General features: G+C 57.4%; 58 protein-coding genes and 2 pseudogenes. 50 read left to right on the forward strand and 10 right to left on the reverse strand.

Annotation, left to right across the window (positions count from 1 at the left end; all coding sequences use genetic code 11):
• Positions 1-498 (reverse strand): OprD family outer membrane porin (locus DBR00_RS21170; RefSeq protein WP_256583054.1); only part of this gene is annotated, 498 nt, incomplete at its 3' end.
• Between the two features lie 206 nt (positions 499-704).
• Here DBR00_RS21170 and DBR00_RS16425 point away from each other — a divergent pair.
• Positions 705-1376: a response regulator gene (locus DBR00_RS16425; protein ID WP_108489244.1), complete on the forward strand. Its 672-nt coding sequence runs from the start codon at positions 705-707 to the stop codon at positions 1374-1376.
• Positions 1369-2784, forward strand: a complete 1416-nt coding sequence (locus tag DBR00_RS16430; RefSeq protein WP_108489243.1) for a sensor histidine kinase — start codon at positions 1369-1371, stop codon at positions 2782-2784. Before DBR00_RS16425 ends, DBR00_RS16430 begins: the two co-directional genes overlap by 8 nt.
• 1 nt (position 2785) lies before the next feature.
• On the opposite strand, the gene DBR00_RS16435 is transcribed toward DBR00_RS16430, so the two are convergent.
• From DBR00_RS16435 to DBR00_RS16445, 3 genes are all read right to left on the reverse strand, one after another.
• Positions 2786-3547 carry an ABC transporter substrate-binding protein gene (locus DBR00_RS16435; protein WP_108489242.1) on the reverse strand — a complete coding sequence of 254 codons (762 nt, stop codon included), beginning with the start codon at positions 3545-3547 and terminating at the stop codon, positions 2786-2788.
• A gap of 68 nt (positions 3548-3615) precedes the next feature.
• Positions 3616-4452 (reverse strand): HDOD domain-containing protein, encoded by an 837-nt coding sequence (locus DBR00_RS16440; protein WP_108489241.1) that lies wholly within the window; start codon positions 4450-4452, stop codon positions 3616-3618.
• Positions 4453-4507: 55 nt separating this feature from the next.
• Positions 4508-5449, reverse strand: a complete 942-nt coding sequence (locus DBR00_RS16445) for a folate-binding protein YgfZ (RefSeq protein WP_108489240.1) — start codon at positions 5447-5449, stop codon at positions 4508-4510.
• A 249-nt stretch (positions 5450-5698) separates the two neighbouring features.
• On the opposite strand from DBR00_RS16445, the gene DBR00_RS16450 reads away from it, so the two are divergent.
• Positions 5699-5953, forward strand: a complete 255-nt coding sequence (locus DBR00_RS16450) for a succinate dehydrogenase assembly factor 2 (RefSeq protein ID WP_108489239.1) — start codon at positions 5699-5701, stop codon at positions 5951-5953.
• Entirely contained in the window at positions 5937-6389 is a 453-nt protein-coding gene (locus DBR00_RS16455) for a protein YgfX (protein WP_108489238.1), read from the forward strand. The genes DBR00_RS16450 and DBR00_RS16455 overlap by 17 nt, the downstream gene beginning before the upstream one ends.
• On the opposite strand, the gene nadB is transcribed toward DBR00_RS16455, so the two are convergent.
• Positions 6358-7974: an L-aspartate oxidase gene (gene nadB / locus DBR00_RS16460; protein ID WP_108489237.1), complete on the reverse strand. Its 1617-nt coding sequence runs from the start codon at positions 7972-7974 to the stop codon at positions 6358-6360. The genes DBR00_RS16455 and nadB overlap by 32 nt on opposite strands.
• 366 nt (positions 7975-8340) lie before the next feature.
• Here nadB and rpoE point away from each other — a divergent pair, with 366 nt between their 5' ends.
• The 12 genes from rpoE (at position 8341) to pdxJ (ending at position 18789) form a co-directional block, all read left to right on the forward strand.
• Positions 8341-8916: an RNA polymerase sigma factor RpoE gene (gene rpoE / locus DBR00_RS16465; protein WP_108489236.1), complete on the forward strand. Its 576-nt coding sequence runs from the start codon at positions 8341-8343 to the stop codon at positions 8914-8916.
• A 37-nt stretch (positions 8917-8953) separates the two neighbouring features.
• A complete protein-coding gene (locus DBR00_RS16470; RefSeq protein ID WP_108489235.1) occupies positions 8954-9547 on the forward strand; it encodes a sigma-E factor negative regulatory protein in 594 nt (197 codons plus the stop codon).
• Positions 9548-9570: 23 nt separating this feature from the next.
• On the forward strand, positions 9571-10518 hold the full coding sequence (locus DBR00_RS16475; protein WP_108489234.1) for a MucB/RseB C-terminal domain-containing protein: 948 nt from the start codon (positions 9571-9573) through the stop codon (positions 10516-10518).
• A complete protein-coding gene (locus tag DBR00_RS16480) occupies positions 10515-10970 on the forward strand; it encodes a SoxR reducing system RseC family protein (protein ID WP_108489233.1) in 456 nt (151 codons plus the stop codon). The genes DBR00_RS16475 and DBR00_RS16480 overlap by 4 nt, the downstream gene beginning before the upstream one ends.
• Before the next feature lie 82 nt (positions 10971-11052).
• Positions 11053-12435, forward strand: coding sequence for a DegQ family serine endoprotease (locus DBR00_RS16485; protein WP_371920677.1), 1383 nt, complete (start codon positions 11053-11055; stop codon positions 12433-12435).
• A 147-nt stretch (positions 12436-12582) separates the two neighbouring features.
• Positions 12583-14382 (forward strand): translation elongation factor 4, encoded by a 1800-nt coding sequence (gene lepA / locus DBR00_RS16490; RefSeq protein ID WP_108489231.1) that lies wholly within the window; start codon positions 12583-12585, stop codon positions 14380-14382.
• Positions 14383-14387: 5 nt separating this feature from the next.
• Positions 14388-15242, forward strand: coding sequence for a signal peptidase I (lepB, locus tag DBR00_RS16495; protein WP_108489230.1), 855 nt, complete (start codon positions 14388-14390; stop codon positions 15240-15242).
• A gap of 104 nt (positions 15243-15346) precedes the next feature.
• The gene (locus tag DBR00_RS16500) at positions 15347-15724 is read left to right on the forward strand and encodes a DUF4845 domain-containing protein (RefSeq protein WP_108489229.1); all 378 of its coding nucleotides are present in this window, start codon (positions 15347-15349) and stop codon (positions 15722-15724) included.
• Complete coding sequence (rnc, locus tag DBR00_RS16505; RefSeq protein WP_108489228.1) at positions 15721-16410, forward strand: ribonuclease III; 690 nt, start codon at positions 15721-15723, stop codon at positions 16408-16410. Before DBR00_RS16500 ends, rnc begins: the two co-directional genes overlap by 4 nt.
• Entirely contained in the window at positions 16403-17305 is a 903-nt protein-coding gene (era, locus tag DBR00_RS16510; RefSeq protein WP_108489227.1) for a GTPase Era, read from the forward strand. The genes rnc and era overlap by 8 nt, the downstream gene beginning before the upstream one ends.
• A 46-nt stretch (positions 17306-17351) precedes the next feature.
• Positions 17352-18050, forward strand: a complete 699-nt coding sequence (gene recO, locus DBR00_RS16515) for a DNA repair protein RecO (RefSeq protein WP_108489226.1) — start codon at positions 17352-17354, stop codon at positions 18048-18050.
• Entirely contained in the window at positions 18043-18789 is a 747-nt protein-coding gene (gene pdxJ, locus DBR00_RS16520; protein WP_108489225.1) for a pyridoxine 5'-phosphate synthase, read from the forward strand. The genes recO and pdxJ overlap by 8 nt, the downstream gene beginning before the upstream one ends.
• A 90-nt stretch (positions 18790-18879) precedes the next feature.
• Here pdxJ and cmoB read toward each other — a convergent pair whose 3' ends face one another.
• From cmoB to DBR00_RS16540, 4 genes and pseudogenes are all read right to left on the reverse strand, one after another.
• Complete coding sequence (cmoB, locus tag DBR00_RS16525; protein ID WP_108489224.1) at positions 18880-19848, reverse strand: tRNA 5-methoxyuridine(34)/uridine 5-oxyacetic acid(34) synthase CmoB; 969 nt, start codon at positions 19846-19848, stop codon at positions 18880-18882.
• Complete coding sequence (gene cmoA / locus DBR00_RS16530) at positions 19845-20621, reverse strand: carboxy-S-adenosyl-L-methionine synthase CmoA (RefSeq protein WP_108489223.1); 777 nt, start codon at positions 20619-20621, stop codon at positions 19845-19847. Before cmoA ends, cmoB begins: the two co-directional genes overlap by 4 nt.
• Before the next feature lie 69 nt (positions 20622-20690).
• Positions 20691-21328, reverse strand: a pseudogene (locus tag DBR00_RS16535) (lysoplasmalogenase).
• 267 nt (positions 21329-21595) lie between these two features.
• Positions 21596-21991 carry a protease inhibitor I42 family protein gene (locus tag DBR00_RS16540; RefSeq protein WP_108489222.1) on the reverse strand — a complete coding sequence of 132 codons (396 nt, stop codon included), beginning with the start codon at positions 21989-21991 and terminating at the stop codon, positions 21596-21598.
• 173 nt (positions 21992-22164) lie between these two features.
• On the opposite strand from DBR00_RS16540, the gene DBR00_RS16545 reads away from it, so the two are divergent.
• From DBR00_RS16545 to DBR00_RS16555, 3 genes and pseudogenes are all read left to right on the forward strand, one after another.
• Positions 22165-22917, forward strand: coding sequence for an AraC family transcriptional regulator (locus DBR00_RS16545; protein WP_108489221.1), 753 nt, complete (start codon positions 22165-22167; stop codon positions 22915-22917).
• A gap of 137 nt (positions 22918-23054) precedes the next feature.
• A pseudogene (locus DBR00_RS16550) lies at positions 23055-23579 on the forward strand (DUF3034 family protein); the annotation flags it as partial.
• 2 nt (positions 23580-23581) lie between these two features.
• Positions 23582-24001, forward strand: a complete 420-nt coding sequence (locus DBR00_RS16555) for a group 1 truncated hemoglobin (RefSeq protein ID WP_108489220.1) — start codon at positions 23582-23584, stop codon at positions 23999-24001.
• Between the two features lie 4 nt (positions 24002-24005).
• Here DBR00_RS16555 and DBR00_RS16560 read toward each other — a convergent pair whose 3' ends face one another.
• Complete coding sequence (locus DBR00_RS16560; protein WP_108538085.1) at positions 24006-24863, reverse strand: HDOD domain-containing protein; 858 nt, start codon at positions 24861-24863, stop codon at positions 24006-24008.
• Between the two features lie 605 nt (positions 24864-25468).
• Between DBR00_RS16560 and putP the strand changes: the two genes are divergently transcribed.
• The 31 genes from putP (at position 25469) to DBR00_RS16715 (ending at position 55401) form a co-directional block, all read left to right on the forward strand.
• A complete protein-coding gene (putP, locus tag DBR00_RS16565) occupies positions 25469-26956 on the forward strand; it encodes a sodium/proline symporter PutP (protein WP_108490471.1) in 1488 nt (495 codons plus the stop codon).
• 292 nt (positions 26957-27248) lie between these two features.
• Positions 27249-27470 carry a VF530 family DNA-binding protein gene (locus tag DBR00_RS16570; RefSeq protein ID WP_108490472.1) on the forward strand — a complete coding sequence of 74 codons (222 nt, stop codon included), beginning with the start codon at positions 27249-27251 and terminating at the stop codon, positions 27468-27470.
• Positions 27471-27563: 93 nt separating this feature from the next.
• Positions 27564-27893: a flagellar hook-basal body complex protein FliE gene (fliE, locus tag DBR00_RS16575; RefSeq protein WP_108490473.1), complete on the forward strand. Its 330-nt coding sequence runs from the start codon at positions 27564-27566 to the stop codon at positions 27891-27893.
• A 15-nt stretch (positions 27894-27908) separates the two neighbouring features.
• Positions 27909-29696: a flagellar basal-body MS-ring/collar protein FliF gene (gene fliF / locus DBR00_RS16580; RefSeq protein ID WP_108490474.1), complete on the forward strand. Its 1788-nt coding sequence runs from the start codon at positions 27909-27911 to the stop codon at positions 29694-29696.
• The gene (fliG, locus tag DBR00_RS16585; protein WP_108490475.1) at positions 29689-30705 is read left to right on the forward strand and encodes a flagellar motor switch protein FliG; all 1017 of its coding nucleotides are present in this window, start codon (positions 29689-29691) and stop codon (positions 30703-30705) included. Before fliF ends, fliG begins: the two co-directional genes overlap by 8 nt.
• 3 nt (positions 30706-30708) lie before the next feature.
• A complete protein-coding gene (gene fliH, locus DBR00_RS16590; protein ID WP_108490476.1) occupies positions 30709-31527 on the forward strand; it encodes a flagellar assembly protein FliH in 819 nt (272 codons plus the stop codon).
• Positions 31517-32878, forward strand: coding sequence for a flagellar protein export ATPase FliI (fliI, locus tag DBR00_RS16595; RefSeq protein ID WP_108490477.1), 1362 nt, complete (start codon positions 31517-31519; stop codon positions 32876-32878). The genes fliH and fliI overlap by 11 nt, the downstream gene beginning before the upstream one ends.
• 3 nt (positions 32879-32881) lie before the next feature.
• Positions 32882-33334: a flagellar export protein FliJ gene (gene fliJ / locus DBR00_RS16600; RefSeq protein ID WP_108490478.1), complete on the forward strand. Its 453-nt coding sequence runs from the start codon at positions 32882-32884 to the stop codon at positions 33332-33334.
• A 155-nt stretch (positions 33335-33489) separates the two neighbouring features.
• On the forward strand, positions 33490-33795 hold the full coding sequence (locus DBR00_RS16605; protein WP_108490479.1) for an STAS domain-containing protein: 306 nt from the start codon (positions 33490-33492) through the stop codon (positions 33793-33795).
• Between the two features lie 15 nt (positions 33796-33810).
• Positions 33811-35505 (forward strand): fused response regulator/phosphatase, encoded by a 1695-nt coding sequence (locus tag DBR00_RS16610; protein ID WP_108490480.1) that lies wholly within the window; start codon positions 33811-33813, stop codon positions 35503-35505.
• Positions 35506-35535: 30 nt separating this feature from the next.
• On the forward strand, positions 35536-35889 hold the full coding sequence (locus DBR00_RS16615; RefSeq protein ID WP_108490481.1) for an Hpt domain-containing protein: 354 nt from the start codon (positions 35536-35538) through the stop codon (positions 35887-35889).
• A gap of 113 nt (positions 35890-36002) precedes the next feature.
• Positions 36003-37265, forward strand: a complete 1263-nt coding sequence (locus tag DBR00_RS16620; protein WP_108490482.1) for a flagellar hook-length control protein FliK — start codon at positions 36003-36005, stop codon at positions 37263-37265.
• Between the two features lie 309 nt (positions 37266-37574).
• The gene (gene fliL / locus DBR00_RS16625; protein WP_108490483.1) at positions 37575-38105 is read left to right on the forward strand and encodes a flagellar basal body-associated protein FliL; all 531 of its coding nucleotides are present in this window, start codon (positions 37575-37577) and stop codon (positions 38103-38105) included.
• Positions 38106-38118: 13 nt separating this feature from the next.
• Positions 38119-39090 carry a flagellar motor switch protein FliM gene (gene fliM, locus DBR00_RS16630; RefSeq protein ID WP_108490484.1) on the forward strand — a complete coding sequence of 324 codons (972 nt, stop codon included), beginning with the start codon at positions 38119-38121 and terminating at the stop codon, positions 39088-39090.
• A gap of 37 nt (positions 39091-39127) precedes the next feature.
• On the forward strand, positions 39128-39604 hold the full coding sequence (fliN, locus tag DBR00_RS16635; protein WP_108490485.1) for a flagellar motor switch protein FliN: 477 nt from the start codon (positions 39128-39130) through the stop codon (positions 39602-39604).
• Positions 39605-39606: 2 nt separating this feature from the next.
• Entirely contained in the window at positions 39607-40038 is a 432-nt protein-coding gene (fliO, locus tag DBR00_RS16640; protein WP_108490486.1) for a flagellar biosynthetic protein FliO, read from the forward strand.
• Entirely contained in the window at positions 40038-40823 is a 786-nt protein-coding gene (gene fliP, locus DBR00_RS16645; RefSeq protein WP_108490487.1) for a flagellar type III secretion system pore protein FliP, read from the forward strand. The genes fliO and fliP overlap by 1 nt, the downstream gene beginning before the upstream one ends.
• 2 nt (positions 40824-40825) lie before the next feature.
• Complete coding sequence (gene fliQ, locus DBR00_RS16650) at positions 40826-41095, forward strand: flagellar biosynthesis protein FliQ (RefSeq protein ID WP_090252096.1); 270 nt, start codon at positions 40826-40828, stop codon at positions 41093-41095.
• 1 nt (position 41096) lies between these two features.
• Entirely contained in the window at positions 41097-41873 is a 777-nt protein-coding gene (gene fliR / locus DBR00_RS16655) for a flagellar biosynthetic protein FliR (protein ID WP_108490488.1), read from the forward strand.
• The gene (flhB, locus tag DBR00_RS16660) at positions 41874-43010 is read left to right on the forward strand and encodes a flagellar biosynthesis protein FlhB (RefSeq protein WP_108490489.1); all 1137 of its coding nucleotides are present in this window, start codon (positions 41874-41876) and stop codon (positions 43008-43010) included.
• 134 nt (positions 43011-43144) lie between these two features.
• The gene (gene flhA, locus DBR00_RS16665) at positions 43145-45268 is read left to right on the forward strand and encodes a flagellar biosynthesis protein FlhA (RefSeq protein WP_108490515.1); all 2124 of its coding nucleotides are present in this window, start codon (positions 43145-43147) and stop codon (positions 45266-45268) included.
• Positions 45269-45283: 15 nt separating this feature from the next.
• On the forward strand, positions 45284-46591 hold the full coding sequence (gene flhF, locus DBR00_RS16670) for a flagellar biosynthesis protein FlhF (protein ID WP_108490490.1): 1308 nt from the start codon (positions 45284-45286) through the stop codon (positions 46589-46591).
• Positions 46592-46668: 77 nt separating this feature from the next.
• On the forward strand, positions 46669-47499 hold the full coding sequence (gene fleN / locus DBR00_RS16675; protein WP_177480010.1) for a flagellar synthesis regulator FleN: 831 nt from the start codon (positions 46669-46671) through the stop codon (positions 47497-47499).
• On the forward strand, positions 47496-48242 hold the full coding sequence (gene fliA / locus DBR00_RS16680) for an RNA polymerase sigma factor FliA (RefSeq protein WP_108490492.1): 747 nt from the start codon (positions 47496-47498) through the stop codon (positions 48240-48242). The genes fleN and fliA overlap by 4 nt, the downstream gene beginning before the upstream one ends.
• A 97-nt stretch (positions 48243-48339) precedes the next feature.
• Positions 48340-48714 (forward strand): chemotaxis response regulator CheY, encoded by a 375-nt coding sequence (locus DBR00_RS16685; protein ID WP_177480012.1) that lies wholly within the window; start codon positions 48340-48342, stop codon positions 48712-48714.
• 19 nt (positions 48715-48733) lie between these two features.
• Complete coding sequence (locus tag DBR00_RS16690; protein WP_108490494.1) at positions 48734-49522, forward strand: protein phosphatase CheZ; 789 nt, start codon at positions 48734-48736, stop codon at positions 49520-49522.
• Between the two features lie 12 nt (positions 49523-49534).
• On the forward strand, positions 49535-51781 hold the full coding sequence (locus DBR00_RS16695; protein WP_108490495.1) for a chemotaxis protein CheA: 2247 nt from the start codon (positions 49535-49537) through the stop codon (positions 51779-51781).
• A 43-nt stretch (positions 51782-51824) separates the two neighbouring features.
• Positions 51825-52940 (forward strand): chemotaxis response regulator protein-glutamate methylesterase, encoded by a 1116-nt coding sequence (locus DBR00_RS16700; RefSeq protein ID WP_108490496.1) that lies wholly within the window; start codon positions 51825-51827, stop codon positions 52938-52940.
• Entirely contained in the window at positions 52940-53680 is a 741-nt protein-coding gene (locus DBR00_RS16705) for a flagellar motor protein (RefSeq protein WP_108490497.1), read from the forward strand. The genes DBR00_RS16700 and DBR00_RS16705 overlap by 1 nt, the downstream gene beginning before the upstream one ends.
• 12 nt (positions 53681-53692) lie before the next feature.
• The gene (motD, locus tag DBR00_RS16710; protein WP_108490498.1) at positions 53693-54562 is read left to right on the forward strand and encodes a flagellar motor protein MotD; all 870 of its coding nucleotides are present in this window, start codon (positions 53693-53695) and stop codon (positions 54560-54562) included.
• 50 nt (positions 54563-54612) lie between these two features.
• Positions 54613-55401 (forward strand): ParA family protein, encoded by a 789-nt coding sequence (locus DBR00_RS16715; RefSeq protein WP_108490499.1) that lies wholly within the window; start codon positions 54613-54615, stop codon positions 55399-55401.
• Positions 55402-55484: the final 83 nt, after the last annotated feature.

The raw sequence follows: 55484 nt of genomic DNA on the forward strand, positions 1-55484 counted from the left end.
AGTCAGCAGGCCGCCTTCGAACACCTGCGGCAGCAGGCGGCTGTCGCTGGCCTTGACCACGGGCAGCTCTGGCACGTGCGAGCCATAGCGCAGTTCGGTATTAGAAATCTTGGTTTTGGCCGTCAGCCCGATACGACCGAACTGGTCCGGAGTGCCGCCATCGTCTTGTACCGGGAGCAGGTCAGTGCCGGTGCGGCCGCCGCCGGAATCCAGTTTGACCCCAACCAGACCCAGGGCATCAAGGCCAAAGCCCACCGTGCCTTCGGTGTAGCCGGACTGGACGTCGAGCCAGAAACCTTGGCCCCACTCTTCACGCGTGTTCTGCTGGCTGCTGGTGCCTTCGCGGAAATCACGGTTGAGGTAGATATTGGTGGCGGTCAGGCTGGCTTTGCTGTCTGCCACAAACTCGGCGTGGGCAGCGGGAGCAAACAGCGCGGCGGCGATGGCCAGGCTAAGCAGGTGAGCAGGCGCGAGCACCCGATGAGATGCAGTCGGCATCTTGTGGTCTCCATTGTTATTTTTGTTACGGCTGGGCACCACTGCGTCAGTCGTTTTGGTCGGTGGATCGAGCCACCTTCGCCCGATGCTAGGGCGGCAAGCTTTCACCAGGCTTTCAACTTGAAAGAAAGTCGCCGGGACGTTCGTTGCGGCCTTGGCCCCGTTACACTGGGCACATAACAACAAGTTCGTGGAGTGCCATTACCGTGCGAGTCCTACTGGTCGAGGACCATCTGCCCCTGGCTGAAAGCGTGGCCCAAGCCCTGCGTGGCATCGGGCTTAATGTGGACATGCTGCATGACGGCGTGGCGGCCGATCTGGCCCTTGGTAGCGAGGATTACGCCCTGGCGATTCTCGATATCGGCCTGCCGCGCCTGGACGGGTTTCAAGTGCTGGCGCGTTTGCGCGAGCGCGGCAATACCCTGCCGGTACTGATGCTCACTGCCCGTGGTGAGGTGAAGGATCGCGTGCATGGTCTCAACCTCGGTGCCGATGATTACCTGGCCAAACCCTTTGAAGTGAGTGAGCTGGAAGCACGGGTCAAGGCGCTGCTACGCCGCACCGTGCTCGGTGGTGAACGTCAGCAGCGCTGTGGCAATCTGCTGTATGACCTGGATACCCGGCGCTTCACCCTCGCTGATAGCCTGCTGACTTTGACCTCCCGCGAACAGGCCGTGCTGGAAGCGATGATCGCCCGGCCCGGGCGGGTAATGAGCAAGGAACAGTTGGCTGCCCTGGTGTTTGGTCTGGATGAGGAAGCCAGCAGCGACGCCATCGAAATCTATGTGCATCGCCTGCGCAAGAAGCTTGAAGGCGGTGGGGTGCGCATCGTCACCTTCCGTGGCCTGGGCTATTTGTTGGAGGCAGTAGGTGACTGAGCGCAGCAAGCTTGCGCAGGTCGATCCAGGCAGCTTGCGCGGTCGGCTGATCCGCCGCTTGGCGCTGCTGTTGACGCTGATTCTGTTGGTCAGCGGCTTGAGTGCTTATTGGAGCGCGCGCCACGCCGCTGATACTGCCTATGACCGAACCTTGCTGGCCTCGGCGCGGGCAATTGCCGACGGTCTGTACACCAGCGCCGAGCGTCTGAATGCCAACGTGCCGTATGTAGCGCTGGATACCTTTGCCTATGACAGTGCCGGGCGCATCTACTACCAGGTGCTGGATGTGCAGGGCACTCTGGTGTCGGGCTATGAAGACTTGCCTGCGCCGCCGGCCCATATCAAGCGCACTGAGGATTATCCGGCGTTGGCGCGTTTCTACGATGCCGAGTTTCGTGAGCAGGGCGTGCGGGTGGTCAGCCTGCTGCAACCGGTCAGTGAGCCGGGCCTTAACGGTGTGGCGGAAATCCGCGTGGCGGAAACCCAGGGCGCGCGTGAGCGCATGGCTCGCGAGCTGTTGCTCGGCACCTTGCTGCGCATGGGCGTGTTGTCGCTGAGTGCATTGCTGTTGGTGTGGCTGGCGGTGAGCGCTGCGCTGCGTCCACTGGAGGCCTTGCGCCGCAGCGTGGCGGCACGTACCAGTGAGGACTTGCAGCCGCTGTCGGATCTTGGCATGCCACGCGAACTGCGCCCACTGATTGATGCGCTGAATCAGTTCAATGACCGGCTGCGCAGCCTGTTCGAGCGCCAGTCGCAATTTATCGCCGATGCCTCCCACGAACTGCGCACGCCCTTGGCAGCGCTCAAGGCGCGGGTCGAGTTGGGTTTGCGTGTGCAGGAGCCGTCGATCTGGCGCAGCACGCTGGAAGAGGCCGCGCTGAACACTGACAAACTGACCCATCTGGCCAACCAGCTGCTTTCGCTGGCGCGTATCGAAAGTGGTGCTCGGGCGATTGCCGAAGGCGGCGCGCAGCGTCTGGATCTCAGCCAGCTGGCGCGTGAACTGGGCATGGCGCTGGCGCCATTGGCCCATGCGCGGGGTATTGCGCTGGCGTTGGAGGCTGAGCAGGCGGTGTGGGTCAGTGGTGAACCGATGCTGCTCAACGAGCTGCTATGCAACCTGCTGGATAACGCCTTGGCGCACACCGCTGCCGGCGGCAATGTGATCCTGCGGGTATTGCCGGCTGGGGTGCTGGAGGTTGAAGACGACGGCCCGGGGATTCCGCCAGAAGAGCATGAACGGGTGTTTGCGCGTTTCTATCGGCGCAACAACAAGGGCTCTGGGGCGGGCTTGGGTTTGGCGATTGTCGGTGAGATCTGCCGGGCGCATCAGGCCGAGATCAGCCTGCATCAGGCCCAGCCGCACGGCTTGTTGGTTCGCGTTGAGTTTGCCAGTGCAGAAGTCTGAGTCAGGGGGCTAGGCTCAGTGGCTGCTGGATCTCCATAAGGTACTGGGTGATCTTGCCGCTTTCGCGCAGTTGCGCCAGGCCCTTGTTGAAGCGGGTGATTAGCTCAGCATTGCCGGGCACTTGCCGTGAGAGCAGCAGGTGCAGGCTGTCGCTGCGCAATGGCTTGGGGTGAAAACTCAGTTGCGCGCGCTCGGCGGCGCTGAAGTGCTGATGCAGCATATCGAAGCCGACCACCTTGTCCATCGGGAATAGGTCGACACGTCCGGCGATCAACTGGCGAAACGCGGTTTCATCACTGGTGACCCGGTTTAGCCGCAGTTGCCCGCTGGCTTCAGCCTGCTGAAAGGCTTCACCGTAGTCGTAGCCGCGGGTGCCGATCAGGCGCCGGCCTTGCAGGTCGCTCACCTGCTCCCAGTCAAAGCTGTAGCTCTTGCGGTGGAAGAGGTAGTAACCGCTTTCTACTACCGGGTCGCTGATAAAGAACTTTTCCTCACGCTCGTTGCTGTGCAGCCATACTGCGCTGCCGTCGCGTTTGCCGCGCTCGGCCAGTTGCAGTGAGCGTGCCCAAGGGTGGAACTCCCACACCACTTCAATCCCCTGCAGGGCAAAGGACTCGGCGACGATGCGCGAGGCGACGCCTTTGTGCGGCAGCTGTTCACCCAGATAAGGCGGCCATTCACCGTTGGTCAGCCGTACTTCTGGCGCAGCCGCCAAACTGGTGCAAAACAGGCTGAACAGGGCAGATAACAGCAGAACGCGCATGAACCGTATGCCGATTGCGGGAACAGCATTCAGTATAGTTACATTCGGCTGCATGCGCGTGAGGGGCTTTACTGGAGCATGCTCATTGCAGCTTCCATGGCGACGGAAAGGTCTTCGTCATCGTTGAGGTTCTGATTAGGGTCCAGGCCTAGTTTGCGGAAGGCTGGTATCTGGCTCCAGTCCAGTTGTGTGTAGGGGTGTTCACTGCCTAGATAGCTTTGCAGGGTGGCAACCTGAACGATGTCAACGTAATCAACCTTGGCGCTGTCGCGGGTGAAATCCAAGTATTGGTTAGGCACCATGGCAATCAGCTCCGGGAACTCCCAGGTGCGCAGGATTTTGTCACCGATAATCGGATGGATTTGCTCAATCACGTGGTTGAGGCTGATCGAGTCAGCCAGTAGTTCACTGTGATCTTCGGCGTAAGTGAGGATTGGTAGCACACCAATCTGGTGCACCAGGCCGGCCAGGGTTGCCTGGTCCGGTAGCAGGCGCGTGTAGTGTTTGCACAGCACGTGGCAGATACCGGCAATTTCGGTGCTTTTGTTCCACACTTCGCGCATTTTGCGGTCAACCACATCGCTGGTGGCCTGGAACATCTGCTCCATCGCCAAGCCTGTAGCCAGGTTGCAGGTGTAATTGATGCCGAGGCGACCGACGGCCATTTGCAGGTCGGTGATTTCCTTGTTGGTGCGCAACAGGGGGCTGTTCACCACTTTGATGATGCGCGCGGTGAGAGCGGCGTCGTTGCCGATTACCTTGCTCAGTTGGGGGATGCCGATGTCTGGATCTTCTGCCGCTTCGCGGACTTTCAAGGCGACTTCCGGGAGAGTCGGCAATACCAGTTCATCATTGTCGATGGCCTGGATCAGTTCCTTTTGCACTTTTTCGGCAAGCTTACTCATGGGCAATTCTCTGTGGACGTTCGGCTTAATGAGTGTAGTCAGTGGTGCGCGCTCATCAGCGCTGTATTTCGCGGTTGGAGTCCAGTGTATACGGCAAGTCGAGCACGTTGAGTGTGCTGCCATCGGCAGAACCCAAGTGGAGGCGGCCATCCTGTGCGGCATCGTCCTGCAATACTGCAAGCAGCTCTAGCGCATCTGCGCTACGTGCCGCCAGCACGACTTCGCCGACGCTGGAGTTGTGTACCGGAGAAAACAGTGGTGTGGCCGGTTCGGGGATCTGCGTGCCTGAGAGCGTCAGTCGGTAGAGGCGGCGTTTGAGCTTGCCCAGGTACTGCATGCGCGCAACGATTTCCTGGCCGGTGTAGCAGCCTTTCTTGAAGCTGACGCCGCCCAGGGCCTGCAGGTTGATCATCTGTGGAATAAACAGCTCGCGGGTGCTGCCCATGACCTGGCCAACGCCAGCTCGCACTTGCGCCAGCAACCAGTCATTGAGTGGTGCTTCACGCAGCTGCGCGGCCAGTTGAGCTTTTACGCTACTGGCCTGATGGCTGGGGATCCAGAGTTCGGCACGGCCATCGTTCAGGCGCAGAGCCAATAGTTCATCCTCGCGTGCGACACTGTCGGCGGTCTCTGCGAGCACCAGGCCGAGGTTACGCAACGCGTCATCGCCACCGCTCAGGCCGATTCTCAGCCAATCCTGACTTTCGTCGGTGAGCTTGGATTTGCTGAACACGGCGTATTTTTTCAGGTCAGCCAGTTGTGCTTCCAGGAGTTCGCTGGCCATGGCCAACAAATAACCGTCTGCAATACTGACGATGCGAAAGCTCGACTGCATGCGCCCCTTGGGTGTGCAGCGTGCGCCCAGGCTAGAGTGGCTGTCGCTGAGATAGTTGAGGTTGCAGGTGACTTGACCCTGCAGGAACTTGTTGGCATCTGGGCCGCGTACGGCGAGGATGCCTTCGTGGCTGAGGGTGCAATAGAACGCGGTATCGGCCATGGTGGATTGGGTATCGCTGGATAAAAGTTAGGGGGCTCATCATAGAGTGCGCCTCGCACCTTGTCAGCGCCTGCGCTTGACTCGTTGCAGGTGAATAACCCCATGGTTGACGAGTGCGGTCAACAGTTGGGCTTTTCCTCGTATACTGCGCGCCTTATTTATGGCCTGTCATCCAGCGCGGCCATCCCTCTGGCCGCCGCTGCGCGACGTTAAAAAATGGCGTTATGCCATTTTTCAAGGAGCTGATCCGTGGTTGATGAAGTAGAACTCAATCGTCTTTTCTGGCACAGCCGTCGTGGCATGCTGGAGCTGGATGTGCTGCTGGTGCCCTTTGTCCGTGAGGTCTATCCGCACCTCGATGAGGCGGATCGCGAGCGCTATCGCAAGCTGCTCGAGTGTGAGGATCAGGACATGTTTGGCTGGTTTATGCAGCGCGATGAGCCAGACGATGCCGACCTCAAACGCATGGTTCGGATGATTCTGGATCGTGTCCAGCCCAAGTGAGGCATTCGACTGTCAGTGGCAGCCGTCGCGCTGGTTGCTGGTCGCGTATGCCCTGATCCAGGGGTTAGCGCTGCTCAGTCTGGGGTTGGTGGATATGTCCATTTGGGCGCGGCTCCTCGGAATGGGCTTCTGTCTCGCCCATGCTGCTTGGGTGCTGCCACGACATTTGCTGCTCAGTGCGCCGCAGGCTTACCGGGCAATGCGTTGCACGGCCGATGGTTGGCAGGTGCACAGCGCGGCGCAGGGCTGGCAGGCTATCGAGCTGCACCCTGATAGTTTGGCTTTGCCGTTGGTGGTGCTGCTGCGCTTTCGCCTGGTCGGGCAGCGCCGCGTGCGTTCAGTGTGTATCGCTCGTGACAGTCTGAGCCGCGATCAGCACCGGCGTCTGCGGGTGCGTCTGAAATTCAGTCGCCATAGGTGGGCGGCAGCAGGATAGTGTCTTGGGCTTCGGCCAGTTGCTGTGGATAGTCCAGGGTGTAGTGCAGGCCGCGACTTTCGTGGCGTTGCATGGCTGAGCGAATCATCAATTCGGCGACCTGAGCCAGGTTGCGCAGCTCGATCAGGTCACGGCTGACCTTGTAGTTGCTGTAAAACTCGTCGATTTCATCGAGCAGCAGGCGTACGCGGTGCTCCGCCCGTTGCAGGCGTTTGTTGGTACGCACGATGCCGACGTAGTCCCACATAAAACGCCGCAGCTCATCCCAGTTGTGCGCAATGATCACATCCTCGTCCGAATCGGTCACCTGACTGGCGTCCCAGTCGGGAAGTGGCGCCGGGGCTTTCACTTGCTCGAGTTGGGCGACGATGTCGGAGGCTGCCGAGCGGGCATAGACGAAGCATTCGAGCAGCGAGTTGCTGGCCATGCGGTTGGCGCCATGCAGACCTGTGAAACTGGTTTCGCCGATGGCATACAGGCCTGGCACATCAGTCTGGCCGTTCTGGCCGACCAGCACGCCACCGCAGGTGTAATGCGCAGCAGGCACCACCGGGATCGGCTCTTGGGTGATGTCGATGCCGAAGTCGAGGCAGCGCTCGTACACGGTTGGGAAGTGCGACTTCACAAAGTCAGCCGGTTTGTGGCTGATATCCAGAAATACGCAGTCGATCCCCAGGCGTTTCATCTCATGGTCGATGGCGCGAGCAACAATATCGCGTGGGGCCAGTTCGGCCCGTTCGTCGAAGCGCGGCATAAAGCGTTCGCCATTGGGCAGCTTGAGCAGTGCGCCTTCACCGCGCAGCGCCTCGGTGATCAGAAAGCTTTTCGCTTGTGGATGGTACAGGCACGTGGGGTGGAACTGGTTGAACTCCAGGTTGCCGACCCGGCAGCCGGCGCGCCAGGCCATGGCGATACCGTCACCGCAGGCACCATCGGGATTGCTGGTGTAGAGATAAACCTTGGCGGCGCCACCGGTAGCAAGAATCACGAAACGCGCACTATAGGTGTCGACTTCGCCGCTGGCGCGGTTGAGCACGTAAGCGCCTAGGCAGCGCTGGCCGTCCAGGCCGAGCTTGCGTTCGGTGATCAGATCAACGGCGACGCGTTGCTCCAGCAATTCAATATTGCTGCGTTGCTTGGTCTGTTCCAGCAGGGTGTTGAATATCGCTGCGCCCGTTGCGTCGGCGGCATGGATGATGCGCCGGTGACTATGGCCACCTTCGCGGGTCAAGTGGAATTCGAAGCCGCCGTCTTCGCGGGCGTGTTCATTGTCGCGGGTAAAGGGCACGCCCTGATCGATCAGCCACTGGATGGCTTCGCGGCTGTGCTCCACGGTAAAGCGTACGGCGTCTTCACGGCACAGGCCGCCGCCAGCATTGAGCGTGTCGGCTACATGTGACTCGACGGTGTCGGTATCGTCAAGCACGGCCGCCACGCCGCCTTGCGCCCAGTAGGTCGAACCATTGGACAGGTTGCCTTTGCTCAATACGGCGATGCGCAAATGTCCTGGCAGTGTGAGTGCCAGTGTCAGGCCTGCAGCGCCGCTACCGATAACCAGAACGTCGTGTTGGTAATGTTGGCTCATGTCCGAATTCCGCGAAAAGCGGCCGCTAGTATATAGAGGGGGGGGGCGGCACAATAGCCGGCTTATGACCAAGTAGGTTGCTCGGGAACTTTTTTAGCATTCCGGGTTCCATAGGCGGTTGTTTTGACGGAATTTGCCGGTTAAGTGTTTTTCACGTAGGCCTGCGGTTTTGTTACCTGAAGGCGGGTCATTCAGACTATCAACGCAGTAAGGGAGCGCCTTTGCTGTGCTGTTCCGTGCGGGACTGAGCGTGTTCTGCAGGAAGCTTGTTTGAGGGAGAGAACTTTTGCGCAATGCCCAAGTCTACTTTGGCAGACCGATTCAGGGGTCGGCGTTGCGCTCCTTCGAACCTATTGAGGAGTTTTCATGCTAACCCAGGAAGAAGATCAGCAGCTGGTCGAGCGCGTGCAGCGTGGCGACAAGCGGGCGTTCGATCTGTTGGTGCTGAAGTACCAGCACAAGATTCTCGGGTTGATCGTGCGTTTTGTGCATGACACCCATGAGGCGCAGGATGTGGCGCAGGAAGCCTTCGTCAAGGCGTATCGAGCCTTGGGTAATTTTCGTGGCGACAGCGCGTTCTATACCTGGTTGTACCGGATCGCCATCAACACGGCGAAGAATCACCTGGTGTCGCGTGGTCGGCGCCCGCCAGACAGTGATGTAAGTGCTGAGGATGCCGAGTTCTATGATGGTGATCATGCCCTCAAGGATCTCGAGTCACCGGAGCGAGCGTTGTTGCGCGATGAGATCGAGGCCACCGTGCACCGCAGCATCGAGCAGTTGCCGGAAGATTTACGCACAGCCCTAACCTTGCGTGAATTTGATGGTCTGAGTTACGAAGACATTGCCAGCGTTATGCAGTGTCCGGTTGGTACCGTGCGTTCGCGGATTTTCCGGGCGCGTGAGGCCATTGATAAATCCCTGCAACCCTTGTTGCAGTAGCCTGAAGACAGCGGCGTCAGCCAAGAGAGGAACCGCCATGAGTCGTGAAACCCTGCAGGAATCGCTGTCCGCGGTAATGGATAACCAAGCGGATGAACTGGAGTTAAGGCGAGTGCTGGCGGCCAGTGATGACCCTGAGTTGCGTGCCACCTGGTCGCGTTACCAGCTTGCACGCGCCGTGATGCACAAAGAATTGCTTGAACCGCGTCTGGATATTGCTGCTGCTGTCTCGGCTGCTCTGGCTGACGAGCCATTACCTGCTGCAAGCCAGCCGCAGCGAGGTACCTGGCGTGCTGTCGGGCGTTTGGCGGTCGCGGCGTCGGTGACTGTTGCCGTGCTGGCCGGTGTGCGTTTGTACAATCAGGATGAACTCGGTGGCGCGCAATTGGCTCAGCAAGCTGCTCAGCCAGTGCTGAGTATTCCACAAGTGAATGGCCCGGCCATGCTGGCAGGGTTCAATACATCTGAAGAGTCGGCTGTCCCGGCTGACCGTGCAGTTGGCGAAGGTGAGCCAGGCTGGCATCAGGAGCGTCTGCCAGCCTACCTGCGTCAGCATGCGCAGCAGGCGGCAATGGGCGCTAACGAAGGTGCGCTGCCTTACGCACGTGCGGCTAGCCTAGAAAATCGTTAACTGCTTATGGCTTAGGGAGTCGCATGCGCTTTATTCCTTTAAGCGTTTTGCTGTTCGGCAGCTGTCTGATGTTGCCAGCATTTGCTGATGATGGTGCCGCTTTGCTGCGGCGTCTGGTGGATGCTGAGCGCATGCAAAGCTTCAGCGGCACGTTCGTTTATGAGCGTAACGGCAGTTTTTCGACGCACAGCATCTGGCATCAGGCGGGTGCTGATGGTGACCTGCGTGAACGTTTATTGCAGTTGGATGGTTCAGCTCAGGAAGTGGTGCGCATCGACGGTCGCGTGCAGTGTGCCAGTGGGGCGCTGGCTGACCAGATGATTGACAGTCAGTTGTGGCCAACGCGTGAGCTGGATGCGCTCCAGCTGAGCAAGTATTACGAATTACGTGTTTTGGGCAATTCGCGCGTAGCAGGTCGTACTGCCCGCGTGCTGGCTTTGTTGCCTCGTGACCAGCATCGGTATGGCATTGAGCTGCACCTTGATGAGCAAACCGGTCTGTCGCTCAAGTCTCTGCTGGTCAATGACAAGGGGCAGTTGCTGGAGCGCTTTCAGTTCACCCACCTGCAAACAGCGTCGCCCACGGATCAGGACTTACAGCCAGGCAGCGGGTGCCGGCCGGTGCGCGTATTGCCTGTTCAGGCGGCGGTGGCCAGTGTCTGGCGTTCTGACTGGTTGCCGCCTGGCTTCAGTCTGAGTTCGGTGGTGCAGCGCCTTAGTCCTGCTTCGGATGAGCCGGTTGCTTGTCAGGTGTATGGTGATGGTTTGGCGCGATTTTCCGTATTCATGGAGCCTTTACGCGGAGCCGCCGTGGAGGATGTCCGTACCCAGTTGGGGCCTACTGTAGCGGTCTCGCGCCGATTGAAAACCGATGACGGCGACGTCATGGTCACCGTAGTCGGTGAAATTCCTATGGGAACTGCTGAGCGGATCGCGCTGTCCATGCGTTCGGCTACCGAGGTGGCCCAGTGATCGAGGAGCAGGGCCGGGTTGTGGCCGTTGAATCGGGTGCCGTTTGGGTCGAGACCCTGCGTAAGAGCACTTGCTCCAGTTGCTCCGTCAAGGCCGGTTGCGGCCAGGGTTTGCTTGATCAGCTGGGGGCGAGCAGTCGCCGTGGTTATGTTCGTGCACTGTCAGATCTGCAGTTGAATATTGGTGATGCGGTGATTATCGGCGTGCGCGAAGATCTGTTGGTGCGCGGTTCTTTTCTTGTATATCTGCTGCCGTTATTGGGCTTGTTTGCTGCGGCTGTTCTGGCTGAACGGGTTGGTTTGAGTGAGCCCTGGGTCGTACTCAGTGCTTTATCTGGCTTTTTGTTTGCCTGCTGTGCTGTGCGCTGGCGCAGTCGTTTCACGGCCGGTGACCCGGCGTTGCAACCGGTGGTGTTGCGTGCATTGCTTGGCGGTGCAGCGGCAGCGTTTTGAGACTTTTGCTGGTCTGATGGGGAGATGTATGTCGAAGCTTGGTCTGAAATCTTCATTTACCGCGTTATTTGCTGTGCTGCTGATGGTGCAGTCACTGTTGGCTGAGGCGAGCCTGCCGGATTTTACTGAGCTGGTTGAGCAGGCGTCGCCTGCGGTCGTCAACATCAGTACCCGGCAGAAAATGCCTGATCGTGCAGTGGCTGGCAGTGGTCAGCTCAATGGGCCCGACCTGGAAGGTCTGCCGCCGATGTTTCGTGAGTTCTTCGAGCGCAATATTCCGCAAATGCCGCGCGAGCCAGGTGGTAATCGTCAGCGTGAAGCTCAGTCGCTAGGCTCCGGCTTTATCATTTCTGCTGATGGCTATGTGCTGACCAATAATCATGTGATCGCTGATGCTGATGAAATCATCGTGCGTCTGTCAGATCGCAGTGAGCTGGAGGCCACGCTGGTGGGCACTGATCCGCGCAGTGATGTGGCGTTGCTTAAGGTTGAAGGGCAGGGCTTGCCAACCGTTAAGCTGGGTAAGTCGGAAAGCCTCAAGGTGGGTGAATGGGTATTGGCCATCGGTTCGCCGTTTGGCTTCGATCATTCGGTGACCGCCGGTATTGTCAGTGCCAAGGGCCGCAGTTTGCCGAACGAGAGTTACGTGCCGTTTATCCAGACGGACGTGGCGATCAATCCGGGTAACTCCGGCGGTCCACTCTTCAACCTGGCGGGTGAAGTGGTTGGTATCAATTCGCAGATTTTCACCCGTTCTGGCGGTTTCATGGGGCTGTCTTTTGCCATTCCCATGAGCGTGGCTATGGATGTGGCCGATCAGCTCAAGGCTGAGGGTAAGGTCAGCCGTGGCTGGCTGGGTGTGGTGATTCAGGAAGTTAACAAGGACCTGGCTGAGTCGTTCGGGCTGGACAAGCCAGCCGGTGCGCTGGTTGCGCAGGTACTGGACGGTGGGCCCGCCGCTAAGGGTGGTCTGCAGGTGGGTGACGTCATCCTCAGTCTGGATGGCAAGCCGATCATCATGTCTGCTGACCTGCCGCATTTGGTTGGTGCACTGAAACCGGGTGCTACCGCTGAGATGGACGTGGTGCGTGATGGTTCACGCAAGAAACTGAAATTGAGTATTGGTGCACTGCCGGAAGAAGGTGATGCATTGGCAGGCGCTGCAAGCTCTGGAGTTGAACGCAGTAGCAATCGTCTGGGGGTCAAGGTGGTTGAGTTGACCGCTGAGCAGAAGAAAGCGCTGGACCTGAAAGGTGGTGTGGCGATTTCCGAGGTGCAGGAAGGGCCTGCGGCTTTGATGGGCCTGCGTCCCGGTGATGTGATCACTCATTTGAACAATCAGGCGATCAATTCGGCCAAGACCTTTACTGAGGTGGCGCAGGCGCTGCCGAAGAATCGCTCAGTGTCGATGCGGGTATTGCGTCAGGGTCGAGCCAGTTTCATCACCTTCAAACTGGCTGAATGACGCGAACAGTGACAAATAAGGGCGACTTCGGTCGCCCTTTTACATGGTGCCTGGCCGTGCTCTGGGTGACGTGTCCGTTGGCTTTCGGGTACACTTCGCGGCTATTTTCGGCGGGCAATCGCCTGCGCCCTTTTTGAGTGTTGATCCGTGAGTGATTTGAGTCATATCCGCAATTTCTCCATCATCGCCCACATTGACCATGGCAAGTCGACCTTGGCCGACCGGTTTATTCAAATGTGTGGCGGCTTGGCCGACCGTGAAATGGAGGCCCAGGTGCTGGACTCCATGGATCTGGAGCGCGAACGCGGAATCACCATCAAGGCGCATAGCGTTACTCTGTATTACAAAGCCCGTGATGGTATTACTTACCAGCTGAATTTCATCGATACCCCAGGTCACGTTGACTTCACTTATGAGGTCAGCCGTTCGCTGGCGGCCTGTGAAGGGGCGTTGCTGGTGGTCGATGCGGGGCAGGGCGTGGAAGCGCAGTCTGTTGCCAACTGCTACACCGCCATTGAGCAAGGCCTTGAAGTGATGCCGGTGTTGAACAAGATCGATCTGCCCCAGGCAGAGCCTGATCGCGTCAAGGAAGAGATCGAAAAAATCATCGGTATCGATGCCACGGATGCGGTGACGTGCAGCGCCAAGACGGGGCTGGGAGTCGACGAGGTGCTTGAGCGGCTGGTAAAGACCATTCCTGCGCCGACTGGTGAGATCGAAGCGCCGTTGCAAGCGCTGATTATTGATTCCTGGTTCGATAACTATTTGGGCGTCGTGTCGCTTGTGCGTGTGCGTCAAGGTCGTATCAAGAAAGGCGACAAGGTGCTGGTGAAATCCACCGGCAAGACGCATCTGGTGGACAGCGTAGGGGTTTTCAATCCCAAACACACCGCCACTGCTGATCTGAAAGCCGGCGAAGTAGGTTTTATCATTGCCAGCATCAAGGATATTCACGGTGCGCCTGTGGGCGACACCCTGACCCTGGCAGCCACCCCAGATGTGGAAGTGCTGCCGGGTTTCAAACGCATCCAGCCGCAGGTTTATGCCGGTCTTTTCCCGGTCAGCTCAGATGATTTCGAGGATTTTCGTGATGCGTTGCAAAAGCTCACGCTAAACGATTCATCGCTGCAATATTCACCAGAAAGCTCGGATGCGCTCGGTTTCGGCTTCCGCTGCGGCTTCCTGGGCATGTTGCACATGGAAATTATCCAGGAGCGTCTGGAGCGCGAATACAACCTGGATCTGATCACCACGGCGCCAAGCGTTATCTTCGAAGTTGCACTGAAAAACGGCGAGACAATCTACGTCGATAACCCGTCCAAACTTCCGGATGTTTCGTCCGTCGAGGATTTCCGCGAGCCGATCGTCCAGGCCACCATCCTGGTGCCGCAGGAACACCTGGGTAACGTGATTACCTTGTGTATCGAGAAGCGTGGTGTACAGCGCGATATGCAGTTCCTCGGCTCTCAGGTTCAGGTTCGCTATGATCTGCCGATGAACGAAGTGGTGCTCGACTTCTTCGACCGTCTGAAGTCCACCAGCCGTGGCTATGCCTCGCTGGATTACCATTTTGATCGCTACCAGTCGGCCAATCTGGTCAAGCTGGATGTGTTGATCAACGGTGACAAGGTCGATGCCCTGGCGTTGATCGTGCACAAGGACAACGCCCATTACAAAGGGCGGCAGTTGACCGAGAAGATGAAAGAACTGATCCCCCGGCAGATGTTCGATGTGGCCATTCAGGCCGCTATCGGTGGGCAAATTGTGGCGCGTACGACTGTCAAAGCGCTGCGTAAAAACGTATTGGCCAAGTGCTACGGCGGTGACGTCAGCCGTAAACGCAAACTGTTGGAAAAGCAGAAGGCCGGTAAAAAACGGATGAAGCAGGTGGGTAACGTGGAAATTCCACAGGAAGCCTTCCTTGCTGTACTGAGGCTGGATAGCTAAGGCTTATGTCGATCAATTTCCCGCTGTTGCTGGTTATCGCCGTCGCCGTATGTGGTGTGCTGGCTTTATTTGACCTGATCTTCCTGGCACCGCGCCGGCGGGCAGCTGTTGCCACCTATCACGAGCAGGTGGATGAGCCTGATGAGAAAGTGCTCGAACAGCTGAACAAAGAACCCTTGCTGGTGGAATACGGCAAGTCATTCTTCCCCGTGTTGGCCATCGTGTTGGTGCTGCGTTCGTTTCTGGTTGAGCCGTTTCAGATTCCATCGGGGTCAATGAAACCGACCCTGGAAGTGGGTGATTTCATTCTGGTCAACAAGTTTGCCTATGGTATTCGCCTGCCGGTGCTGGACACCAAGGTGATTGAAGTGGGTGATCCGCAGCGTGGCGATGTGATGGTGTTTCGCTACCCCAGCGACCCAAACATCAACTACATCAAGCGTGTGGTTGGCTTGGCGGGTGACCGGATTGCCTACAGCAGTGACAAAAGACTGACCATCAACGGTGAGCTTGTGGCCCAGCAACTGATTGGCGATGAGCCCGGCAGCTTGGGCAGTGCAGTGCTGTACCACGAGAAGCTTGGCGAAACCGAGCACCAGATCCGTAAAGAAATGCAGCGTTACCGGGTTGAACCGGGGCGTGAGTGGGTGGTGCCGCAAGGTTACTACTTCATGATGGGCGACAATCGCGATAACTCCAACGACAGCCGTTACTGGAATGATCCGTCGATTCCCAAGCCATTGCTGGGCATGGTTCCAGACCAGAACATTGTCGGTAAGGCATTCGCCATCTGGATGAGCTGGCCGGATCCCAAATCACGTAACCTGCCAAACTTCTCCCGCGTGGGTCTGATTCACTGACCTGCTGACGAATGTGCGACGCTGTTCAATACAGCGTCGCAGGCTATATATAGTCTTGCCTTCTGCCTCAATGGCTTCTTGATAACTCAAATTTGGGGACAAATATGAAATCTGCGCATTCGCAAAAAGGGATGTCGATTTTAAGTTGGTTGATGGTGCTGGCGCTGATTGCTTTTTTTGCCAGTGCGGCATTTAAGGTATTGCCGCATTACTTTGACTATATGTCACTGGAGAAACTCATCACTTCCGTTGAAACCGACAAAGCCGCCAATATCCGCAGCATCAATGAATTCTATAGCCATGTGGGCAAGGGTATGCAGGTCAACAATATTCGTGACCTGAACCTTCAAGAGGCATTGAAAGTGAAGCTGGAAAACAATGAGTTTCGCGCTCATCTGAAATATGAAAAGCGCGAGCCGCTGATTGAAAATATTGATCTTGTCGTACGCTTCGACAAAGAATTTCGTGTGCGCATGCCGTGAGCGCCTCGTTAGCCCGTCTTGAGCGTCAGCTCGGTTATACCTTCAAGGATCAGGAGCTGATGATCCTGGCGCTGACGCATCGTAGCTTTGCCGGACGCAACAATGAGCGTCTGGAGTTTCTCGGTGATGCCATCCTCAACTTCGTCGCCGGCGAAGCGCTGTTCGAGCGCTTCCCCCAAGCACGTGAAGGTCAGTTGTCACGTTTGCGTGCACGTCTGGTAAAAGGGGAAACCCTGGCCGTGCTGGCCCGTGGCTTTGACCTGGGCGAGTACTTACGCCTGGGTTCGGGTGAGCTGAAAAGCGGCGGTTTCCGCCGTGAGTCGATCCTGGCCGATGCGCTGGAAGCGCTGATTGGCGCGATCTATCTCGATGCTGGTATGGAGGCTGCCCGCGAGCGCGTGTTGGCCTGGCTGACCACCGAGCTGGACAGCCTGACCTTGGTCGACACCAATAAAGACCCGAAAACCCGCCTGCAGGAGTTTCTGCAATCGCGTGGCTGCGAACTGCCACGTTATGAAGTGGTGGATATCCAGGGTGAGCCGCACTGCCGCACCTTTGTGGTGGAGTGCCACGTCACCTTACTGAATGAAAAAACCTTGGGCCAAGGTGCCAGCCGGCGTATTGCCGAGCAGGTCGCCGCGGCGGCTGCGCTGATCGCCCTGGGTGTGGAGAATGGCAATGACTGATTCACCTGTTACACGCTGTGGCTATGTCGCCATCGTTGGCCGGCCTAACGTGGGCAAGTCGACGCTGCTTAACCACATTCTCGGCCAGAAGCTGGCGATTACTTCGCGTAAGCCGCAAACCACGCGACACAATATGCTTGGCATCAAAACCGAAGGTGAGGTCCAGGCGATCTATGTTGACACCCCCGGTCTGCACAAGAACAACGAGAAAGCACTCAACCGCTACATGAACAAGAACGCCTCGTCGGCGCTGAAAGATGTCGACGTGGTGATCTTCGTGGTCGATCGCACCCGCTGGACTGATGAAGACCAGATGGTGCTTGAGCGCATTCAATATGTTGAAGGCCCGGTGATTCTGGCGATTAACAAGACGGATCGTCTGGAGGACAAGGCCGAGCTGATGCCGCATCTGGAGTGGCTGGCCCAGCAACTGCCGAAGGCCGAGATCGTGCCAGTTTCCGCCCAGCAGGGGCATAACCTCGATACCCTTGAAAAGCTGGTAGGCGAACGCTTGCCTGAAGGTGTGCACTTCTTTCCGGAAGATCAGGTCACCGACCGCTCCAGCCGTTTCTTCGCCGCTGAACTGGTGCGCGAGAAGATCATGCGTCAGCTCGGTGCCGAGTTGCCGTACCAGATCACTGTGGAAATCGAAGAGTTCAAGCGCGACGGGCGTATCCTGCATATCCACGCGTTGATTCTGGTCGAGCGTGACGGGCAGAAGAAGATCATCATTGGCGACAAGGGCGAACGGATCAAACGTATCGGCCAGGAAGCACGCAAGGACATGGAGGTGATGTTCGACTCCAAGGTCATGCTCAACCTCTGGGTCAAGGTCAAAGGTGGCTGGTCCGATGATGAGCGCGCCCTGCGTTCATTGGGCTACGACGATATCTGATCCGTCTGCGGGCGCGCCTTGCGCCCGCCATTTCGAGTAAGCCTTCATGCTTGCCCTCAGCCAGCCCGCGTATGTTCTGCACAGCCGTGCCTACCGTGAAAGCAGCGCGTTGGTGGACTTTCTCACGCCTCAAGGCCGGCTGCGTGCGGTATTGCGTGGAGCGCGGGGTAAAGCGGGTAGTCTGGCGCGGCCGTTTATTCCATTGGAAGGCGAGTTTCGTGGGCGTGGCGAGTTGAAAAATGTCAGCCGCCTTGAGCCGGCCGGCATTCCCAATTTGTTGATGGGTGAGGCGCTGTTCAGCGGTTTGTACCTCAACGAGTTGTTGATTCGCCTGCTTCCTGCCGAAGATCCTCATCCAGCGATTTTTCAGCACTACGCCATGACCGTCCTGGCGCTAGCCGAAGGGCGCGCGCTGGAACCCTTGCTGCGCTCATTTGAATGGCGTCTGCTGGACGAGCTGGGCTATGGTTTCGCCTTGGACCTGGACAGCGAAGATCAGCCCATCGCTGCGACCGGCCTGTATCGTTTGCATACCGAGACCGGTTTGGTGCCGGTCGGGCACGTGCAGCCCGGCGTGTTTCAGGGCGCGGAATTACTCGCCATGGCCGAGGCCGACTGGACCGCGCCGGGCGCCCTGGCTGCCGCCAAGCGTCTGATGCGTCAGGCCTTGGCACCTCATTTAGGCGGCCGACCGCTGGTCAGCCGCGAACTGTTTATGACGCTCAAGGAGCCAAGCCGTGACTGATGCCAATCGTATTCTGCTGGGTGTGAACATCGACCATGTTGCCACCCTGCGCCAGGCCCGTGGCACGCGTTACCCGGACCCGGTAAAAGCCGCGCTGGATGCAGAAGAGGCCGGTGCCGATGGCATTACCGTGCACTTGCGTGAAGACCGCCGACACATTCAGGAGCGTGATGTGCGTTTGCTGAAAGAGGTCATGCAAACGCGTATGAATTTCGAGATGGGTGTGACCGAGGAGATGCTCGCTTTTGCCGAAAGCATTCGCCCGGAGCATGTCTGCCTGGTGCCGGAAACCCGTCAGGAACTGACCACCGAAGGCGGTCTGGATGTGGCCGGGCAGGAGGCCCGCATTCGTGCGGCAGTTGAACGCCTGAGCAAGATTGGCTGTGAAGTCTCGCTGTTTATTGATCCGGACCCGCAGCAGATCGAGGCATCCAAGCGCGTCGGCGCCCCGGCGATTGAACTGCACACAGGTCGCTATGCTGATGCGCATACCCCGGAAGAAGCCGTACGCGAACTGGCGCGGATTCGTGACGGTGTAGCCTGTGGCCTGCAGTACGGCCTAATTGTTAATGCTGGCCACGGCCTGCACTATCACAACGTTGAACCGGTGGCGGCCATTGCTGGGATCAACGAGCTGAACATCGGTCACGCCCTGGTGGCCCACGCGCTGTTTGTTGGCTTTAAGCAGGCGGTAGTGGAGATGAAACAGTTGATCGTCGCGGCGGCTAATCGCGGTTGAGGATAGGGTGGACATGCCGCAGGCTTGTCCGCCATCTGCGCTGGACAAGCTGGCGTCTGTCGACCCTGCGTGAGCGTTGATCAGTCCGGGTTATGGTTTGCGTGCGATCAGTACCGCGCGGCTCGGCGCCGGCAGCCCTTCGACGGTGCGGCTATGGTCGGCCGGGTCGAGAAATTCCGGCAGCGACTGGAAGCGCATCCACTCGGTCGAGCGCTGCTCTTCCACGCTGGTGGTGCTGACATCTACGCAGCGCACATCGACGAAGCCGGCGCGGCGCAGCCACAGCTCCAAGGCGGGCACCGAAGGCAGGAACCAGACATTGCGCATCTGCGCGTAGCGGTCCTCGGGCACCAGCACTTGCTGCGCATCGCCTTCTACCACCAGGGTTTCCAGCACCAGTTCGCCGTCTTTAACCAGGCAGTCCTTGAGGTCGATCAAGTGATCGATGGGTGAGCGGCGGTGGTACAGCACACCCATGGAAAACACCGTGTCGAAGCCTTGTAGTTTGCTCGGTAGTTCCTCGAACGCTAGCGGCAGGTGCCAGGCGGGCAGGTCGGGCAGGTAGTTCTTCATTGCCAGGAATTGGCAGAGGAACAGCCAGTTGGGGTCGATGCCAATCACGCTCTCCGCGCCCGCGCCGAGCATGCGCCACATGTAGTAGCCGTTGCCGCAGCCGACATCCAGTACGCGCTTGCCCTTGAGGTCGAGGTAGGGCGCGACCCGTTGCCATTTCCAGTCGGAGCGCCATTCGGTGTCGACATGCACACCAAACAGGTGAAACGGCCCTTTGCGCCAGGGGATCAGGCCCTGAAGAGCCGTGGTTAATGCTGCGCGTGTAGCGTCGTCACAGGTTCCGTTGAAACGGAAGCTGTTTAGCAGTTCCAGTTGTTCGACATTCAGAGCCGGCAAGCTCTGCACCGCGCCGTACCAGCGCGGCAGGTCGCCATGGCCGACGGCCAGTTTGGCGTCGATCTGTCCGGGTAGGTCGGCTGACCAGTCTTGCAGTGGGGTGCCGGCAAGGGTGGCTTGCAGGGCGTCGAGGTCGAGACGGCTGATCATGGCAGGGCAATCATCGAGGCGAAATTAAGGCACTGGAACCACGGCACCACCTGGCTAAAACCGGCGGCGAGCAAGCGTTCGCGGTGCTGTTCCAGGCTGTCGGGGAGCATGACTTTCTCGATGGCGCTGCGTTTTTGAGCGATTTCCAGCTCGCTGTAGCCGTTGGCCCGCTTGAAGGCGATATGCAGATCGCCCAGCAGCGCGTGCTGCTCGGCATCTTCGAATTGCAGTTTTTCCGAGAGGATCAGGGCGCCGTCCGGCAGCAGGGCCTGGCGAATCCGCGTGAGCAATTCGAGGCGTTGCTCAGGCTGGATAAATTGCAGGGTGAAGTTCAGTGCCACCAGCGAAGTGGGCTGAAAGTTGAGGCTGAGAATGTCGGCCCCAATCACCTCGACGGGCAGCAGCTCCTGAAACATCGAGTCCTGGGCGTGCAGGTATTCGCGGCAGCGCTCGACCATGGCGCTGGAGTTGTCCACGGCGATCACCCGGCAATCGGCAATTTGCACATGTCGGCGCAGCGCCTGTGTCACCGCGCCCAGCGAGCTGCCGAGGTCATACAGCACGCTGTGCGGCTGGGCGAACTGGCCAGCGAGCACGCCGATATTCTCGACAATGGTCGGGTAACCCGGCACCGAGCGTTTGATCATGTCGGGGAAGACCCGCACCACATCCTCGTTGAACACGAAGTCCGGCACCTGGGCCAGGGGTTGGGCGAAAAGACGGTCGGGCTGTTTGCTCACGATGGCTGCGCACTGGTCAATAAAGCCGGGCATTTTAGCCAAGTGTGCGGCATAGCCAAACCTTGATTGCCGTTATTGGTCGCAAATCTGTGTGGCGAAGGCTCAGCGGGCCTGTTTGAAGGCTGACGCCGCGATAGCCCATTGCCCCCCAGCCAGTAGCTGAGCATGATCGCCAGTGGCGCAGCCTCGAAGGGGGCGACAAAGCGGTTGATGCCGATCAGGCTGTCGGACAGCACGAACAGTGCGGCACCGGCGGCGGCCAGACGCGTGGAGTCTGTGTTCAGGTCGGGCTGACCAAGGCGGGCGAGGGCGCGCCAGAGCATGGCACTGATGGCCAGGGCGTAACAGGCTACGGGGATCAGCAGCGGGCCCAGGTTGGCACTGGCGAGGATGGCAAACATCGCCCCGCCCGTGCTCAGGGCCAGCAGCAGGGCCAACCAGGCCGGTTGCGTGCAGTCGCTCAGGTAGGCGCGTAGGTAGGCCAGGTGCGCCAGCAGGAAGGCGCCTAGGCCGAAGACGAACAGATCCACCGGCCAGTCGAGCAGTATGTCGCCTGCCAGTGAGGCGAGCAGGCCGAGGCTGATCCAGCGTCGATACAGGCTGCTCGGTGCCGTTCTCAGCCACAGCAGCAGGGCGATGACCGGGATGCCCTTGCTGAGCAGGCCCAGCTCACTCAGGCCGTCGAGCCGTGCATAGAGAAACACGGCAGCGCCCAGCAAACCCGGCAGCAGATAACGCATGAGCTTTTCCTGGAGGTTCGTAAGGTCAGCACTATGGCGTGTTGCCAATAAACTGACCACGCCGTGGGTGCCAGTTAGAGCAGCATTTCGCGCCAGCGGCAGGCTGGTGAAAAACCACCTACGTTGCCATTACCGTGTTGAAAACAGACTCGCGCGTGAGTTCGATCAAAATGCTCATTTACAGCTCGTAAATTCGCGTGCGAGCGCAATCTATTTTCCGCCTGTTTCGCCTTGCGCAGGCGGCCTCGCCTAGGTTTCAACGGCCTGCTAGCGCGCCTTGATCGTGCAGTTGAAGCGCTGTGCGGGCACAACGCCGACTTCCCAGGGGCGCTCGTAGGTCAGGACCAATTGGCCTTCGCCAGCCTGCGCGACCTCGAAGCGCCAGGTGGAAATACCGGCGCTGCCGACCAGGCCGGCATCTTCCGGATTGCTGTAGACCTCAGGGCCGAGGCTTTTCAACACCTGTGGCGCGGAGTCGCGCAGCAGCCAGCGGAAACCGGTGGTGGGGTTGCTCGGCAGGCGCAAGTTAAATTGCTGGCCGACATGCAACGACAGTGGGCATTTACTTTGCTGCTTCTGCTCCAAGGTGACGCTACTGGGCGTTTGTGCACAGGCAGCGAGCAATGCAAGGCTGAGTAGCAGTGCCGTGCGGATGACAGGCATGGCGAACTCCTGAAGCAGATTGGTGGATCGCCAGCATAGCGGTTCCGCCCGTGATGAGTAAATTTGGTGCAGGGTGGTGCGAGGTTTCACCTTGTTCCATTTGTCGTTCAGGATGCAGTTTTACTTATCAAAAGAGTAAAGTTGCACCTCTGTACATAAAGGTTGCACTTCCAATGCTCAACGCGCGCTTGATGCGCCTCGATGATCAAGCCCATGAACATACCCACGATCATCATCAGTTGGTGCTGTCACTGGCTGGGCGTGCTGAATTCGAAGTGAACGGGCGCGGTGGTGAAGTTTGTCGCATGCGCGCCTGCCTGGTGCCGGGCGACGCCGACCATCAGTTTGCCGGGATCGGTGATAACCGGATGTTGATCATCGATCTGGATGAGCAGGGTACGTCCAGCGAAGACTTGCAGCTGTTGAATGGCCTGTTCGAGACACCGCGTTATCCGCAGTTGGATGCTGATTTTCAGAACCTGTTGAGCTATGCCGGCGCCGAACTTGAGCGCTACGGCTCAGACCCGCTGTTGGCGCGGGCACTCGGTGGCGTGCTGTTGCGTGCCTTGCATCTGCGATTGTTTGGCGAGCCTCATTCACGTGCGTTGGGGGCGCTCAATCTGGAGCGGCTCGACAATTACATTGTCGATAATCTGGCGCGGCGTATCAGTGTTGCCGAATTGGCCCAGGTTGCCTGCCTGAGCCCCAGCCACTTCCATGCGCAATTCAAAGACAGCGTCGGCCTGACGCCTCACCAATATCTGCTGAAAACCCGACTTGATCGTGCGGCTCGCCTGCTGCGTGAGAGTGGTTTGCCGCTGATCCGGATTGCCGAAGAATGTGGTTTTTCCAGCCAGAGCGCGTTGACTACGGCAATGCGGCGCTACCTTGGCTTGACGCCCAAACGTCTGCGCGGCGCTGACTGAGCCTGTCCTGGGCGGCCGCCTTTGCCGCCTTTCGGCCGTGCTCGCCTCGCTGCTGGCGGCTACGCTAGTTGGCACACTGAAAGAACTGTGCGCGGGTCAGGGTGTCGTTTCATTTTCTCCTGTCGTTGTGTGCGAGTAGTCCGGATGAGTTCGGCCTCAAGGTGCGTCTGTTTGGCGACCTGATCTATGACCAGCTGCCACAGGTTTCATGGGGCATTCAGCACAAACGGCAGAAGGATTTTCTGATTCCCGGTTTGGTAGGTGCGCAACATAGCGAAGATACCGAAGGGTATCTCACTGCCAGCCGGCTGATCCTTGGCGGCGCTTTTGGCTACAACCTGCTGCTGAACGCTGGTATTCGTTACAGCCGGGCCAACGAGTTGGGCCTGCTGGGTTTTGGTGGTGATCGCCGTGATCGTCACTCGGTACTCAAGGAAGGCGCTGTCGCCGTACTGCTCAACCCGCGCTGGGTGCTGGGGGTGGAGTACCGCGAGAAGCCAGACAACTTAAGCTTTGCCGGCGAAAGTGACTGGGCTGATCTGTTTATCGGTTACTTCCCCAACAAGAGCCTGGCCGTGGTGCTGGCCTATGCGCGCCTGGGGGAGATCGCCACGCTGGATAATCAGGACGGGGTTTATCTGTCCGTTCAGGGGAGTTTCTAAGCATGCGCAGTCTGCTGCTGGTTGTTGTTCTGAGCCTGGCGGCCTGTGCCCAGCAGGCGCCTAAAGACGACAGCCTGTACCGTGACCTGGGTGAGCAGGCCGGAATTACCCGTATCGTCGAAGGCATGCTGCTGAATATTGCCGCTGACCCGCGCATCGTCCGGCATTTCGAGAATATCGACATCGTGCGCCTGCGCGACAAGCTGGTGGAACAGATCTGCGTCGAAGCCGGCGGCCCGTGCACCTACACCGGCGACAGCATGGAAGAAAGCCACAAGGGCCAGAACCTCACCCCCAGCGACTTCAACGCCCTGGTGGAAAACCTGCAGGATGCAATGAGCGCCCAGGACGTGCCCATGCCTGCGCAGAACCGCTTACTGGCCCGGCTTGCGCCCATGCGGGCGCAGGTGATTGATCGTTAGGGGGCTAGCGCAGGGTCTGGGCAATCGCCAGGATTTCGTCTTGGTGCGTGATCACCAGGCTCAGCTCGCCGTTTTCGCCAATATGGTCCTGGGGCGGCAGTAACTTTTGATAGGCCGCCAGTTGCGTCAGCGGCGGCAGTTCTGCGCTGGGGTTGTGTTGCTTGGTCGCGTGATACCGCGCCAGGTTAACCAGATCCAGCAACTGCAAACTTTTTCCTGAACTGTGTTGCCAGTCTCCGGCATGGCGAATCACTTCAATATAGTGCTCATCCACTGACCATTTTTTCAGCACGATCACCCCAAGCGATGTGCCGTATTCGCGGCATAGCTTGTCGTACAGCTGGCTGGAAGGAACCTGCTGGTTGTTCTTGAAGGCTGACAGAATGAGCAGATTGCCCACTTCACTGAGCAGGCTGGCCAGTAATGCATGTTCAGCCGTGACGTGGCCGAGCAGGCGGGCGAGCATGGCGCAAATGCTGGCTTTGCTCACCAGGCGCTCCCAGGTTTCAACGAACAGCCGTTTATGTGCGGCGCTGTGCAGAGTAAACAGGCTCTTAATGCTGTGCACCATGGTGATCCGGTCCACTTCTGCCAAGCCGAGCAAGGTGATCACGTCACGCAGGTTTTTGGGCGCGATGGCCTGTCGGAATAGCGCGCTGCTGGCGTGCTTCATCAGCAGCGCGCTGAGTGCCGGATCGCGGCCGATCAGGGCAGCCAGTTGGTTGATTGTAAGTTTGGGGTTGCTCAGGGCACGGCGGATATCCAGGGTAATAGTTGGCAGGCTGGGTAATTGCTCTTCACCCAGCATCAACTGTGAAACGGCACGTCGATAGATTGAATAATCAGATGCATCGCTCAGCAAAACACACCTCCAGGCTGGCATGCACATAGTCTAGGGCGGCCTGTTGCGACCGTCATGCCGAATGATGGAAGGCGCATTATCTGGCCGTGAGGATGAAAGAGGCGTTCAGGGGAAGTTCCCTCGGCTGGAGGATTGTGCAAAAACTCCAGAGTTTTTTGTAAGAAGCTGTCATGCCTCTGCCACTAAATTCCCTGCGCGACACAACTGTTGTGCAGGATTCTGCCAGCGGGCCGTTTCAGCGCACTGGTGCGATTGGGCTAGATCTGCCCCTGTTGCGTGTAAGCCTGCGTGTATCAGCCCTGTGGGCGTGTCTGTAAGTGGTCCGGCTGCGTCTGTTTTAAACAGCTGCCTGATCAGTGCTGAAAAGGATTTTACGGGCGACTGTCATATGGCATGCGCCCGTTGTTGTATTGGGGCTTTAGTGGCCTCGACAGAGGCAGATAGTTGCACTGCGGTGAGCACTGCATGGGATTTGCAGCTGCCTGTTACCCGTTAATGCAGCGGTTTGTCACTACAGATACCCGTTAGTGCGGGTGTGGATTGCCACGTGGGCAACGGGACTAACCTGTTGCCGAAATAACAACAATCAAGAGGGGAGCTCCCCAATGACTGCAAATACTCCGATGCTCGTCACCTTTGTGGTGTACATCGCACTCATGGTGCTGATTGGCCTGTTCGCGTACATGCGCACCAAGAACCTTTCCGATTACATCCTGGGCGGTCGCAGCCTGGGCAGTTTCGTCACCGCCCTGTCGGCGGGTGCATCGGACATGAGCGGCTGGTTGCTGATGGGCTTGCCGGGCGCGGTATACCTGTCCGGTCTATCCGAAGGCTGGATCGCCATCGGCCTGATTGTCGGTGCTTACCTGAACTGGTTGTTCGTGGCTGGCCGTCTGCGTGTGCAGACCGAGCACAACGGCAATGCCCTGACCCTGCCGGATTACTTCACCCACCGCTTCGAAGACAGCAGCCGCGTGCTGCGCATCTTCTCCGCCCTGGTGATTTTGGTGTTCTTCACCATCTACTGCGCCTCGGGCGTTGTGGCCGGTGCCCGTCTGTTTGAAAGCACCTTCGGCATGTCCTACGAGACGGCGCTGTGGGCCGGTGCGGCCGCAACCATCGCCTACACCTTTATTGGTGGCTTCCTGGCGGTGAGCTGGACTGACACCGTGCAGGCCACGCTGATGATCTTCGCCCTGATCCTCACCCCGGTTGTTGTGATGATTGCCACTGGCGGTGTCGATCCAACCTTCGCCGCGATCGAGCTGAACGATGCCACCAACTTCGACATGCTCAAAGGTGCAACCTTTGTTGGCGTGATCTCGCTGCTGGCCTGGGGCCTGGGCTACTTCGGTCAGCCGCACATCCTGGCGCGCTTCATGGCGGCCGATTCGGTGAAATCGATCCCGGCAGCCCGTCGCATCTCCATGACCTGGATGATCCTGTGCCTGGGCGGTGCAGTGGCCGTGGGTTTCTTTGGTATCGCGTACTTCTCCGCCAACCCGGACCTCGCTGGCCCGGTAACCGAGAACCCGGAGCGCGTATTTATCGAGCTGGCCAAACTGCTGTTCAACCCGTGGATTGCCGGCATCCTGCTGTCTGCCATTCTGGCTGCCGTGATGAGCACCCTGAGTTGCCAGTTGCTGGTGTGCTCCAGCGCCCTGACAGAAGACTTCTACAAGGCCTTCCTGCGTAAAGATGCTTCGCAGACCGAACTGGTCTGGGTCGGCCGCGCCATGGTGCTGCTGATCGCGGTTATCGCCATCATGCTGGCCGCCAATCCGGAAAATCGCGTACTGGGCCTGGTGTCCTACGCCTGGGCCGGCTTTGGCGCTGCCTTCGGTCCGGTGGTGATCCTGTCCCTGGTTTGGAAACAGATGACGCGCAACGGCGCGCTGGCCGGCATGCTGGTCGGTGCCCTGACGGTGATTTTGTGGAAAAACTTCCTCGGCCATCTGGGCCTGTACGAAATCATCCCAGGCTTTATCTTTGCCACCGTGGCCATTCTGGTGTTCAGCAAGGTCGGCAACGGTCCGTCCGCCAGCATGATCAAGCGGTTTGACGAAGCCGAGAAGGAATACCAGTCGGCCTGAGTGCCACTGATAAACGGCAATTGACTGGTCGCTCAGTTGCCGCGCGGAGCTTTCCGCGGTTGTGTGCGTGTGACCCGATAGTGCTTCGCCGGCCCACGCCTTTGGTGTGGGCCGGCTTTTTTATGGCGACTTATCCTGAGGCTCTGCCTGGCTGACGTTACGGCGCAGGGGCATAGCGGCCTCTAGGTAATTTTTATGCTGATGCCCAATCACGCTGGAGGCTTTCGGTTGTTCACCAGCTTGGCTATGGTGGCAGGGTTTGTCTTAATCGAGCTGTACGTACAGGTTTTGCATGACTCAATCACCTAAAAATCCGCTACACGGCGTCACCCTTGAAGCCATCCTCACCGCATTAGTGGCTCAGTATGGCTGGGATGGTCTGGCTGAACGGATTGATATCCGTTGTTTCAAGAGTGACCCCAGCATCAAGTCCAGCCTGACTTTTTTACGCAAGACGCCGTGGGCGCGGGAGAAGGTCGAGGCGCTGTATGTCCGTTCGCAAACACGTAAATAGACGCTAAGCCCCAGTTCGAAATTTGGCACCCTTGTTGCAATGCCTCTGCAAACGCCGCGAAGCGTCAAAAAACCGCGGCCAGTGGAGGTCGAGATGAGCCAGGGTGTTGAATTCAATCGCTTGATGCTGGAGATGCGCTCCCTGCAGGCCGACGCCATGGCGCGTCAGAAGCCTGTCGCCAGCACGCCAGAACCCGGTGCGCCAAGCTTTTCCGAGATGCTCGGTCAGGCGGTGGGCAAGGTCAACGAAACCCAGCAGGCCTCCAACAAGCTGGCAACCGCCTTTGAAATGGGCACCAGCGGCGTGGATTTGACGGACGTGATGATCGCCTCGCAGAAGGCCAGCGTTTCCTTTCAGGCTATGACCCAGGTGCGCAACAAGCTGGTTCAGGCGTATCAAGACATTATGCAGATGCCGGTTTAAGGGTAGGGCTGACTCATGGCTGAAGCCGTCGCTGCAAACGTACCTGCCACCACGGGTGGTGATGAGCCGAAGAAACCGCTGTTCGGCCTGGCCTTTCTGGAAAACCTCGCCGATATGTCGATGTTGCGGCAGATCGGTTTGATGGTTGGCCTGGCGGCCAGTGTGGCCATCGGGTTTGCGGTTGTGCTGTGGTCGCAGCAACCGGACTACCAACCGCTGTATGGCAGTCTTGATGGCATGGACGCTTCTCAAGTGATGGAGGCGTTGTCCGCGGCTGATATCAAATACACCGTTGAGCCTAATTCCGGTGCATTGCTGGTCAAGTCTGGCGACTTGGCCCGTGCCCGCATGCGCCTGGCCGCGGCTGGCGTTGCACCCAAGGACAACAGCGTTGGCTTTGAAATTCTTGACCAAGAGCAGGGGCTGGGCACCAGCCAGTTTATGGAAGCCACCCGATACCGCAGGGGGCTGGAAGGTGAGTTGGCGCGTACCATCTCAAGCTTGAACAACGTCAAAGCCGCTCGTGTTCACTTGGCCATTCCGAAGAGTTCGGTATTTGTACGCGATGAACGCAAGCCCAGTGCTTCAGTGTTGGTCGAGTTGTATTCCGGTCGTGGTCTGGAGCCCAGTCAGGTGATGGCCATCGTCAACCTGGTCGCCAGCAGCGTGCCGGAGATGGACAAGGCACAAGTCACCGTAGTCGATCAGAAAGGTAATTTGCTTTCGGATATTCAAGAAATGTCCGAACTGACCATGGCCGGCAAGCAGTTCGATTACAGCCGCCGTATGGAAAGCCTGTTTACCCAGCGCGTGCACAATATCCTGCAGCCGGTGCTGGGGTCAGGCCGCTACAAGGCCGAAGTGTCTGCGGATGTGGACTTCAGCGCTGTGGAATCCACTTCGGAAATGTTCAACCCCGATCAGCCGGCGCTGCGCAGCGAGCAGTCGGTCAACGAGCAACGCTCCAGTGGCCAGCCGCCTCAAGGTGTGCCGGGCGCCCTGAGTAATCAGCCGCCGGCCGCCGGCGCTGCCCCCCAGCAGGCGGGAGCCGCCGCAGCTGCAGTACCCGGCCCGATTGCCGCCGGACAACCGCTGCTCGATGCCAACGGTGAGCAGATTATCGATCCCGCCACCGGTCTGCCGATGCTGGCGCCCTATCCAGCTGACAAGCGCGAGCAATCCACCCGTAATTTCGAACTGGACCGTTCAATCAGCTACACCAAGCAGCAGCAAGGACGCCTGCGTCGTTTGTCGGTGGCGGTTGTGGTGGACGATCAGGTCAAGGTCGATGCCGCTACCGGGGAAACCACTCAGGTGCCATGGAGCAGCGACGATCTGGCAAGGTTTACGCGTTTGGTACAGGACTCGGTAGGCTTCGATGCCAGCCGGGGTGATAGCGTCAGTGTGATCAACACGCCGTTCAGTGATGCCCAGGGCGAAGAGCTGATCGATATTCCGTTCTACACCCAGCCCTGGTTCTGGGACATCATCAAGCAGGTGCTGGGCGTACTGTTCATCCTGATTTTGGTGTTCGGCGTACTGCGCCCGGTACTCAACAACATCACCAATGCGGGCAAGGCTCATGGCGAAGGTCGTGACGGCGACGTCGAGCTGGGTGAGATGGGCGCGCTGGGCGGTGAGTTGTCCGAAGATCGGGTCAGCCTCGGCGGCCCACAAAGCATCCTCCTGCCAAGTCCGAGTGAGGGGTATGATGCACAACTGAACGCCATCAAGAGCCTGGTTGCCGAAGACCCGGGCCGCGTTGCCCAGGTTGTGAAAGAGTGGATTAACGCCGATGAGTGACAATCGAACCCCAGGCAAACTGAGCAAGGTCGATAAGGCCGCCATTCTGCTGTTGTCGCTGGGTGAGACCGATGCTGCGCAGGTGTTGCGTCATCTGGGCCCAAAGGAAGTGCAGCGCGTGGGCGTGGCCATGGCCGGTATGCGTAATATTCAGCGCGAGCAGGTCGAGCAGGTGATGGGCGAGTTTGTCGATATTGTCGGCGACCAGACCAGCCTCGGTGTGGGGGCTGATGGCTATATTCGTAAGATGCTCACGCAAGCGCTGGGAGAAGACAAAGCCGGCAACCTGATCGACCGAATCCTGCTCGGAGGCAGTACCAGCGGTCTGGATAGTTTGAAATGGATGGAACCGCGCGCAGTGGCGGATGTGATCCGCTACGAACACCCGCAGATACAGGCCATTGTTGTGGCCTATCTGGATCCCGATCAGGCGGGTGAAGTGCTCGGGCATTTCGATCACAAGGTGCGCTTGGATATCGTTCTGCGCGTGTCCTCATTGGAAACCGTGCAGCCTGCGGCACTGAAAGAACTCAACGACATTCTTGAACGGCAGTTTTCTGGCAGTGCCAGTGCAACTCGTGCCGCGTTGGGGGGCGTGAAGCGTGCGGCGGACATCATGAACTTCCTCGACAGCTCGGTTGAAGGCCAGCTGATGGATTCGATTCGTGAAGTTGATGAAGACCTGTCCAGCCAGATCGAGGACCTGATGTTTGTCTTCGACAACTTGGCCGATGTCGACGATCGGGGTATTCAGGCGCTTATGCGTGAAGTGTCGTCCGATGTGTTGGTGCTGGCGCTCAAAGGGGCTGACGAGGCGATCAAAGAGAAAGTCTTCAAAAACATGTCCAAGCGTGCCGCTGAGTTGCTTCGCGATGATCTTGAAGCCAAGGGCCCGGTGCGCGTCAGTGACGTGGAAACCGCTCAGAAGGAAATTCTCACCATTGCACGCCGCATGGCCGAGGCCGGGGAAATTGTCCTGGGCGGCAAAGGTGGCGAGGAAATGGTGTAAGGCATGTCCAGCAAAGAACCGCCCAGTGAGCTGATTCGCGCCAAGGATCTGAAGGCGTTTGATCTCTGGACGTTGCCCAGTTTCGACCCAGAAGTTGAAGCGCCCGAGCCTGTCGAGGCTCCGCCCGGCGACGACACTGCCGTTCAAGGTGTAGATCCGGCGGCGGTTGAAAGCGAAGACGTTGCGCTGGAAGATGTCAAACCCTTGACACTGGATGAGCTTGAGGCCATTCGCCAGGATGCCTACAACGAAGGTTTCGCCACCGGTGAGAAAGATGGATTTCATGCTGGCCAACTCAAGGCCAAGCAGGAAGCTGATATGGCCTTGGCGGTGAAAATCGCCGGTCTTGAGCAATTGATGACTCAGCTGTTCGAACCCATTGCCGCCCAGGATCAACAGCTGGAAGAAGCCATGGTGACATTGCTTGGGCAGATGGTGCGCCAGGTGATTCAGCGTGAGTTGGTCAGCGATTCCAGTCAGATTCGCCAGGTTTTGAGCGAAGCGCTCAAGCTGCTCCCCATGGGCACCAGTAACATCCGTATTCACGTCAACCCGCAAGACTTTGAGCTAATCAAAGTCTTGCGCGAGCGCCATGAAGAGAACTGGCGGATCCTTGAAGATGCTTCTCTGCTACCCGGTGGCTGCCGGGTAGAAAGCGAGCTCAGTCGCATTGATGCCACTGTGGAAACCCGTTTGAATCAGGCACTCAAACAACTCTTTGCGCAACAGCGTGAGCACGCTGCGCACCCGCTGGAGGCTGATCTGCTTATGGACTTGGAGGCTTCTCCGGCCATTGATCAGGCGAGTCAGGATGCGTCTTGAACGGGTAAGTTTCGCCAAGCGGCTGGCCGGCTATGCCGATGCCGTGCAGTTACCGACCCAGCCGCAGGTGGAGGGGCGTCTGTTGCGCATGGTGGGGCTTACGCTTGAAGCCGAGGGCTTGCGCGCAGCATTGGGCAGTCGCTGTTTGGTGATTAACGACGACAGCTATCACCCAGTCCAGGTTGAGGCTGAAGTGATGGGTTTTGCCAATGGCAAGATCTTTCTGATGCCGGTTGGCAGTCTGGCGGGCATTGCCCCCGGTGCCCACGTGGTGCCGTTGCCGGATACCGGGCGTCTGCCGATGGGCATGTCGATGCTGGGCAGGGTGCTCGATGGCACTGGTCGTGCCCTTGATGGTAAAGGTGGCATGAAAGCCGAAGACTGGGTGCCAATGGACGGCCCGACCATCAATCCGCTAAATCGGCACCCGATCAGCGAGCCATTGGATGTTGGCATCCGTTCCATTAACGGCCTGCTAACCGTTGGCCGTGGCCAGCGTCTCGGCCTATTTGCCGGTACTGGTGTTGGTAAATCGGTGTTGCTGGGCATGATGACGCGCTTTACCGAGGCCGACATCATCGTGGTCGGGCTGATTGGTGAGCGGGGTCGTGAGGTAAAAGAATTCATTGATGAGATCCTCGGGCACGAGGGCCTCAAGCGTTCAGTGGTAGTGGCTTCGCCGGCGGATGATGCGCCCTTGATGCGTCTGCGCGCGGCGATGTATTGCACGCGCATTGCCGAGTATTTTCGCGACAAGGGCAAGAACGTGCTGCTGCTGATGGATTCGCTGACCCGCTTTGCCCAGGCCCAGCGGGAAATCGCTTTGGCCATTGGTGAACCACCGGCGACCAAAGGTTATCCGCCGTCGGTATTTGCCCGTCTACCCAAGTTGGTGGAGCGCGCAGGTAATGCAGAGGCAGGAGGTGGTTCGATTACTGCGTTCTACACCGTACTGAGCGAGGGCGATGACCAGCAGGATCCGATCGCCGATGCGGCGCGTGGTGTACTCGACGGGCATATCGTGCTCTCTCGCCGCTTGGCCGAGGAGGGCCATTACCCGGCCATTGATATCGAGGCCTCGATTAGCCGGGTGATGCCGCAGGTGGTCAGTGAAGAGCACCTGCGCCTGTCGCAGCGCTTCAAACAGTTGTGGTCGCGTTATCAGCAGAGTCGCGATCTGATCAGCGTCGGCGCCTATGTGCCCGGTGGTGATGCTGACACCGATTTGGCCATTGCCCGCCAGCCGGCCATGGTTAAGTACCTGCGCCAGAGCCTGCAAGATAACGAAAGTCTGGAAAACAGCCGCACCCAGCTGGCGGCCACCTTCAATCCCGTTGTTGCTGGGACCTAAACCATGGCACAAAGCCGCGCCGCCCGGCTGGCACCGGTGGTGGACATGGCCGAGCGTGCCGAGCGCGAGGCAGCCTTGCAGTTGGGACATTGCCAAGGCTTACTGCGCCAGGCCGAGGTCCAGTTGGGGGATCTGGAACGTTATCGCGGCGATTATCAGCAGCAATGGATCACTGAGGGGCAGCGCGGGGTCTCCGGGCAGTGGCTGATGAACTACCAGCGCTTCCTTTCGCAGCTGGAAACCGCTATTGGCCAGCAACGCACCAGTGTGGACTGGCACCGTTCCAATATGGAAAAGGTCCGTGAGCTCTGGCAGCAGCGTTATGCCCGTTTGGAAGGCCTGCGCAAATTGGTCAGGCGCTACCAGGACGAAGCGCGGCTGGCAGAAGACAAGCGCGAGCAAAAGTTGCTCGATGAGCTGTCTCAGCGCCTGGCGTCGCGCGATGGTGTCTATTAGGTCGGTTTGCGCATATCAGTGCCTGAGCCATGACGAGATCATGCGTGCTAAACATTTGCCGCCGGGGCGTTGCGATGCTACATCTTGATCATGCATAACCTGCTGCCCGACCCAGCTGATCTTTGGCTTGGTTTTTTCGTTGATAGGAGTAATTCATGGCCATCACCTCGCTGCCCTCATCTGACGGGCAAGAGCTGACCATCCTGATTCAAGGACGCTTCGATTTCGGCGCTCATCAGGAGTTTCGTAATGCTTATGAGCGCGTCAACAGTACCCCGCAACGCTATGTAGTAGACCTCCAAGACACAACCTACCTGGATAGCTCGGCACTCGGCATGCTTCTGCTGCTGCGTGACCATGCCGGCGGTGACAGTGCACAAATCCGCTTGCTCAACTGCAATCCGGATGTGCGTAAGATCCTTGCTATCTCGAACTTCGAGCAGCTGTTCAAGATCGCCTGACTCGGGGGGCGTGTCATGGCCGAGCGCTTGTCCATCCTGATTGCTGAGGACAACGCGGCTGATCGCATGTTGCTGTCGACTATCGTCAGCCGCCAGGGGCATCGAGTGCTGACCGCCAGCAATGGGTTGGAGGCTGTGGCCTTATTCGAGCAGGAGCGCCCACAGTTGGTGCTGATGGATGCCTTGATGCCAGTAATGGATGGCTTCGAGGCGGCGCGGCGAATCAAGCATGCGGCTGGCGAAGAGCTGGTGCCGATCATTTTTCTCACCTCTCTGACCGAAGGCGAAGCACTGGTGCGTTGCCTTGAGGCTGGAGGGGACGATTTCCTCGCCAAGCCCTACAACCGGGTCATTCTCGAAGCCAAGATCAAGGCCATGGATCGCCTGCGCCGCCTGCAGGAAACCGTGCTGCAGCAGCGCGATCTGATCTCACGGCACAACGAGCACCTGCTCAATGAGCAGCGTGTGGCTAAGGCCGTGTTCGATAAAGTGGCGCACTCGGGCTGTCTGGATGCGCCGAATATCCGTTATTTGCAATCGCCTTACGCGGTGTTCAACGGTGACCTGCTGCTGGCAGCTTTCAAGCCATCAGGCAGCATGCATGTGCTGCTGGGCGATTTCACCGGGCATGGTTTACCCGCGGCCATTGGTGCGATGCCGCTCGCTGAAGTTTTTCATGGCATGACTGCCAAGGGTTATTCCCTGGCTGAAGTACTGCGCGAGATCAATGCCAAGCTCAAGCGTATTCTTCCGCGTGGCGTGTTCTGTTGCGCCGCTGTATTGAATATCAGTTTTCAGCGCCAGGTGGTTGAGGTGTGGAATGGCGGCCTGCCCGATGGTTACCTGCTCCAGGCCACCGGTCAGCGTATACCCCTGGTGTCGCGGCATTTACCGCTGGGGGTGCTGGAGCCAGGGGCGTTCAACGATAAGCTTGAGGTCTATCCACTGGCTTATGGGGATCGGGTTTTCCTGCTCTCTGATGGTGTGCTGGAGGCCTGTAACAAACAGGGAGAACTGTTTGGCGAGGAACGGTTGCTCGATGTGTTTGCTGCCAACCGGCACCCGCAAACACTGTTTGCGGAGATTCAGCAGGCACTGCTTCTATTCAGTGGGGCGCAACAGGACGATGTCAGCCTGCTGGAAGTCAGCCTGATTGACGATGGCCAATTGAGTCGGCCGCCACTGGCTTTTGCTGACAGTGGCCAGATCCATCCGCTGGACTGGTCTGCCAGTTTTGAGTTTCGTGGGGAAACCCTGCGCCACTTCAACCCGCTGCCGTTTCTTTTGCAGCTGCTTCTCGATGTCCAGGGACTGCGTCCACAAGGCGGTGCATTGTTCAGTGTGCTGGCAGAGCTTTACTCGAATGCGCTGGAGCATGGCGTATTAGGCCTGGATTCCGCCCTCAAGGCTGATGCCGCAGGGTTTGCTGAGTATTACCGTCTGCGCAGCGTGCGCTTGGCGGCATTAGCTGATGGCTTCGTACGCTTTCATTTGCAGTTACTGCCTGAAGCTGGTGGAGGGCGGCTGATTGTTTGTGTCCAAGACAGCGGGCCAGGGTTTGATGCGCATAGCCTGCGTAAAACCACAGCGGATGCCCGTCGTCTGAGTGGCCGTGGTCTGGCTCTGGTGGAGCAGTTGAGCGAGCGGTGCCGGTGGGGCGGTGGTGAGTCAGGTGTGTGCGTGGAGTTTTCCTGGCAGGCTGGGGCATAATCCAGCGCCTAACGCGGGGAGAGCGAGCCGTTGTCCGATATTCACCTTGATAGTGCCGTATTGGCTGCGTTGCAGGATGTCATGGAGGACGAGTATCCGGTGCTGCTGGATACCTTTTTGTCCGATTCTGAAGAGCGTTTGCTGCTGTTGCGTCAGGCTGAGCGTGATGAAGATGCGCAGAGCTTGCGCTTGGCGGCGCACAGCTTCAAAGGTAGCTGCAGCAATATGGGGGCTCTGATGTTGGCGAACTTGTGCAGGCAGCTCGAGGAGGCCGGGCGGCGTGAGCAGCTTGAACTTGCGCCCGAGTTGCTGGAGCAGATTGAGCGCGAGTTCGCTATTGTGCGCATTCTGCTCAAATCCGAGCGTCAGCGTTACCGGCATTAGTTTTGTCGTGTGATGTTTGCGCCTGCATCGTTCTGTAGCGGGCCTGTTGACCCGTAAGTTGGCCCGTCCCTTGCAAAACTCTCCGCACATCTAACCCCGAGCGGAGAGTATCCATGTCCGTTGCCCCTGATCTGTTGCTCAAGTCGGCGCCTGAAGTAAAGCCTCGTGCGACTGCAGCCAAAACGCCTGACAAGCCCGCCCAGCCCAGCAGTAATGAGCCTTCAAGCTTTTCTCAGGAGTACGCACGGGCGCGTCAGGCGAAAGCGTCAGAACGCAATGATAGCGTTGCAAAACCTGTGCGCGAGCGCAAAGCCGAACAAGACCCGAGTGCTGAACCGCAGCCTGCTGTTGCCGCCCCTGGGCAAAGTGCGGTTGCCGAGAGCGGCAAGTCTTTGCCGGAAGAGCCGGCTGTTGAGGGGGCTGTGCTCGACCCGTTATTGATGTTGGGGATTACCGGTGAGTTGCCGCCTGTAGCGCTGACGGAAGAGCTGCCAATAGAGACGGATTCCTTGCCGGTTGTTTCGGGTAGCTTGCTCAGTTCTGGTCCTGCCAGCATGACTGAGGCCAGTTTCGACGCCGAACTGGACGCGCTCAATCAGCTTCCTGCTGTGCGCCTGGCATTGGAAATGGGCGCCAAAGAGAATGCGGCGGCTGCTCAGGTGCAAGCACCTTTAGCGCAGGTTGATAAAGCCACGCAGAACGCAAGCCAGAGTCTTCTGGCCAGTCAGGTGGTTCAGGACGAGGTGCCCGTGGAGGAAGTGGGGCTCGAGTTGCCAGAGCTTCAGCTGGAAGCGCTCACCGGCAAGACTCTCGAAGCCTTGAAAGAGGGAACGGCGAACAACAGTTCGGATCATTTTGTCAGCAAACTTAATGCGCTGAGTCAGGCTATCGGGCAGCAGAGCCCGTTGGCGACACGGGCACCTGTAGTTGGCCAACCCGTTTCTCTGCAGCAGAGTGGATGGAGTGAAGCGGTGGTGGACCGAGTCATGGTGATGTCCAGCCAGAACCTCAAATCAGCCGAAATTCAGCTTGACCCTGCCGAGTTAGGTCGCCTGGAGGTGCGCATCAGTGTTAACCAGGAGCAAAGTCAGGTGACGTTTGCCAGTCCGCACGCGGGGGTCCGTGAAGCGCTGGATTCGCAGATGCATCGTTTGCGCGAAATGTTTGCCCAGCAAGGGATGAACCAGCTGGATGTAAACGTCTCTGATCAGTCACTCAATCGCGGTTGGCAGGGGCAGGACAGTGACAGCGGAAAAGGTCGTGGTAACGCTAATACAGGTATGCAGGAGGCTGATGATGCGGTCCAGTCGAGCGCTCTGGAGGTGGCCCGAGGCTCGTCAGTTACTGCCCGAGGCCTGGTGGATTACTACGCCTGATAATCTGGCCCGGACTAAGCAGCATGCACTGTAGCGTTGTGATTTGGCGCGTCGGTGGCCACTTAGCCTTCAGTCGATCATCCTTGCTGCTGTAGTTGCTGAGCGCACTGTTCTAAACTGCATTTCGCCCGACGGCCATAATAGGCGTCGGGCGATTTTGTTTTGGGTGCTGATTGACCTGATGCCCTGGCCGCACGCTGTACTCGGCGAGGCTCCCCAGATTGAGCAAGTTTGCTGACAGACTGGCATAACACTTGCTCTTAACCCTTTGAAATCGGATAAAACTCCGAACTGCGACGGATTATTGGCATGGCTAAGAAAGAAGCAGCGCAAGCTCCGGCCGATGGTGAGGCGAAACCAGCGGGCAAGATGAAGTTGATCATTATCATCGCTATTGCCGTGCTCTTGGCTGTAGGGCTTTCAGCCGGAGGAACCTGGTTTTTCCTGAGCAAGAAAGATGATGGTGCGGCCGATAAAGCCAAGGAAGAGGTGGCTGCGGAGCCGGCTGCGCCTGTTAAGCAGGCAGCCATTTATGAAGAGTTGGCACCGGCCTTTGTGGTGAATTTCAACCACCAGGGGCGGGCGCGCTACATGCAGGTCAGTGTCGCTCTGATGACCCGCGACCAAGTGGCGTTGGATGCCCTCAAAGTACACATGCCAGTCCTGCGCAATCGTTTGGTGATGCTGTTCTCCAGTCAGGATTTTGCTTCGCTGATCAGCCCGGTTGGCAAGGAAATGCTGCGTCAGCAGGCCACTGCCAGCGTACAGGAGCTGGCCGAAAAAGAGGTCGGTAAGGTAACGGTGGAGCAAGTGCTGTTCACCAACCTCGTATTGCAGTAATCAGGAGCCGTATATGGCAGTGCAAGACCTACTTTCCCAGGATGAGATTGATGCCCTGCTGCACGGCGTCGATGATGGCCTGGTAGAGACCGAGGACGAGGCCGAGCCGGGGAGTGTCAAGCAGTATGACTTGACCAGCCAGGACCGGATTGTCCGTGGGCGCATGCCGACGCTGGAAATGATTAACGAGCGTTTTGCCCGTTACACCCGTATCAGTATGTTTAACTTGCTGCGCCGCTCCGCAGACGTGGCGGTGGGCGGTGTACAGGTGATGAAGTTCGGTGAATACGTCCATTCGCTGTACGTGCCGACCAGCCTCAACCTGGTGAAGATGAAGCCGTTGCGTGGCACCGGGCTGTTCATCCTGGATGCCAAACTGGTGTTCAAGTTGGTGGACAACTTCTTTGGCGGTGATGGCCGTCACGCCAAGATCGAAGGGCGTGAGTTCACTCCAACCGAACTGCGCGTGGTGCGCATGGTGCTGGATCAGGCGTTTATCGATCTCAAGGAAGCCTGGCATGCGGTGATGGATATCAACTTCGAGTACGTCAACTCAGAAGTGAACCCAGCCCTGGCCAACATCGTCAGCCCCAGTGAAGTGATTGTGGTGTCGACTTTCCACATCGAACTGGATGGTGGTGGCGGCGACCTGCACATCACCATGCCGTATTCGATGATCGAGCCGATCCGCGAGATGCTCGACGCCGGCTTCCAGTCCGATGTCGACGACCAGGATGAGCGCTGGATCAAAGCGCTGCGTGAAGACATTCTGGGCGTCAGCGTGCCTCTGGGGGCAACTGTCGCCCGTCGCCAGCTCAAACTGCGTGACATCCTGCATATGCAGCCAGGTGACGTGATTCCGGTCGAACTGCCGGAAAACGTGGTGTTGTGTGCCAATGGCGTGCCGGCGTTCAAGGTCAAGCTGGGTGCGCACAAAGGCAATCTGGCGTTGCAGGTGCTTGAACCGATTGAGCGCCAGCGCTAACCGTTAAACCCCATTCAACGCCAGCCGAGGAAAAACGATGGCAGACGAAAACGAAAACGAAAACGAAGCCACTTCCCCCGAGGAACAGGCGCTTGCCGATGAGTGGGCGGCGGCATTGTCCGAGGCAGGCGACGCCGGCCAGGATGATATCGATGCCATGCTTGCCGCCAGTGATCCGGTGCCAGCGGCCCCACGTGCGCCGATGGAGGAGTTCAACAGCGCGCCCAAGGTGAACCTGCCGGTGAACATGGACGGCCCGAACCTGGATGTGATCCTGGATATTCCGGTGTCGATTTCCATGGAAGTGGGTAATACCGATATCACCATCCGCAACCTGCTGCAGCTTAACCAGGGGTCGGTGATCGAACTGGATCGTCTGGCAGGTGAACCGCTGGATGTTCTGGTCAATGGCACCCTGATCGCCCATGGCGAGGTGGTGGTGGTGAACGAGAAGTTTGGTATCCGCCTGACTGATGTGATCAGTCCCAGCGAACGCATCAAGAAGCTGCGTTGATCATGCGTAAAGCTCTCTTCCTCTGCTTGCTTGCACCATCAGTGGTGTTTGCAGCCGAACCCGTGACTCAAACCACCGCACCGCTCGTTGGTAGCAGTATGGGCGGGCAGGTGGTGCAGCTGCTGCTGGGGCTGTTACTGGTCATCGGACTGATTTTTCTGCTGGCCTGGGTCATGCGTCGGGTTCAGCAGATCGTGCCACGTGGCGGGCAAGTGATCAGCGTGCTGGCTACTCAGCCGCTTGGGCCGCGTGATCGCTTGGTGCTGGTGCAGGTGGGAGGCGAGCAGGTGCTGCTGGGGCTGACGCCAGGCACCATCACGGCCTTGCATGTGTTGAAAGAGCCTGTGCATTTGCCTGATGCGCAGCCGGCCTCGACCGAATTTGCCCAGCGCCTGATGGAGCTGTTGGGCAAGGATCAGAAGGACAAGTCTTGATGCTGCGTTTGTTGCTGGTGTTGCTGTTCAGCCTGGGGGCATCGTTGGCGTTCGCAGCTGATCCGCCGGCTGTCAGCACGTTGATTCAATCGGGCAGTAATCCGCTGTCGATTCCGGCCATTACCCTGAGCACTGATACTGAGGGGCAACAGGAGTACTCCGTCAGCCTGCAGATCCTGCTGATCATGACGGCGCTGAGTTTCATTCCTGCGTTCCTCATGCTGATGACCAGCTTTACCCGAATCATCATCGTCTTCTCAATTCTGCGCCAGGCTCTGGGTCTGCAGCAGACCCCGTCGAATCAGATTCTGGTGGGGTTGGCGCTGTTTTTGACCATGTTCATCATGGCGCCGGTGTTTGATCAGATTAACCGCGATGCTTTGCAACCCTACCTGAACGAGCAACTACCCGCACAAGAAGCGATCCTCAAGGCGGAAGTGCCGATCAAGAATTTCATGCTGGCGCAGACCCGCGAGAGCGACCTGGAGCTGTTCGTGCGGCTGTCCAAACGTACCGATATCGCCAGCCCGGAAGCGACACCGTTGACCATTCTGATTCCGGCGTTTGTGACTTCGGAGCTGAAAACTGCTTTCCAGATCGGTTTCATGATTTTTATCCCATTCCTGATCATCGACATGGTGGTGGCCAGTATTCTGATGGCAATGGGCATGATGATGCTGTCGCCGCTGATCATTTCGTTGCCCTTCAAGATCATGCTGTTTGTGCTGATTGATGGCTGGGCGTTGATCATGGGCACCCTGGCCGCCAGCTTCGGAGGGACATAGCCATGACCCCTGAAGTGGCTGTTGATCTGGTGCGTGATGCTTTATGGCTGACAGCCATGATTGTCGGCATTCTGGTGGTACCCAGTCTGATTGTTGGTTTGCTGGTGGCGATGTTTCAGGCGGCCACTCAAATCAACGAACAGACCTTGAGTTTTCTGCCGAGGCTGTTGGTCATTCTGTTGGTGCTGATTTTTGCCGGTCCCTGGCTGGTGCGTGAGCTGATGGAGTACACCGAGAATCTGATCATGAACATCCCGATGTTGATCGGCTGACATGCTCGAATTAAGCAACGAGCAGATCGGGGCATGGGTCGGTAGCTTCTTGCTGCCACTGTTTCGTATCGCGGCGCTGCTGATGTTTATGCCAATTATCGGTACTCAGTTGGTTACTGCCAGGGTTCGTCTCTACCTGGCCTTGGCCATCTGTCTGGTGATCATGCCGACACTGCCGCCGATGCCGGTAGTGGATGCGATCAATCTGCAAGCCTTTATCTGGATTGCCCAGGAAATTCTGATTGGCATGATGCTGGGCTTTGTCCTGCAGTTGTTCTTTCAGGTATTCGTGATTGCCGGGCAGATTGTGGCGATCCAGATGGGGCTTGGTTTTGCCTCGATGATTGATCCTGCCAACGGGATTTCGGTGCCGGTGATCGGCCAGGTGTTCATGATTCTGGTGACCCTGTTGTTTCTTGCCATGAATGGTCATCTGGTGGTCTTCGAGGTGCTCACCGAGAGTTTCTTCACCTTGCCTGTCGGGGGTGGTTTTCTGGTGGAAAACTATTGGGAGATTGCCCACAAGCTGAGCTGGGTACTGGGCGCTGCGCTGCTGCTTGTGCTCCCTGCAATTACCGCGCTGCTGGTGGTCAATCTGGCGTTCGGGGTCATGACCCGCGCGGCACCGCAGCTGAATATCTTCTCCATCGGTTTTCCGCTCACGTTGGTACTCGGCATGGTAATCGTCTGGATTGGCATGGCCGATATCCTTGCGCAGTACCAGGTATTTGCCACTGAAGCCTTACAGTTTCTCCGGGAAATGGCGGGGGCGCGTTAAGTGGCGGAGTCCGAGAGTGGTGCTGACAAAAGTGAGGAACCCACGGAGAAACGCCTGCGCGAATCCCGTGAAAAAGGTCAGATTGCCCGCTCCAGAGAACTCAATACCTTGGCTGTGACACTGGCGGGCTTCGGCGGCCTGCTGGCATTCGGCGCCAGCATGGGCAACGCGATGCTGGACATCATGCGCGGCAATTTCTCGTTGTCACGGGATGTCGTCATGGACGAGCGCAGTATGGCGCTATGGTTGGCTGCGTCTGGTCAGCTAGCCCTGGAAGCCTTGTTTCCGCTGTTTATGTTGCTGTTGATCGTGTCAATTGTGGGCCCCATCTCACTGGGTGGTTGGCTGTTTTCCGCGGAGGCGATGGCCCCCAAACTTAGTCGCATGAACCCCTTGTCGGGGCTCAAGCGTATGTTCTCCACTGATGCGCTGGTGGAATTGCTCAAGGCCTTGGCCAAGTTCACGCTCATCCTGCTGGTGGGTATTGCGGTGTTGGCTGCTTGGCAGGACGACCTGTTGGCGATTGTTCATGAACCGATTGAGGCGGCCATTTTACACTCGGCCACGGTGGTGGGCTGGAGTGCTTTGTGGATGTCCTGTGGGTTGATTCTGATTGCTGCGGTGGATGTGCCGTTTCAGCTCTGGAGTAACAAGCAGAAGCTGATGATGACCAAGCAGGAGGTCATTGATGAGTACAAAGACAGCGAGGGCAAGCCCGAGGTCAAACAGCGGATTCGGCAGTTGCAGCGTGAGATGGCTGAGCGGCGCATGATGCAGGCGGTACCCGACGCTGATGTGGTGATTACCAACCCGACGCACTTTGCCGTGGCCCTGAAGTACGATCCGGCCAAAGGCAGTGCGCCGGTTCTGCTGGCCAAGGGCGGTGATTTTACGGCGTTGAAAATTCGCGAAATTGCCAATGAGCACAAGGTCATGGTGCTGGAGTCGCCTGCGTTGGCGCGCGCCGTGTTCTATTCCACCGAGCTGGATCAGGAAATTCCGGCAGGCCTGTACCTGGCCATTGCCCAGGTGCTCGCCTACGTCTATCAGCTGCGTCAGCACCAGGCAGGCAAGGGCAAACGCCCGGCGCCGTTGCCGGAGCTACCGATCCCTCCGGATTTACGCCGCGACGAGTAATAGCGTCTGCTGTTGCTGCGAGTCCGTGCCTGTTTTGCTGCGGTACGGGGAAGTTGGACAGCTTCTTGCAAAACCCTCCTCAAAGGCGCGCATAGCGTCAAAAGATTGAATGGTCTTGGGGTAGTGGTGTGGCAATAGATCGCTCGCAAATGATCGGTGATGTTCGCAGCAACCTGGCAGGGTTGAAACAGGGCAACCTGGGTATTCCTCTGCTGTTGCTGGTCATGCTCAGCATGGTCATGTTGCCGATTCCGCCGTTTCTCCTCGATGTGCTGTTCACCTTCAGCATTGCGCTGTCGATTGTGGTGTTGTTGGTCAGTATTTATGCTTTGCGTCCTCTGGACTTCGCCGTGTTTCCCACGGTGTTGCTGGCGGCCACGCTGTTGCGTTTGGCACTCAACGTCGCGTCTACACGGGTGGTGTTGATGCATGGTCACGAGGGCCATGCTGCTGCCGGGCAGGTGATCCAGGCCTTTGGTGAGGTGCTGATCGGTGGCAACTATGTGGTCGGTATTGTGCTGTTTGCCATTCTGATGATCATCAACTTCGTCGTGGTCACCAAAGGTGCCGGACGGATCTCGGAAGTCAGCGCCCGTTTTACCCTCGATGCCATGCCAGGCAAGCAGATGGCGATTGATGCCGACCTCAACGCTGGCTTGATTGATCAGGCTGAGGCCAAGAAGCGCCGCTCGGAAGTGTCTCAAGAAGCCGACTTCTACGGTTCGATGGACGGTGCCAGCAAATTTGTCCGCGGCGATGCCATCGCCGGCCTGTTGATTCTGTTCATCAACCTCATCGGTGGTATTGCCATCGGTGTTTTGCAACATGGTCTGCCGTTCGCTGAGGCCGGCAAAATCTACACCTTGTTGACCATTGGTGATGGTCTGGTGGCGCAGATCCCTTCGCTGTTGTTATCAACGGCCGCTGCCATCATGGTCACGCGTGTGTCCAGTTCTGAGGACATGGGGGCGCAGGTCAACCGGCAGATGTTCGCCTCGCCACGGGCACTGGCCGTGACTGCCATCATTATGATCATCATGGGCATGGTGCCCGGCATGCCGCACTTCTTCTTCATCGGCCTTGGCTTGATTGCAGCAGGGGCTGCCTACTGGATTGCCAACAAGCAGCGTGTGGTCAAAGAAGAAGAGGTGAAGGAAGTGCAGCGTCAGCAGGAGTTGCTGCCGACGCAGAAAGCTCAGGAAGTCAAAGAGCTGGGCTGGGATGATGTAACGCCGGTCGACATGGTGGGGCTGGAAGTGGGTTATCGGCTGATTCCGCTGGTTGACCGTAACCAGGGTGGCCAGCTGCTGGCGCGGATCAAGGGCGTGCGCAAGAAGCTCTCCCAGGAAATGGGTTTTCTCATGCCCTCGGTGCACATTCGCGACAACCTGGATTTGCAGCCCAACGCCTACCGGTTGACGCTCATGGGCGTGAGTGTGGCCGAGGCCGAGGTGTATCCGGACCGTGAGCTGGCAATCAACCCCGGTCAGGTATTCGGCCCACTCAATGGTATCGCCGCCAAGGACCCGGCATTTGGCCTGGAAGCGGTGTGGATCGACCCCAGCCAACGAGATCAGGCGCAGTCTCTCGGCTACACCGTGGTGGACGCCAGCACAGTTGTTGCCACTCACCTCAATCAAATGCTGCACAAGCACGCTCACGAACTGCTCGGGCACGAGGAAGTGCAGCAACTGATGCAGTTGCTGGCCAAGACCTCGCCTAAATTGGCTGAGGAACTGGTGCCGGGAATGATTTCCCTGTCGACCTTACTCAAGGTGCTGCAGGTTCTGTTGCAGGAACAGGTACCGGTACGTGATATCCGGACCATTGCTGAGGCCATCGCCAACGTGGCCGTGAAGAGTCAAGATCCCGCCGCGATGGTGGCTGCCGTGCGTGTGTCACTGTCTCGCGCAATTGTGCAAAGCATTGTGGGACTAGAGCTGGAACTGCCTGTCATCACCTTGGAACCCAGGTTGGAACAGATATTGCTCAATAGTATTCAGAAAGCCGGTCAAGGCTCTGAGGATGGCATTCTTCTAGAGCCAGGCATGGCCGAGAAGCTGCAACGTTCCCTAGTGGAAGCAGCGCAGCGCCAGGAAATGCTTGGCAAACCAGTGATTCTGCTGGTTGCCGGCCCGGTCCGGGCGATGCTCTCGCGATTCGCGCGGCTGGCGGTTCCGAGTATCCATGTACTGGCATACCAGGAAATTCCGGACAACAAGCAGGTCACCATCGTTGCGACGGTGGGGCAGAACTAACCGAGGTCACAGGCCATGCAGGTCAAACGCTTTTTCGCCGCCGATATGCGCACTGCCATGAAATTGGTGCGTGATGAGCTGGGTGCCGATGCCTCGATCATTGGCAATCGCCGCGTAGCTGGCGGTGTCGAACTGACTGCGGCGCTGGACTATCAGGTGCCGGCAGCGCCAGCGCGTCAGCCTAATCCAGCCCTGGAGGCTGAATTGCGCAAGACTCAGGCGAAAATCGCCACTGCGCAGGCCGAACTGACTACCCGTGCCAAGGTAGATGCCGGTAAGGATCGCCAGTTGTTTGGCGCAGAGCTGGAGTTGCCTGCCGATAGTCTCGCAGCCGTTATGCGCAAATCCCGCACGCCTATACCGCCCGCCGCGGGGACTGATCAGCATGCACTGGATGCCATGCGCTTTGAGTTGCACGGGCTGCGTGAGTTGATAGAAGTTCAGTTGGGTTCGATTGCCTGGGGCCAGTTGCAAAGTCGTCGCCCGCAACAGGCTAATCTGTGGCGTCGCCTGCAGCGTATGGGGCTGTCAGCCGAACTGTCCAAAGTCCTGCTGGAGCGCGTTGCCAACGTGGCCGAGCCGCGCCAGGCCTGGCGCATGCTGCTGGCGCACCTGGCCCATGCGATCAAAACGCCGAAGCAGGAACCGATGGATGAGGGTGGCGTTATCGCTTTGGTGGGGCCGGCCGGGATGGGCAAGACCACGACTCTGGCTAAATTGGCCGCGCGTTATGTCCTCAAGCACGGCGCGCAGCATATTGCGTTGGTCAGCCTGGACAGCTACCGCATCGGGGCGCAGGAACAACTCAAGACCCTGGGGCGCATTCTTAATGTTTCGGTGACCCTGGTGGATCCTGGCCAGTCACTGACCCAGGCTCTGGCGCCTTTGGCACGCAAGCGCGTGGTGCTGATTGATACGGCTGGCCTTCCAGCCAACGATCCCGCTTTGCGCATGCAACTGGAAACACTGGCCAGCCGCGGCGTCAACGCAAAAAATTATCTGATAATGGCGGCCACTAGCCAGGGCCAAGTGCTGAAAGCCGCCTACCATAGTTATAAGCGCTGTGGGTTGGCAGGCTGTATTGTCACTAAGGCGGACGAGGCAACCAGCCTGGGCGAGGTATTAGGGCTGGCTATTACGCAGCGTCTACCGGTAGCCTATCTCGCTGATGGGCCACGAATTCCTGATGATTTACAGGTGCCTCGCAGTCATCAGCTGGTCAGTCGTGCCGTAGGGCTGCAGGCAACCCAGGATCCTAGCGAAGATACAATGGCAGAGATGTTTGCCGGTCTTTACCAGCAGTCCGCGCGACGTGTCAGTTAAAAGGTTCCTTTCGGTTTGTGGTAGGCCTGACCGGCTAAAGTGGCTCCAGTCGAAGTTAGACAAGGTGTGTAGATAATATGGGTATGCATCCCGTTCAGGTGATTGCAGTAACCGGCGGCAAAGGTGGCGTCGGCAAGACCAATGTCTCGGTGAACCTGGCATTGGCTCTGGCTGACCTTGGGCGCAGGGTAATGTTGATGGACGCTGACCTGGGCCTGGCTAACGTCGATGTGTTGCTGGGCTTGAGTGCCAAGCGCACCCTGGAAGACGTTATCAGTGGTGAGTGTGAACTGCGTGATGTGCTGTTGCAGGGGCCGGGTGGCATTCGAATCGTACCGGCAGCATCCGGTATTCAGAGCATGGTGCAGCTGTCGCCCATGCAGCATGCTGGGCTGATTCAAGCCTTCAGTGACATCAGTGATAACCTTGATGTGCTGATTATTGATACTGCTGCCGGTATCGGTGATGGCGTAGTCAGTTTTGTTCGTGCGGCCCAGGAAGTGCTGGTGGTCGTGTGTGATGAGCCTACGTCGATTACTGATGCCTACGCGTTGATCAAGTTGCTCAACCGTGACCACGGTATGAATCGTTTCCGTGTACTGGCCAATATGGCGCACAGCCCACAGGAAGGTCGTAACCTGTTTGCTAAGCTGACCAAGGTGACTGATCGCTTTCTTGATGTGGCTCTGCAGTATGTTGGTGCCGTTCCCTATGATGAGTCAGTCCGTAAGGCCGTACAGAAACAGCGTGCGGTATATGAAGCCTTCCCGCGTTCGAAGTGTGCGTTGGCGTTCAAAGCAATAGCTCAGAAAGTTGACGCCTGGCCTTTACCAGCCAACCCGCGTGGCCATTTAGAGTTTTTTGTTGAACGCCTGGTGCACCAACCGATCGCGGACACGGCCACATGACAGCAGCCTCTGGACTTCGTATGTATAGCAAGGCGCAGGCGCAGGACTCCCAGCACCAGTTGATCGAGCGTTATGCGCCTTTGGTCAAGCGTATTGCCTACCATCTGCTGGCACGCTTACCGGCCAATGTGCAAGTTGATGATCTGATCCAGGCCGGGATGATCGGACTGCTTGAAGCGTCAAAAAAATACGATTCCAGCAAAGGTGCCAGTTTCGAAACATTTGCTGGCATCCGCATCCGCGGATCTATGCTTGATGAAGTACGTAAAGGTGACTGGGCACCGCGCTCGGTGCATCGCAACAGTCGTATGGTTAGCGATGCGATTCGCGTGATTGAGTCCAGAACGGGTCGTGACGCTAAAGATCAAGAGGTTGCAGCCGAACTCCAATTGAGTCTCGAAGATTACTACGGCATCCTTGGCGACACGCTGGGTAGTCGCTTGTTCAGTTTTGATGACCTGTTGCTGGATGGTGAACACAGTGGAGTAGGTGAAGACGCGAGCATTAACTGTCTTGAGCCTTCTCGTGATCTGGAAGATCAACGCTTTCAAGCAGCTTTGGCTGATGCTATTGCCAATCTGCCGGAGCGCGAACGCCTGGTGTTAGCGCTATATTACGATGAAGAATTAAATCTTAAGGAAATCGGCGAAGTACTGGGGGTTAGCGAATCTCGTGTAAGCCAACTACACAGTCAGTGTGCTGCTCGTTTGCGTGCTCGACTGGCTGATTGGCGCGCACATTGAGTTGAATTTGCTAACGCTGGGCCGGTTTCACGATTAAAGACGCGCACAGAGTGCTGGGTGCGTTTGGGACTGTACGGAGGTCGACTTGGACAAGAACATGAAAATCCTCATCGTTGATGACTTTTCAACGATGCGACGGATCATCAAGAACCTCCTGCGCGATTTGGGGTTCACCAATACCGCAGAGGCTGACGATGGCACTACTGCTCTGCCGATGTTGCAGAGCGGCAGCTTCGACTTTTTGGTGACTGACTGGAACATGCCCGGCATGACGGGAATTGATCTACTGCGCGCCGTACGTGCGGATGATCGCCTGAAAACACTACCCGTGTTGATGGTGACTGCTGAAGCTAAGCGCGATCAGATCATTGAGGCAGCTCAGGCTGGAGTAAATGGCTATGTGGTTAAGCCGTTTACTGCGCAGGTTCTGAAAGAAAAGATCGAAAAGATTTTTGAGCGAGTCAACGGCTGATGTCTGCCACGAGGGTGCTATGGAACATAAAGATTCCGTTCACGGTGACCTTGAGTCAACCCTGAAATACAACGCTCGCCAATTGGTAGACAGCCTGGAACAGGGCAATTTTGGTGAAGCGGTACAGCTGATACATGAGCTCAACAAAGCACGTGACCGCGGCTTGTATCACGAAGTCGGCAAACTGACCCGTGAGCTACACAATGCCATTGTGAATTTTCAGCTTGACCCACGCGTACCTCATGCAACCGAAATCTCTCAAATTACTGATGCAACTGAGCGTCTTAACTATGTTGTGACGATGACCGAAAAAGCGGCCAATCGCACCATGGATTTGGTCGAGCAGAGCGCTCCGCTGGTGAATGATCTGGCTGATGAGGCGCACAATTTGAGCACCGACTGGGGGCGTTTCATGCGCCGCGAAATGAGTGCTGATGGTTTTCGAGAGTTGGCCAAGCGAGTTGAGTTGTTTCTTGCGCGTAGCGAGCGAGACGGGGCCAAGCTGTCTTCGCATTTGAACGACATTCTTCTGGCGCAAGACTTCCAAGACCTGACAGGTCAGGTAATCAAGCGGGTTACCCAGTTGGTGACCGAGGTTGAAAGTAATCTGTTGAAACTGGTGATTATGGCCAGTTCAGTCGATCAGATTGCCGGTATTGAGCATAACCACGAATTGCTCCGTGCCGAGCGAGAAGAACAAAAAGAGCCTTCTCGTGGTGAAGGTCCGCAGATTCATGCCGATAAGCGTGAAGACGTCGCATCGAATCAGGATGATGTTGACGATCTGCTTTCCAGCCTGGGATTTTAGGAGCACGTCTATATGAGCTTCGGCGCCGATGAAGAAATCCTCCAGGACTTCCTGGTAGAGGCCGGCGAGATTCTTGAATTACTGTCCGAACAGCTCGTAGAGCTGGAAAGTCGCCCGGACGACATGAATCTGCTCAACGCTATTTTTCGCGGGTTTCATACCGTCAAAGGTGGTGCCGGTTTTCTCCAGCTCAACGAGCTGGTTGAATGTTGCCATATTGCAGAAAACGTTTTCGACATCCTTCGTAAGGGTGAGCGGCGTGTTGATTCGGCATTGATGGACGTAGTGCTGGAAGCTCTTGATGCGGTCAACGGCATGTTCACTGAAGTGCGTGAGCGGACGGAGCTGACACCCGCATCTCCTGAGTTACTCGCAGCGTTGTCTCGTCTAGCGGAGCCGGCAGGTTCCGAAGAGGTTGCCGGCGAGGAACCTTTAGTCGAACCGGCCGCAGAAGCAATTGAGGTCGTTGAGGAAGTAGCGGTTGCAGAGGTCGCAAGTGCAGGTTCTGATATCACTGACAGTGAGTTCGAGCAGCTGTTGGGCGCTCTTGATGGCGGCAGCGTCGACACCGTTACGCCCGAAACAGCCAGCAGTGACGAAATCACCGATGATGAGTTCGAATCACTGCTCGATCAACTGCATGGCAAGGGTCAATTCGTCGCTGAAGCAAATGTTCCAGCCGCCGTGCCGGCCTCTGCAGCGCCGGCAGCAGCCACCAGTAGTGATGAAATTACCGATGATGAGTTTGAGTCGCTGCTCGATCAATTACACGGTAAGGGTCAGTTTGTCCCACCTGCTCCGGTCGAAGATACACCGGCCCCAAAGGTTGCCCAGGTGTCCGAGGTTCCTGGCGAAGACATTACTGACGATGAATTTGAGGCACTGTTGGATCAGCTTCACGGTAAGGGCAAGTTTGTCGAGCCTGAAGCGATTAAACCTGTAGCCGCTGCGCCGGAGCCTAAAGCTGCAGAGCCCGTGAAGCCTGCAGTTGTGGCTGCCAAGCCCGCAGCTAAGCCTGCCCCCAAGGTTGAAACAGCCAAAGCTTCTGCGCCCGCTGCACCCGTGGCAGATAAAGCTGCGCCCCCGAGCGAAGCTGAAACCACGGTGCGCGTTGACACTGCGCGGCTGGACGAAATCATGAATATGGTGGGTGAGCTGGTGCTGGTGCGTAACCGTTTGGTTCGTTTGGGCTCCAGTAGTGGCGATGAAGCGATGTCGAAGGCTGTATCAAACCTCGATGTCGTAACGGCAGATTTGCAAACTGCTGTTATGAAAACCCGCATGCAGCCAATCAAGAAAGTTTTCGGTCGCTTCCCGCGCCTGGTTCGTGATTTGGCCAGAAGCCTGAAGAAAGAGATCAATCTTGAATTGGTCGGGGAGGAGACGGATCTCGACAAGAACCTCGTTGAAGCACTGGCTGATCCGCTTGTGCACTTGGTGCGCAATGCGGTCGATCATGGCATTGAAACTCCAGAAGAGCGCGAGGCGTCGGGTAAGGCACGTGGTGGCAAGGTCGTGTTGTCTGCTGAGCAGGAGGGTGATCATATCCTGCTGTCGATTTCTGATGACGGCAAAGGTATGGATGCTGACGTGTTGCGTGCCAAGGCTGTAGAAAAGGGATTGTTGGATAAGGACGCAGCTGATCGCTTAAATGAGTTTGAATGCTACAACTTGATTTTCGCCCCGGGCTTTTCGACCAAGACAGAAATATCCGATGTGTCGGGCCGCGGCGTGGGCATGGACGTGGTGAAGACCAAAATTTCCCAGCTCAATGGCACCGTAAATGTGTTCTCGGTGAAGGGGCAGGGCTCGAAGATTGTTATCAAGGTGCCATTAACACTAGCAATCATGCCTACGTTAATGGTGATGTTGGCTAATCAGGCATTTGCTTTCCCATTGGTGAATGTTAACGAAATCTTTCACCTTGATTTATCGCGTACCAACGTTGTTGATGGTCAGGAAGTGGTGATTGTTCGCGATAAGGCCTTGCCTTTGTTTTACCTCAAACGCTGGTTAATTGGCAGTGCTGCACATGTCGAGCAGGGTGAAGGTCATGTGGTTATTCTGTCTGTTGGCAGTCAGCGAATAGGCTTTGTTGTCGATCAGCTGGTTGGGCAGGAGGAAGTGGTTATCAAGCCTCTTGGCAAGATGCTGCAGGGCACTCCGGGTATGTCGGGTGCAACAATTACAGGCGATGGTCGCATCGCTCTTATTCTTGATGTACCGAGCATGCTCAAACGTTACGCACGACGTATGTGATTGTTCGTGATGCAGCTGTCTGTCGTACCGTTTAGGAGTGGTTATGGCTGTTAAGGTGTTGGTGGTGGACGACTCCGGATTTTTCCGCCGGCGTGTATCTGAAATTCTTTCGGCTGATCCAAACATTCAGGTCATTGGTACTGCTACCAATGGCCGTGAAGCCATCGAGCAGGCGCAGACACTCAAGCCTGATGTCATCACCATGGACTATGAAATGCCCATGATGGATGGCATTACGGCTGTTCGTAACATCATGCAGCGTTGCCCAACACCGGTCTTGATGTTTTCTTCACTGACGCATGAAGGCGCTCGGGTTACCTTGGATGCGCTTGAAGCGGGAGCGGTTGATTTTCTTCCCAAGAATTTTGAAGACATTTCGCGCAATCCAGAGCGCGTTAAACAGTTGCTATGCGAGAAAATTCATACAATTGCGCGCAGTAATCGCCGGAATTTCAGCACGCCCGCGCCCTCAATTGTGGCGCCTGCGCCGAATCCGGTAAAACCCGCTTCTCGTCCTTTAACAACTGCCTCGCCCGGTAGGCCGGTCTCTGCTGCAACACCCGTGCAGGCTGCAGTCGCGGCGGCTCCAAAACGGAAACCCTATAAGTTGGTGGCCATCGGCACGTCAACTGGTGGGCCTGTTGCATTGCAACGCGTGTTGACTCAGTTGCCCGCTAATTTTCCAGCCCCAATCGTTTTAATTCAGCATATGCCTGCTGCATTTACGAAAGCGTTTGCTGAACGCCTTGATAAGCTTTGTCGGATTAGTGTCAAAGAGGCCGAAGACGGTGATACGTTGCGTCCCGGATTGGCTTTGCTTGCTCCCGGTGGTAAACAGATGATGGTTGATGCCAGGGGGGTAGTAAAGATTCTGCCTGGTGATGAACGGCTCAATTACAAGCCCTGTGTTGATATCACTTTTGGATCTGTGGCGAAGTCGTATGCCGATAAGGTATTGGCTGTAGTTTTGACTGGGATGGGTGCCGACGGTCGCGAGGGCGCTCGTCTGCTTAAACAAGTCGGAAGCCAGGTCTGGGCACAGGACGAGGCAAGCTGTGTGATCTACGGTATGCCGATGGCTATCGTTAAGGCCAACTTGGCAGATGCTGTTTACTCGCTTGATGATATCGGCAGGCATCTGGTTGAGGCCTGTGGTTAATGGATGTATTGAGCCTAATTGGGGTCATTCTGGCTTTTGTGGCCATCTTAGGCGGCAATTATCTGGAAGGTGGTCATGCGGCTGCCCTTCTGAACGGGCCGGCTGCGTTGATAGTGGTCGGCGGTACACTGGGGGCTGCGTTCCTGCAGGCTCCGGTTAACGTCTTCAAGCGTGCTCTGGCAATCATAAGCTGGATTTTCTTTCCGCCACGCGTTGATTTGCAAGGTGGCATCAACCGTGTAGTCGGTTGGAGTATGACGGCTCGCAAGGAAGGTTTATTGGGGTTGGAGGCCGTGGCGGATGCTGAGCCTGACCCTTATGCCCGCAAAGGTCTTCAGTTGCTGGTCGATGGTGTAGAGCCGGAGGCAATACGCAGTATCCTTGAGGTTGATCTTTACACTCAGGAAGGGCGTGATATCCAGGCAGCTAAAGTTTTTGAAAGTATGGGGGGGTACGCTCCCACCATAGGAATTATCGGTGCTGTTATGGGGTTGATCCATGTAATGGGTAACCTGGCTGACCCGAGTATGTTGGGCAGCGGCATAGCAGTGGCATTTGTTGCCACTATTTACGGTGTCGGTTTCGCCAACCTGTTGTTATTGCCTATCGGTAACAAACTCAAGGCCATCGCTCAGCGCCAGTCGCGGTATCGTGAGATGTTGCTGGAAGGTCTCCTGTCGATTGCCGAGGGCGAGAACCCTCGCTCCATCGAATTAAAGCTGCAAGGCTTTATGGATTGATGGAGGCACTATATGGCCCGCAGGCGTCACCAAGAAGAACATGAAAACCATGAGCGTTGGCTTGTTTCCTATGCCGACTTCATCACCCTGCTATTCGCATTTTTTGTGGTGATGTATTCAATCTCCTCGATCAACGAGGGCAAGTACAAAATTCTCTCGGACAGTCTGACCGGTGTGTTCAATCAGCCAGATCGTGCTATCAAGCCTATTCCCGTTGGGGATGAGCGGCCGCGTACAACCGAGCCCGACCGCTCTCTGGTTGATGAAGATAGCACCTTGTCAGCCGCCGATTCATTGGAAAGCATTGCCAATAGTGTGCGCGAGGCTTTTGGTGATCTGATTCAGTCCGAGCAGCTCAAGGTCAGTGGTAACGAGTTGTGGATCGAGATCGAGCTCAGCTCCAGTTTGTTGTTTACCAGTGGTGATGCGATCCCTAACAATGCTGCTTTCGACATCATTGAGAAGGTCGCCAAAATACTGGCGCCTTATGAAAATCCGATTCATGTTGAAGGCTTTACCGATAATCTGCCGATTCAGACCGCGCAGTTCCCGAGTAACTGGGAGTTGTCAGCAGCGCGAGCGGCGAGCATCGTGCGTATGCTGAGCATGGACGGTGTGAATCCTGGACGTCTGGCCGCGGTTGGTTATGGCGAGTTTCAGCCAGTGGCCGATAACACTACTGCTGAAGGCCGTGGTCGTAATCGTCGGGTGGTTCTGGTGATATCGCGCAATCTTGATGTGCGCCGAAGTGTCAGTGGAGTGGGCAGCGCCAATGCAAAGCCTGATCAGGCTCTGCAAAGAGCTGGCACGCAACCTGCTAATGCTCCGATAGCGCCGGCTCCGCAAGCGGGAGCCGTCAATCCCCCGTCGCCGGCCCCATAGGGTGGCCCCGTTCTCGGTTTGGCTGCAGCTGTACCGGGAGGATGATAACGATGAGAGTCTGGGCAGTAGCCAATCAAAAAGGTGGTGTCGGTAAAACCACCACATCAATCGCACTGGCAGGTCTGTTGGCCGATGCTGGCAAGCGCGTAGCTGTGGTTGATCTCGACCCGCATGGTTCTATGACCAGCTATTTCGGGCATGATCCGGATAGCCTCGAGCACAGCTGTTTTGATCTATTTCAGCATCAAGGTTCAGTGCCCCGTGGCTTGCCTGAGCAGTTGCTGCGTACGACCAGTCATGAGCGTATTTCTCTGCTGCCGTCGAGTACTGCGCTGGCCACCCTTGAGCGTCAGTCTCCCGGGCAGAGCGGTCTTGGGCTGGTTATTTCCAAAAGTCTGGCACAGCTTTGGCAGGACTTTGATCATGCTGTCATTGATAGTCCGCCTTTGCTGGGCGTGCTAATGGTCAATGCACTGGCCGCCAGCCAGCAGTTGGTTATTCCGGTGCAGACTGAGTTTCTTGCGGTTAAAGGCCTGGAGCGCATGGTCAATACGTTGGCGATGATCAACCGATCGCGCCAACAAGCTCTGCCTTACACCATTGTGCCGACACTGTTCGATCGGCGCACACAGGCCTCTATGGGAACTTTGCGGGTGCTGCGCAACAGCTATCCAGATCATCTGTGGCCAGCCTATATCCCAGTTGATACACGTCTGCGTGATGCCAGCAGGGCAGGGCTTACGCCTTCACAGTTTGATAACAATAGCCGTGGCGTGATTGCCTACCGTGCGCTGCTTAAACACCTGCTATCGCAGCAGATCGCAGCGCAGGTCGCTTAAGGTGCAGGGCTATGCTGAATGCCTGGGCTCAAGTCTGTCGCAAGAGCGGCCGATAGTCTCTACAGATTGTTATTGTGGGTTGT

Origin of the sequence: Pseudomonas sp. HMWF032, assembly GCF_003060885.1 — a bacterium.
Taxonomy (GTDB): domain Bacteria; phylum Pseudomonadota; class Gammaproteobacteria; order Pseudomonadales; family Pseudomonadaceae; genus Aquipseudomonas.

What these genes read in the sequence shown, in the direction of transcription:
- DBR00_RS16695 (WP_108490495.1), top strand. Translation starts at nt 49,535, where the DNA reads ATGAGCTTCGGCGCCGATGAAGAAATCCTCCAGGACTTCCTGGTAGAG.
- fliJ (WP_108490478.1), top strand. Translation starts at nt 32,882, where the DNA reads ATGGCACAAAGCCGCGCCGCCCGGCTGGCACCGGTGGTGGACATGGCC.
- fliI (WP_108490477.1), top strand. Translation starts at nt 31,517, where the DNA reads ATGCGTCTTGAACGGGTAAGTTTCGCCAAGCGGCTGGCCGGCTATGCC.
- DBR00_RS16445 (WP_108489240.1), bottom strand. Translation starts at nt 5,449, where the DNA reads ATGGCCGATACCGCGTTCTATTGCACCCTCAGCCACGAAGGCATCCTC.
- rpoE (WP_108489236.1), top strand. Translation starts at nt 8,341, where the DNA reads ATGCTAACCCAGGAAGAAGATCAGCAGCTGGTCGAGCGCGTGCAGCGT.
- DBR00_RS16470 (WP_108489235.1), top strand. Translation starts at nt 8,954, where the DNA reads ATGAGTCGTGAAACCCTGCAGGAATCGCTGTCCGCGGTAATGGATAAC.
- DBR00_RS16715 (WP_108490499.1), top strand. Translation starts at nt 54,613, where the DNA reads ATGAGAGTCTGGGCAGTAGCCAATCAAAAAGGTGGTGTCGGTAAAACC.
- cmoB (WP_108489224.1), bottom strand. Translation starts at nt 19,848, where the DNA reads ATGATCAGCCGTCTCGACCTCGACGCCCTGCAAGCCACCCTTGCCGGC.
- fliM (WP_108490484.1), top strand. Translation starts at nt 38,119, where the DNA reads ATGGCAGTGCAAGACCTACTTTCCCAGGATGAGATTGATGCCCTGCTG.
- fliE (WP_108490473.1), top strand. Translation starts at nt 27,564, where the DNA reads ATGAGCCAGGGTGTTGAATTCAATCGCTTGATGCTGGAGATGCGCTCC.
- fliH (WP_108490476.1), top strand. Translation starts at nt 30,709, where the DNA reads ATGTCCAGCAAAGAACCGCCCAGTGAGCTGATTCGCGCCAAGGATCTG.
- DBR00_RS16500 (WP_108489229.1), top strand. Translation starts at nt 15,347, where the DNA reads ATGAAATCTGCGCATTCGCAAAAAGGGATGTCGATTTTAAGTTGGTTG.
- DBR00_RS16690 (WP_108490494.1), top strand. Translation starts at nt 48,734, where the DNA reads ATGGAACATAAAGATTCCGTTCACGGTGACCTTGAGTCAACCCTGAAA.
- DBR00_RS16605 (WP_108490479.1), top strand. Translation starts at nt 33,490, where the DNA reads ATGGCCATCACCTCGCTGCCCTCATCTGACGGGCAAGAGCTGACCATC.
- fliQ (WP_090252096.1), top strand. Translation starts at nt 40,826, where the DNA reads ATGACCCCTGAAGTGGCTGTTGATCTGGTGCGTGATGCTTTATGGCTG.
- DBR00_RS16620 (WP_108490482.1), top strand. Translation starts at nt 36,003, where the DNA reads ATGTCCGTTGCCCCTGATCTGTTGCTCAAGTCGGCGCCTGAAGTAAAG.
- fliP (WP_108490487.1), top strand. Translation starts at nt 40,038, where the DNA reads ATGCTGCGTTTGTTGCTGGTGTTGCTGTTCAGCCTGGGGGCATCGTTG.
- fliF (WP_108490474.1), top strand. Translation starts at nt 27,909, where the DNA reads ATGGCTGAAGCCGTCGCTGCAAACGTACCTGCCACCACGGGTGGTGAT.
- fliN (WP_108490485.1), top strand. Translation starts at nt 39,128, where the DNA reads ATGGCAGACGAAAACGAAAACGAAAACGAAGCCACTTCCCCCGAGGAA.
- DBR00_RS16705 (WP_108490497.1), top strand. Translation starts at nt 52,940, where the DNA reads ATGGATGTATTGAGCCTAATTGGGGTCATTCTGGCTTTTGTGGCCATC.
- lepB (WP_108489230.1), top strand. Translation starts at nt 14,388, where the DNA reads ATGTCGATCAATTTCCCGCTGTTGCTGGTTATCGCCGTCGCCGTATGT.
- era (WP_108489227.1), top strand. Translation starts at nt 16,403, where the DNA reads ATGACTGATTCACCTGTTACACGCTGTGGCTATGTCGCCATCGTTGGC.
- DBR00_RS16610 (WP_108490480.1), top strand. Translation starts at nt 33,811, where the DNA reads ATGGCCGAGCGCTTGTCCATCCTGATTGCTGAGGACAACGCGGCTGAT.
- DBR00_RS16570 (WP_108490472.1), top strand. Translation starts at nt 27,249, where the DNA reads ATGACTCAATCACCTAAAAATCCGCTACACGGCGTCACCCTTGAAGCC.
- fliO (WP_108490486.1), top strand. Translation starts at nt 39,607, where the DNA reads ATGCGTAAAGCTCTCTTCCTCTGCTTGCTTGCACCATCAGTGGTGTTT.
- DBR00_RS16685 (WP_177480012.1), top strand. Translation starts at nt 48,340, where the DNA reads ATGAAAATCCTCATCGTTGATGACTTTTCAACGATGCGACGGATCATC.
- DBR00_RS16485 (WP_371920677.1), top strand. Translation starts at nt 11,053, where the DNA reads ATGGTGCAGTCACTGTTGGCTGAGGCGAGCCTGCCGGATTTTACTGAG.
- DBR00_RS16555 (WP_108489220.1), top strand. Translation starts at nt 23,582, where the DNA reads ATGCGCAGTCTGCTGCTGGTTGTTGTTCTGAGCCTGGCGGCCTGTGCC.
- DBR00_RS16540 (WP_108489222.1), bottom strand. Translation starts at nt 21,991, where the DNA reads ATGCCTGTCATCCGCACGGCACTGCTACTCAGCCTTGCATTGCTCGCT.
- fleN (WP_177480010.1), top strand. Translation starts at nt 46,669, where the DNA reads ATGGGTATGCATCCCGTTCAGGTGATTGCAGTAACCGGCGGCAAAGGT.
- motD (WP_108490498.1), top strand. Translation starts at nt 53,693, where the DNA reads ATGGCCCGCAGGCGTCACCAAGAAGAACATGAAAACCATGAGCGTTGG.
- fliL (WP_108490483.1), top strand. Translation starts at nt 37,575, where the DNA reads ATGGCTAAGAAAGAAGCAGCGCAAGCTCCGGCCGATGGTGAGGCGAAA.
- DBR00_RS16440 (WP_108489241.1), bottom strand. Translation starts at nt 4,452, where the DNA reads ATGAGTAAGCTTGCCGAAAAAGTGCAAAAGGAACTGATCCAGGCCATC.
- DBR00_RS16435 (WP_108489242.1), bottom strand. Translation starts at nt 3,547, where the DNA reads ATGCGCGTTCTGCTGTTATCTGCCCTGTTCAGCCTGTTTTGCACCAGT.
- recO (WP_108489226.1), top strand. Translation starts at nt 17,352, where the DNA reads ATGCTTGCCCTCAGCCAGCCCGCGTATGTTCTGCACAGCCGTGCCTAC.
- flhF (WP_108490490.1), top strand. Translation starts at nt 45,284, where the DNA reads ATGCAGGTCAAACGCTTTTTCGCCGCCGATATGCGCACTGCCATGAAA.
- DBR00_RS16475 (WP_108489234.1), top strand. Translation starts at nt 9,571, where the DNA reads ATGCGCTTTATTCCTTTAAGCGTTTTGCTGTTCGGCAGCTGTCTGATG.
- fliA (WP_108490492.1), top strand. Translation starts at nt 47,496, where the DNA reads ATGACAGCAGCCTCTGGACTTCGTATGTATAGCAAGGCGCAGGCGCAG.
- fliG (WP_108490475.1), top strand. Translation starts at nt 29,689, where the DNA reads ATGAGTGACAATCGAACCCCAGGCAAACTGAGCAAGGTCGATAAGGCC.
- cmoA (WP_108489223.1), bottom strand. Translation starts at nt 20,621, where the DNA reads ATGCCCGGCTTTATTGACCAGTGCGCAGCCATCGTGAGCAAACAGCCC.
- nadB (WP_108489237.1), bottom strand. Translation starts at nt 7,974, where the DNA reads ATGAGCCAACATTACCAACACGACGTTCTGGTTATCGGTAGCGGCGCT.
- DBR00_RS16545 (WP_108489221.1), top strand. Translation starts at nt 22,165, where the DNA reads ATGCTCAACGCGCGCTTGATGCGCCTCGATGATCAAGCCCATGAACAT.
- DBR00_RS16700 (WP_108490496.1), top strand. Translation starts at nt 51,825, where the DNA reads ATGGCTGTTAAGGTGTTGGTGGTGGACGACTCCGGATTTTTCCGCCGG.
- putP (WP_108490471.1), top strand. Translation starts at nt 25,469, where the DNA reads ATGACTGCAAATACTCCGATGCTCGTCACCTTTGTGGTGTACATCGCA.
- fliR (WP_108490488.1), top strand. Translation starts at nt 41,097, where the DNA reads ATGCTCGAATTAAGCAACGAGCAGATCGGGGCATGGGTCGGTAGCTTC.